This is a genomic window from Gibbsiella dentisursi (genome assembly GCF_039539505.1).
Lineage (GTDB): Bacteria > Pseudomonadota > Gammaproteobacteria > Enterobacterales > Enterobacteriaceae > Gibbsiella > Gibbsiella quercinecans.
The window spans coordinates 2,123,597-2,181,267 of sequence record NZ_BAABDG010000002.1 but is presented as its reverse complement, the minus strand read 5'-3'; the positions used below and the strand labels follow the sequence as shown (position 1 = coordinate 2,181,267).

50 protein-coding genes, 1 tRNA gene and 2 pseudogenes (2 of these 53 running past the window's edge) are annotated in these 57,671 nt (G+C 53.9%); 28 read left to right on the top strand and 25 right to left on the bottom strand.

What is annotated here, in order from left to right; translation table 11 throughout:
* Positions 1–1,056: the 3' portion of an ABC transporter ATP-binding protein gene (locus ABFX35_RS10340; protein ID WP_346080703.1), read on the top strand. The gene continues 597 nt to the left of window position 1, outside the view; the window shows 1,056 of its 1,653 coding nt (coding positions 598–1,653); the start codon falls outside the window, past its left edge; its stop codon occupies positions 1,054–1,056.
* Positions 1,057–1,165: 109 nt separating this feature from the next.
* Here ABFX35_RS10340 and ABFX35_RS10335 read toward each other — a convergent pair whose 3' ends face one another.
* From ABFX35_RS10335 to ABFX35_RS10300, 8 genes are all read right to left on the bottom strand, one after another.
* The gene (locus ABFX35_RS10335) at positions 1,166–1,858 is read right to left on the bottom strand and encodes a cyclase family protein (RefSeq protein ID WP_279026250.1); all 693 of its coding nucleotides are present in this window, start codon (positions 1,856–1,858) and stop codon (positions 1,166–1,168) included.
* A gap of 1 nt (position 1,859) precedes the next feature.
* Complete coding sequence (locus ABFX35_RS10330) at positions 1,860–3,092, bottom strand: MFS transporter (protein WP_346080932.1); 1,233 nt, start codon at positions 3,090–3,092, stop codon at positions 1,860–1,862.
* Positions 3,093–3,762: 670 nt separating this feature from the next.
* Positions 3,763–4,443, bottom strand: a complete 681-nt coding sequence (locus ABFX35_RS10325) for a molecular chaperone (RefSeq protein WP_413541221.1) — start codon at positions 4,441–4,443, stop codon at positions 3,763–3,765.
* A gap of 70 nt (positions 4,444–4,513) precedes the next feature.
* Positions 4,514–6,124, bottom strand: a complete 1,611-nt coding sequence (locus ABFX35_RS10320; RefSeq protein WP_346080701.1) for a fimbrial protein — start codon at positions 6,122–6,124, stop codon at positions 4,514–4,516.
* Complete coding sequence (locus ABFX35_RS10315; RefSeq protein ID WP_346080699.1) at positions 6,114–8,654, bottom strand: TcfC E-set like domain-containing protein; 2,541 nt, start codon at positions 8,652–8,654, stop codon at positions 6,114–6,116. The genes ABFX35_RS10320 and ABFX35_RS10315 overlap by 11 nt, the downstream gene beginning before the upstream one ends.
* 11 nt (positions 8,655–8,665) lie before the next feature.
* Positions 8,666–9,343, bottom strand: a complete 678-nt coding sequence (locus tag ABFX35_RS10310) for an EcpB family pilus assembly chaperone (protein WP_279025356.1) — start codon at positions 9,341–9,343, stop codon at positions 8,666–8,668.
* 89 nt (positions 9,344–9,432) lie between these two features.
* Positions 9,433–10,011 (bottom strand): common pilus major fimbrillin subunit EcpA, encoded by a 579-nt coding sequence (ecpA, locus tag ABFX35_RS10305; RefSeq protein ID WP_095848266.1) that lies wholly within the window; start codon positions 10,009–10,011, stop codon positions 9,433–9,435.
* 92 nt (positions 10,012–10,103) lie between these two features.
* Positions 10,104–10,616 (bottom strand): helix-turn-helix transcriptional regulator, encoded by a 513-nt coding sequence (locus ABFX35_RS10300; RefSeq protein ID WP_279025353.1) that lies wholly within the window; start codon positions 10,614–10,616, stop codon positions 10,104–10,106.
* Between the two features lie 629 nt (positions 10,617–11,245).
* On the opposite strand from ABFX35_RS10300, the gene ABFX35_RS10295 reads away from it, so the two are divergent.
* The gene (locus tag ABFX35_RS10295; protein WP_346080697.1) at positions 11,246–12,379 is read left to right on the top strand and encodes a helix-turn-helix transcriptional regulator; all 1,134 of its coding nucleotides are present in this window, start codon (positions 11,246–11,248) and stop codon (positions 12,377–12,379) included.
* Positions 12,380–12,689: 310 nt separating this feature from the next.
* Positions 12,690–13,826 carry a helix-turn-helix transcriptional regulator gene (locus tag ABFX35_RS10290; protein ID WP_279025351.1) on the top strand — a complete coding sequence of 379 codons (1,137 nt, stop codon included), beginning with the start codon at positions 12,690–12,692 and terminating at the stop codon, positions 13,824–13,826.
* Between the two features lie 100 nt (positions 13,827–13,926).
* Here ABFX35_RS10290 and ABFX35_RS10285 read toward each other — a convergent pair whose 3' ends face one another.
* Positions 13,927–14,544, bottom strand: a complete 618-nt coding sequence (locus ABFX35_RS10285) for a LysE family translocator (RefSeq protein ID WP_279025349.1) — start codon at positions 14,542–14,544, stop codon at positions 13,927–13,929.
* A gap of 140 nt (positions 14,545–14,684) precedes the next feature.
* On the opposite strand from ABFX35_RS10285, the gene ABFX35_RS10280 reads away from it, so the two are divergent.
* Positions 14,685–15,563 carry a LysR substrate-binding domain-containing protein gene (locus ABFX35_RS10280; protein WP_279025348.1) on the top strand — a complete coding sequence of 293 codons (879 nt, stop codon included), beginning with the start codon at positions 14,685–14,687 and terminating at the stop codon, positions 15,561–15,563.
* A gap of 76 nt (positions 15,564–15,639) precedes the next feature.
* Here the strand turns inward: ABFX35_RS10280 and ABFX35_RS10275 are convergent, their stop codons facing one another.
* Genes ABFX35_RS10275 through ABFX35_RS10255 form a run of 5 tightly spaced genes read right to left on the bottom strand, consistent with a single transcriptional unit; the run spans position 15,640 to position 23,606 of the window.
* Positions 15,640–17,829: a TonB-dependent siderophore receptor gene (locus ABFX35_RS10275; RefSeq protein ID WP_346080694.1), complete on the bottom strand. Its 2,190-nt coding sequence runs from the start codon at positions 17,827–17,829 to the stop codon at positions 15,640–15,642.
* A 23-nt stretch (positions 17,830–17,852) separates the two neighbouring features.
* On the bottom strand, positions 17,853–19,178 hold the full coding sequence (locus ABFX35_RS10270) for a lysine N(6)-hydroxylase/L-ornithine N(5)-oxygenase family protein (RefSeq protein WP_346080692.1): 1,326 nt from the start codon (positions 19,176–19,178) through the stop codon (positions 17,853–17,855).
* The gene (gene iucC / locus ABFX35_RS10265) at positions 19,175–20,917 is read right to left on the bottom strand and encodes an aerobactin synthase IucC (protein ID WP_346080930.1); all 1,743 of its coding nucleotides are present in this window, start codon (positions 20,915–20,917) and stop codon (positions 19,175–19,177) included. Before iucC ends, ABFX35_RS10270 begins: the two co-directional genes overlap by 4 nt.
* On the bottom strand, positions 20,917–21,864 hold the full coding sequence (locus ABFX35_RS10260) for a GNAT family N-acetyltransferase (protein ID WP_346080690.1): 948 nt from the start codon (positions 21,862–21,864) through the stop codon (positions 20,917–20,919). The genes iucC and ABFX35_RS10260 overlap by 1 nt, the downstream gene beginning before the upstream one ends.
* A complete protein-coding gene (locus ABFX35_RS10255; protein WP_346080688.1) occupies positions 21,864–23,606 on the bottom strand; it encodes an IucA/IucC family protein in 1,743 nt (580 codons plus the stop codon). Before ABFX35_RS10255 ends, ABFX35_RS10260 begins: the two co-directional genes overlap by 1 nt.
* 140 nt (positions 23,607–23,746) lie before the next feature.
* Between ABFX35_RS10255 and ABFX35_RS10250 the strand changes: the two genes are divergently transcribed.
* Entirely contained in the window at positions 23,747–24,937 is a 1,191-nt protein-coding gene (locus tag ABFX35_RS10250; protein WP_346080686.1) for an MFS transporter, read from the top strand.
* 97 nt (positions 24,938–25,034) lie between these two features.
* Here the strand turns inward: ABFX35_RS10250 and ABFX35_RS10245 are convergent.
* From ABFX35_RS10245 to hisD, 3 genes and pseudogenes are all read right to left on the bottom strand, one after another.
* Positions 25,035–25,454, bottom strand: a pseudogene (locus tag ABFX35_RS10245) (arginine deiminase-related protein); the annotation flags it as partial.
* A gap of 1,298 nt (positions 25,455–26,752) precedes the next feature.
* Positions 26,753–27,085 (bottom strand): annotated as a pseudogene (locus ABFX35_RS24180) (GntP family permease); the annotation flags it as partial.
* A gap of 137 nt (positions 27,086–27,222) precedes the next feature.
* A complete protein-coding gene (gene hisD, locus ABFX35_RS10235) occupies positions 27,223–28,530 on the bottom strand; it encodes a histidinol dehydrogenase (protein ID WP_279025335.1) in 1,308 nt (435 codons plus the stop codon).
* A gap of 183 nt (positions 28,531–28,713) precedes the next feature.
* Here hisD and ABFX35_RS10230 point away from each other — a divergent pair, with 183 nt between their 5' ends.
* A complete protein-coding gene (locus ABFX35_RS10230) occupies positions 28,714–29,751 on the top strand; it encodes a LacI family DNA-binding transcriptional regulator (RefSeq protein WP_095848275.1) in 1,038 nt (345 codons plus the stop codon).
* 226 nt (positions 29,752–29,977) lie between these two features.
* On the opposite strand, the gene ABFX35_RS10225 is transcribed toward ABFX35_RS10230, so the two are convergent.
* The 4 genes from ABFX35_RS10225 to ABFX35_RS10210 are packed head-to-tail and all read right to left on the bottom strand — an operon-like array spanning position 29,978 to position 33,650.
* The gene (locus ABFX35_RS10225) at positions 29,978–31,384 is read right to left on the bottom strand and encodes an MmgE/PrpD family protein (RefSeq protein ID WP_346080683.1); all 1,407 of its coding nucleotides are present in this window, start codon (positions 31,382–31,384) and stop codon (positions 29,978–29,980) included.
* A 6-nt stretch (positions 31,385–31,390) separates the two neighbouring features.
* The gene (locus ABFX35_RS10220) at positions 31,391–32,065 is read right to left on the bottom strand and encodes an amino acid ABC transporter permease (RefSeq protein WP_095848278.1); all 675 of its coding nucleotides are present in this window, start codon (positions 32,063–32,065) and stop codon (positions 31,391–31,393) included.
* Positions 32,065–32,856: an amino acid ABC transporter ATP-binding protein gene (locus ABFX35_RS10215; RefSeq protein WP_346080681.1), complete on the bottom strand. Its 792-nt coding sequence runs from the start codon at positions 32,854–32,856 to the stop codon at positions 32,065–32,067. The genes ABFX35_RS10220 and ABFX35_RS10215 overlap by 1 nt, the downstream gene beginning before the upstream one ends.
* Positions 32,857–32,861: 5 nt before the next feature.
* Entirely contained in the window at positions 32,862–33,650 is a 789-nt protein-coding gene (locus ABFX35_RS10210) for a substrate-binding periplasmic protein (RefSeq protein WP_346080679.1), read from the bottom strand.
* A 95-nt stretch (positions 33,651–33,745) separates the two neighbouring features.
* Here ABFX35_RS10210 and ABFX35_RS10205 point away from each other — a divergent pair, with 95 nt between their 5' ends.
* Both ABFX35_RS10205 and ABFX35_RS10200 read left to right on the top strand, forming a co-directional pair.
* Positions 33,746–34,642 carry a LysR family transcriptional regulator gene (locus ABFX35_RS10205; protein ID WP_346080677.1) on the top strand — a complete coding sequence of 299 codons (897 nt, stop codon included), beginning with the start codon at positions 33,746–33,748 and terminating at the stop codon, positions 34,640–34,642.
* A 408-nt stretch (positions 34,643–35,050) separates the two neighbouring features.
* Positions 35,051–35,902 carry a prepilin peptidase gene (locus tag ABFX35_RS10200; protein WP_428832177.1) on the top strand — a complete coding sequence of 284 codons (852 nt, stop codon included), beginning with the start codon at positions 35,051–35,053 and terminating at the stop codon, positions 35,900–35,902.
* Positions 35,903–35,984: 82 nt separating this feature from the next.
* On the opposite strand, the gene ABFX35_RS10195 is transcribed toward ABFX35_RS10200, so the two are convergent.
* Positions 35,985–36,662, bottom strand: coding sequence for an ArsR/SmtB family transcription factor (locus ABFX35_RS10195; RefSeq protein ID WP_279025324.1), 678 nt, complete (start codon positions 36,660–36,662; stop codon positions 35,985–35,987).
* A gap of 383 nt (positions 36,663–37,045) precedes the next feature.
* Here ABFX35_RS10195 and ABFX35_RS10190 point away from each other — a divergent pair, with 383 nt between their 5' ends.
* The 3 genes from ABFX35_RS10190 to ABFX35_RS10180 are packed head-to-tail and all read left to right on the top strand — an operon-like array spanning position 37,046 to position 40,559.
* Positions 37,046–38,149, top strand: coding sequence for a HesA/MoeB/ThiF family protein (locus ABFX35_RS10190; protein ID WP_346080675.1), 1,104 nt, complete (start codon positions 37,046–37,048; stop codon positions 38,147–38,149).
* A 7-nt stretch (positions 38,150–38,156) separates the two neighbouring features.
* Entirely contained in the window at positions 38,157–39,347 is a 1,191-nt protein-coding gene (locus tag ABFX35_RS10185) for an MFS transporter (RefSeq protein ID WP_346080673.1), read from the top strand.
* A 30-nt stretch (positions 39,348–39,377) separates the two neighbouring features.
* Positions 39,378–40,559, top strand: coding sequence for an iron-containing redox enzyme family protein (locus ABFX35_RS10180; RefSeq protein ID WP_346080671.1), 1,182 nt, complete (start codon positions 39,378–39,380; stop codon positions 40,557–40,559).
* A gap of 369 nt (positions 40,560–40,928) precedes the next feature.
* Here the strand turns inward: ABFX35_RS10180 and ABFX35_RS10175 are convergent, their stop codons facing one another.
* Both ABFX35_RS10175 and ABFX35_RS10170 read right to left on the bottom strand, forming a co-directional pair.
* Positions 40,929–42,140, bottom strand: a complete 1,212-nt coding sequence (locus ABFX35_RS10175; protein ID WP_346080669.1) for an MFS transporter — start codon at positions 42,138–42,140, stop codon at positions 40,929–40,931.
* Between the two features lie 693 nt (positions 42,141–42,833).
* Positions 42,834–42,909, bottom strand: a tRNA-Asn gene (locus ABFX35_RS10170).
* A gap of 333 nt (positions 42,910–43,242) precedes the next feature.
* Here ABFX35_RS10170 and nac point away from each other — a divergent pair.
* The 16 genes from nac (at position 43,243) to ureG (ending at position 56,463) form a co-directional block, all read left to right on the top strand.
* The gene (gene nac, locus ABFX35_RS10165; RefSeq protein ID WP_095848309.1) at positions 43,243–44,163 is read left to right on the top strand and encodes a nitrogen assimilation transcriptional regulator NAC; all 921 of its coding nucleotides are present in this window, start codon (positions 43,243–43,245) and stop codon (positions 44,161–44,163) included.
* A gap of 430 nt (positions 44,164–44,593) precedes the next feature.
* Entirely contained in the window at positions 44,594–45,469 is an 876-nt protein-coding gene (locus tag ABFX35_RS10160; protein WP_095848310.1) for a MurR/RpiR family transcriptional regulator, read from the top strand.
* A 135-nt stretch (positions 45,470–45,604) separates the two neighbouring features.
* On the top strand, positions 45,605–46,579 hold the full coding sequence (locus ABFX35_RS10155) for an agmatinase (RefSeq protein WP_121554676.1): 975 nt from the start codon (positions 45,605–45,607) through the stop codon (positions 46,577–46,579).
* Between the two features lie 60 nt (positions 46,580–46,639).
* A complete protein-coding gene (locus tag ABFX35_RS10150; protein WP_095848312.1) occupies positions 46,640–47,425 on the top strand; it encodes a transporter substrate-binding domain-containing protein in 786 nt (261 codons plus the stop codon).
* A 27-nt stretch (positions 47,426–47,452) separates the two neighbouring features.
* Positions 47,453–48,823: an MmgE/PrpD family protein gene (locus ABFX35_RS10145; protein WP_346080665.1), complete on the top strand. Its 1,371-nt coding sequence runs from the start codon at positions 47,453–47,455 to the stop codon at positions 48,821–48,823.
* A complete protein-coding gene (locus ABFX35_RS10140; RefSeq protein WP_346080663.1) occupies positions 48,820–49,479 on the top strand; it encodes an amino acid ABC transporter permease in 660 nt (219 codons plus the stop codon). The genes ABFX35_RS10145 and ABFX35_RS10140 overlap by 4 nt, the downstream gene beginning before the upstream one ends.
* A 15-nt stretch (positions 49,480–49,494) precedes the next feature.
* Positions 49,495–50,151, top strand: a complete 657-nt coding sequence (locus ABFX35_RS10135; RefSeq protein WP_346080661.1) for an amino acid ABC transporter permease — start codon at positions 49,495–49,497, stop codon at positions 50,149–50,151.
* Positions 50,148–50,879, top strand: coding sequence for an amino acid ABC transporter ATP-binding protein (locus ABFX35_RS10130; protein ID WP_346080659.1), 732 nt, complete (start codon positions 50,148–50,150; stop codon positions 50,877–50,879). The genes ABFX35_RS10135 and ABFX35_RS10130 overlap by 4 nt, the downstream gene beginning before the upstream one ends.
* 81 nt (positions 50,880–50,960) lie before the next feature.
* Positions 50,961–51,791 carry an urease accessory protein UreD gene (locus ABFX35_RS10125; protein WP_346080657.1) on the top strand — a complete coding sequence of 277 codons (831 nt, stop codon included), beginning with the start codon at positions 50,961–50,963 and terminating at the stop codon, positions 51,789–51,791.
* 12 nt (positions 51,792–51,803) lie between these two features.
* Positions 51,804–52,106 carry an urease subunit gamma gene (locus ABFX35_RS10120; protein ID WP_121554670.1) on the top strand — a complete coding sequence of 101 codons (303 nt, stop codon included), beginning with the start codon at positions 51,804–51,806 and terminating at the stop codon, positions 52,104–52,106.
* Positions 52,107–52,116: 10 nt separating this feature from the next.
* Complete coding sequence (locus ABFX35_RS10115; protein WP_095848319.1) at positions 52,117–52,428, top strand: urease subunit beta; 312 nt, start codon at positions 52,117–52,119, stop codon at positions 52,426–52,428.
* Entirely contained in the window at positions 52,425–54,128 is a 1,704-nt protein-coding gene (gene ureC, locus ABFX35_RS10110; RefSeq protein ID WP_346080654.1) for an urease subunit alpha, read from the top strand. The genes ABFX35_RS10115 and ureC overlap by 4 nt, the downstream gene beginning before the upstream one ends.
* A 9-nt stretch (positions 54,129–54,137) precedes the next feature.
* Complete coding sequence (gene ureE, locus ABFX35_RS10105; protein ID WP_095848321.1) at positions 54,138–54,608, top strand: urease accessory protein UreE; 471 nt, start codon at positions 54,138–54,140, stop codon at positions 54,606–54,608.
* A 15-nt stretch (positions 54,609–54,623) separates the two neighbouring features.
* On the top strand, positions 54,624–55,166 hold the full coding sequence (locus ABFX35_RS10100; protein ID WP_346080651.1) for a HupE/UreJ family protein: 543 nt from the start codon (positions 54,624–54,626) through the stop codon (positions 55,164–55,166).
* Complete coding sequence (locus ABFX35_RS10095; RefSeq protein WP_095848323.1) at positions 55,163–55,837, top strand: urease accessory protein UreF; 675 nt, start codon at positions 55,163–55,165, stop codon at positions 55,835–55,837. The genes ABFX35_RS10100 and ABFX35_RS10095 overlap by 4 nt, the downstream gene beginning before the upstream one ends.
* Positions 55,838–55,845: 8 nt before the next feature.
* On the top strand, positions 55,846–56,463 hold the full coding sequence (gene ureG, locus ABFX35_RS10090) for an urease accessory protein UreG (RefSeq protein WP_346080649.1): 618 nt from the start codon (positions 55,846–55,848) through the stop codon (positions 56,461–56,463).
* A 107-nt stretch (positions 56,464–56,570) separates the two neighbouring features.
* On the opposite strand, the gene ABFX35_RS10085 is transcribed toward ureG, so the two are convergent.
* Complete coding sequence (locus tag ABFX35_RS10085) at positions 56,571–57,485, bottom strand: LysR family transcriptional regulator (protein ID WP_346080647.1); 915 nt, start codon at positions 57,483–57,485, stop codon at positions 56,571–56,573.
* 110 nt (positions 57,486–57,595) lie between these two features.
* Between ABFX35_RS10085 and ABFX35_RS10080 the strand changes: the two genes are divergently transcribed.
* Positions 57,596–57,671: the beginning of an SDR family oxidoreductase gene (locus tag ABFX35_RS10080; protein WP_121525761.1), read on the top strand. The gene runs 644 nt beyond the window's last position; 76 of the gene's 720 nt are visible here — the first part of the coding sequence; its start codon is at positions 57,596–57,598; the stop codon falls past the right edge of the window.

Genomic DNA, 57,671 nt, shown 5'->3' with positions numbered 1-57,671 from the left:
CGCGAACTCCAGCAAAAACACGGTACCGCGGTGTTATTTATCACCCATGACATGGGCGTGGTGGTGGACATCGCCGACCGCGTCTGCGTGATGCGCAAGGGCAATATCGTTGAAGCCGGCGCCTTGCGGCAAGTGCTGTCGCAGCCGCGCGAGGACTATACCAAAGCCCTGTTGGCAGCGGTGCCGAGCCTGGCGCCAAGACCGGTGCGCCCGGCGATCAGCGCGCAGGTGGTGCTTGATGTTGTTGAACTGGGGAAAATTTATCCGCCTAAAGGCGGCGCGCTGTGCTGGTTCGGCAAGCGGCGCAAGGGCACCCGTGCGTTGCATGATGTGACCTTCAGCCTTAAACGTGGCCGCACGCTGGGGATTGTCGGCGAAAGCGGTTCTGGTAAATCGACGATGGCGCGTTGTGTGATGCGTCTGCTGACGCCTGACGAGGGCGCGATACGTATTACCGGCAATGATATCTCCGAACTGTCGCCCGCCGGGCTTAAACCGCACCGCAAACGTATCCAGATGATCTTCCAGGATCCGAACCGTTCCCTCAATCCGCGCATCAGCATTGGCAAAAGTTTAGTGGAAGGCCCGATGAACCACGGCGCCTCCTTTGCCCAGGCCTGGGCGAAAGGGCAAAGATTGCTGGAGTTGGTTGGGCTGCCGGCCGACGCCATTGACCGTTATCCGCACCAGTTTTCCGGCGGGCAACGGCAGCGTATCGCTATTGCTCGGGCGCTGGCGATGGAGCCTGATGTGATCGTCGCCGATGAAGCCGTGTCGGCACTCGACGTCTCGGTACAGGCACAAGTGCTGCAACTGCTTAATGATATTCAGCAGCGGCTGGGCGTCGCCATTTTATTTATCACCCATGATCTTCGGGTGGCGGCGCAGTTGTGCGATGACGTGCTGGTGATGCGGTATGGTGAGGTGATCGAGTATGGGGCGGCAGCCGAAGTGCTGGCATCACCACAGCATCTCTATACGCAACAACTGATGGACGCGGTGCCCGGAAAAAGCTGGGACTTCGCCGCAGGCAGGGGATCTGACTGCGGCATTTGATTGACGGCCCGGCAATATCACGGCCTGCGTGCTTTACCGGCGTTTGGCCGGGTAAGGGGAAACACCAGAATGGCTAGCCAGCGTACAAGTGGCGTATGTCTGGATAGCCTTATACCAATGCGATCGCCCTTACCGGGGAGGCTGAACCCCCTTTGATTCTTAACGGCAGCGCGATAAAAATGAAGGTTTCGGGGACGCTATCCAAATTGGCCAGGTTTTCCATGATCAATTTGCCTGAACCCAAAATAATCTGATGCGCAGGGTAGCTGGAGTTCGACCAGGCATCGAGCGACATGGCATCGGAACCAATGACGTTCACGCCTTTCGCCAAAAGGTATTCTGCGCCAGCCGCAGATAAGCCCGACCAACCGGATAAGAAAGGTTTATGATCCGGCCGCAGCCGCCATTTTTTATCGTGGCCGGTACGGAACAAAACAATATCATCGGCTTGGATATCACCATTGCTTTTTTCCCACGCTTGGATCATGGCGACGGTAATTTCGCTATCGTCGGGATAATCCGAAACGTCTATTTTTACGCCCCGGCCAATTAACGACCTGACATTAATCTGTTCGATGGTTTTACCCGTTGGAATAAAATGCGATGGGGAATCCACATGGGTACCGCAGTGATCGCCCATTTGCAGCAAATTATTATAATTACCGTCCCCGGCGGCATAGGTTTCCGAATCAGCCAGCAAAAATTTCGGATGCGTCGGCCATACGGGCATTGCCGCTTCATAGCTATGGTTTAATTCTATCAGTTCACCGTGGCGTAATGCGTTAAGCAGCTCAATATTCATTTTAAATACCCTTATGTTCAATGGTTTCTTTAATGAAATAAAGCGGCAGGCAAGACAGCGCCAGAACACCGACAATAATCATGTAATGCACATTAAAACCATAATCATGGATAATCCACCCGGTGATTGGCGCCACCAGGATACCGGCGATGCCGACAGCCAGGCCAATCATTAACCCCATACTGGATGCCGCTGCTTTCGGCGCTGAATCAATCAACAGCGCATAGGCGACCGGATAGGGGGAATTTCTGAATAGCCCCCAGAAAATCAAGATGGCCCAGCCAAAAGCGGCGGAATGGATATACGTACACAATGCGGTGGCGATCATCCACCCGAAAATGATCACGCCGAGCGAGCGCTTGCGGCCTTTGACGTCGGAATAGCCGCCCCAGAGGATTTGGCCAATCCAACCAGTGATGCCGGAGGCGCCGGAAATAATGGCCGCGGTTCCGAGAGGCAGCCCCACATCACGGGTTAATTGCAGCGTCAGGAAGTTCGCAATACCCATTTCCGCCCAGGTGAAGCCGAAGATCAGCAGTATCGCCAACAGGCAGTTGCGGTTTTTCAGGCATGATAAGGATTTGCCCAACGTGGTGCTAAAACTGTCCCGTTTGGCCCCCTCGTCTACCGGTTCTACCGGCACGGTGAGGTTGTTTTCTTCAATCCATGTCATTACGCGTTGGTGGTTTTTCTTGGTGCAAATGAAAAACTGCAGCACAACGATGGAGAGGCCGATCAGCGGAATAAACAGAAACGCCTGGCGCCAGGTGCCGAATGCCAGGATGCCGGCAATCAACACCGGGCCGATAAACTGCCCTAACGGGAAGCCGGTATGATGCACGCCGATGGCGAAGCCGCGATTTTCTTTTTGCCACCATTCCCCCAGCATGGCCACGTTGATAGGTTCGGAGCCGCCGGTTCCCATTCCCATGGTCACGCGCAATGCCTGAAACGCACCCAGGGTTTTGCAAAACGCGGTGGCGACCCCCGATATCACTTCAACTAACACCGCTGCGGTCCAGCTATAGCATCGTTTATAGCCTGTGCCGATAACATCAGAAAATATGCCGAAAATCACTGCGCCGCTTAATGTGCCGAAAAAACTTAATGAGTTAAGCCAGCCTACTTGTATTTCCGTCAGATTAAAGTCTTTCATAATGGCAGGTAGCAGCGTGGGTAAAATAATCCTGTCAATTGAGTTCATTAAAATAGCGAATGTCGTTATTACCAACATCCACCAGGATAATGGGTGCGCTTTAGGGATAAAACGGCGTTTTTCGGCGGGCCGTTTGGATGTGCTTGCGGGGGACAGGTAATCATGTGTGTTTTTTTCATGATTAGTCAATGGCGTTTCTTCGCTGCCCATTTCTTAACACCTCGTTACGTAAGGTAAAATATGATAATGCTTTATCCTGTGGATAACGAAACAGGAAATAAAAAACTCACTTAATACATAAAAGGTGAGTGTGCCATACACCTGAATTTGAAGAGACAGGCTATTTAAATAAAAGCGATTCATCCATGATGGAATTACGACATTAATCCATGGCCAGCATGGATTAATATGTGTGATGTGAATACGTCCGTGATCTTAATTGATGACCTAAAGATAGGAGGTTAAATACTACCATACAAGAATGGAATGAATGATTTTAGACCTGAATCACAATTATCTTATCGGGGCCCGCACCCATAGCGGGGCTCCGGGCCTATGACGAAACGGTGGTTTATGATGTGCGCGGGGGCTTTTGTCGCCCTGAACGGCGGCATAAACGCGGCTTAACCCCTTACAGCTAACTGCGGAGATGCCGAACATACCAGCTTTCAGCGGTATGCTGTCGTGCTGGGGTAACCCGGTACCCGGAAAATGCAGTGACGCTGCACCGGTGCGGTGGGGGGGGATTTTATTGCGGGGGATGACTGAAACAGCTTTTCCCCAGCTTGATGTATCTTTCCATTGCCACTAAATATTTCTTATTTTTGGCGCTGAGACTTTTATTTTTATAAGTTTCGCCGGGCAGCATATAGAACTGTGTGGAGCTTTCATCATCGCCATTGCAACCTTTTTGAATTATCACGCGAAAGAACGTATTGCCGTTGTTTTGTAACGTCCCATTCAGCTCATCCAGCCGGTAGGAAAAATGCAATGTTCTGGGCCGCACCACTAAAATGGTATTCATGGCGACAACAGGGAAGATATAGGTCTTGCGGTCAGCCGGTTTCAACGGGAATAACGTCAGCGGCGATTCCGTGAAGGTTATGCGGTAATAGCGCTCTTTATCGTCGCGGGGGCCACGGTAAAATATTTTGAAGTACTCTTTGCCATTGGCGGCGACGGAGAATTTCAGCGGCGCATAGAGCAGTTCACCATTTTCCATCGGCAAACGGTGTTCGCCGCCGACGCCCGGGCGATCTATCCGGTAGGCGGAAATGGTGTAGATATTATTCTTTTGCGTGTCATTAAAAAGCTGTTTGGCGATGAAATCTCTGTCCGCCGGCATCTCATAAATAATAGAGTCAAAATAAACAGCTTTCACGCTGGCTGAAAACAGCCAAAGGAGGGCCAGAATCATGTGTTTGGTCACGGCGTGCTCTCAATCATACGGTTGAATACGTCATCGGGCTCCGGCATGCCGGAGCCCCTGGCCTGGCGGTTTACGGATCAACACCGACCCAGGTTGCGGTGACATTCACTTCGCCGCTGGCGCTGACCGTGCCGGCCCAGTCATCCCCGCTTACCGTGTACAGCGAGCGCGTATCATTCATTGGGAATAATAGTTTTAGCGTGGTGGTGAAGTAGTAGCCGTCGTCAAGCGCCGCATTCCAGGCCGTTTGCGTCCAGTTAGCGTTGGTGATGTCGATAGCCGCTTCACTGCAGCTATTGCGGCTTTCTATCGTCGCGCCTGCCGCCGAAACATAAGACAAATAGGCTGGAATCGGCACGTTTAATGTGCCGTCCGCCGAAGTAAATAAACAGTAGGGCGTGTCATTGATGGTAGTGCTGTTGCCCGTTACCTGTGCGGTAATGGCGTCCGCCTGCCGGGATGCGGACGTGGTGACCTTATAGTCAAATTCTATCGGCGATGTGCTACCGATGGTTCCCGATGCGCTTGGGTTGGCCGAGCCATCCGTGGCAACAATGCTAATGCCGTATTCTTTCGGCGTCACGTTGAGCGAATTGGAGGCTGTGAACTGGTAATAGCCGGATTCCGGCGTCAGCGCGTTAGTAAAATAGAAGGTAAACAGCGAATTATTGTTAGAAATGGTCACGCCGTTGTTAAGAATATTGCTAAAGAAGGTATTAGAGAGGAAGACATAGACATAGTTGCCCGCGGTGGTAAATACGTTGCTATAGGTCGTGTTGGCACTGTAGTTGTACCAGGTGGAACCGTCACCGCTGAATCTAACTGTGTTGGCCGCCGGCGTAAAGCCGAGTGCGGCGGTATCCAGCACCATTCTGAAATATAATGCGGTGGTGACCTGTTGGGTTTGTTGCAAAGAGTAAGATACCATTTTGCAAATGACGCCGGACGTGCCGCTAACGGTCGCGATGCTGCACATGTCGCTGCCGCTATTCACGCTGGGAGTACCGTCACTGGCTACCCAAAGTTCAGACATCGCGCCGGTGCTGTTAAGCGTTAAATGGCCGACTTTGGTGGCCGTGAGGGTGTAGTAGTACCATGTCGCATTGCTGGTCAGATCTTTACATCGGGTGCCGGCAGCATAGTCATAATTGGTTGAGGTAAAACACCAGTTCAGGGTAAAGCTGTCGCTGGATCCCACGGATTTTTCTCTGAAATATTGATACGCCGCGGCTGAAAACGAGGCGAAGCCGTAGCTGCCATTATAAACGCTGCTGCCGGCCAGCGCGTGGTAAAAGCCGTTGGCGTCGGTGGCTGCGCCGGCAATATAACCAACGGAAGGGCAGGTAGTGCCTGACGACATGCAGCGTATGCCCTGAAATGGTTCCGTGATAGGGGAATTATCAATCCACATATCATAATAGGTATTGGCGGATGCCCAGCCGACATAGCCCATATAACCCAGGCTGGTCTGGTTGGTTGAATATTTGGTCCAGACGTTAGCGCCGGAAAAACGTGGATCGAGGGCGCCCGGCGTCACCACATATTCATTATCGATGTTATTCTCGATAAACAGGTAAGTATTGCTCCCGGAGCCGCTGTTGTAGGCCGTGGCGGCCAACGCCCCTGCGCCGTGCGCCAGGCTGCACAATAAAAACAGCGTCTGGCGTAGTTTAATAAACATATTGCCTCTCCTTTTCTTCCTGCTGCGCAGTCTGATTTTGGCTGACGCAATGAATATCACCGAGCCATACGGCGCCTCTTGCCCCCTGCAAATTGAGTTCGGCTTCACAAACGCTGCCATTCCTTTCCAGCAGGGTGATGAATGGGAATTTTTTATCTACGTCCATGGCAAATTCGCCTTTTTCATCGGTTTGCGTTTTACCGATATGGTTATGAATATCGGTATTCACCGCCAATTGGCCATCTGAGTGGCGAATGCGGCCAAATACGGTCACCAGTTGTTTTATTTCCGGGTTAACCACGCTGACGTTGCCGGGATAAAGCACGACGCTGTTTTTGCGGCCGCTGACGATATCCACGCTGTCCTCGGAGTTTTTATCGTTCATTAATTCAACGGTATATTTTGCGTAAGGGGGGAGGGCGATAAAATTGGATTTACCGGACAGGGCATAGGTGCGCCCGTTAACCTGCGCCGCAACCGTGCCTTTTTCTGCGAAGTCGGTATTGACCAGCACGCCTGCGCGCTGGCTGTCTTTGCTAAGCGCCAGGTCGCGGCCAGACCACGCCACCGACCCTTGCGAACTGAGGCTCAGGTTGGTGTTATTTTCCGAGGTATGCGTCATCGCCACCGTGCCAGCATTATATTTGGTATCGTAAGAGGCAAAGCCATTCAATGAATATTGGTCTGCGGTATAGCTATTGTCGTCGCCACCTTTGATCCGTTTGGATAATGACGCGCCGGCGTTGGTAATCACACTGTTGTCAAAGCGTTTTCGGATACTGGTATTGGCCAGCATATTGCCATTTTCACTTGAAACCCCCGCGCTGAGCCAGGTTGCCAGCGGCATGGAGAACTCAATGTTGACGTATTTATCTTGCAGGCCGTCGTCATTGCTATTGTTGTAGTAATAACGCTGTATGCCGGTGCGCAGACTGATGGTGGCGTAGCGGGTGTTGTACAGTGTCTGGCTGTAGTCGACGTTGGTATATTGGTTGCCGGTATAATTATTAACGGTTTTGCTGAGGGACAGGCTGCCCAGATACGGCGTCAGCTTTCTCAGGTTCAAGGTGGCGCCGGCGGAGTAAAAATCACCTTTTTCAATCGGTAGTCTATTACCGATATGGCTCAATTCGCGCGAACCCCACAAGGAACCATAGCCGCCGGGTATGCTCAGGTTAAGCGTACTGATGCTTTTCCAGGAGGAGTCCGTCGCGGCCATCATCTGTTGGTTGAAGCTGAACGTGTCATTGAACGAAACGTTAACTTCATTTTCGTTAACTCCGGTATGATCGAAACCGTAGAGCGTGGATTTTAGCGATATGCCCGACAGGTAAGGCAGCGTTATCGCCGCGGCGCCGCCGGCAAGCCAGGTCTCTTTCTTCCCTAGGCTCCTCTCGGTCTCGCGGCGATAGTCCATACGATTGTATTGCAACATGCCGCTAAAGGTTTGCCACGCGACTTCCCCGGTCAGGCTGCTTTTTCTGGAGAAGGTTTTGTTGATCTGGGAGGTACGGCTGCTAACCTGTTGGCCGTTGACCACCACCTGTACGTCCACGTTGTAGACGCCGAAGGGCAGCCGGGTGGTATCGATTTCATAGTTGCCCATGGCGAAATTCTGGATGCTGAGCAAACGGCCTTCACGATAGATGTGCACTTCGCCGGCGCTCGGCAAAAATACGGTAATCGGTGTTAATGACAGCGTATTGTCTTCGATCTGCGTACTGCTTTTATTGCCGTAGCTTATCCCATAGATCCTGCTGGAATTCAGCGCGCTCATGCTGGCGATGGACTGTAAATTCCAGGTGTCTACCATGCCCAGTGCCAGTCTGCGCCCCTCATAGTCACGCTCGTACATGGCGCGATAAAGGTTGCTGCTGGTGTCGCCTGTCCCCAATCCGTAAAGGGAACCGTTCAGATTGAAGTGGTTCTCGCGCAGTGAGGTGGTGTTATCCAGCGTGATAAAACTGCTGCCGTTATTGCGGTTCGAATATTTGTTGTAATAGCTGCCGACTGTATAATTCAGCACGGAGGAGAGATTGGTTGACGTCGATTCGCCGAGCAAATTGCTGCGCGGGATAATCGATGCGGCCAGCGCCTGTTGGTTAACGGTCAACTCCAGATAAAATGACTTGATATCCAGACTGAGGGTTGCGTCATCACCGAGGCGTAACGTGGTTCCGCCGGTGAAATGCTTATCCTTTAGTCCGATGATTATCGCTTTTGTCGCAGGGGATAATTCGGTGTTGTTCGGCAGATCCGCCAGCGTCACTTCACGGATAAGAAAACCGTTTTCGTCAATGGCGAGTGCGGCATCAGCGATCTTTTGTTGGCTTTTATTATTTTGTGCATCACCGCTATATTTAATAAACACGGGCACCCTCATGCCCTGATTCAGCGCATTGGCAAATACGCCAGGGATGAGATACTCGCCTAGCTTGACCGATGTTTGCTTTTCTGCTCCGGACGACGAGCAAGAAATAAAGAAAATACTCACCCCCGCCGCTTTTATGCAACCAGTCCATTTATCCATATTCCGCTCTTTTATTTTACATTTATATAAGTCTTGCCGTGCCAAATACCTATGCGTGTTTTATTGTTTGTAATATCGGTATATTTTATCCTAACGCTCTTGCCAGGCATGATGTAATATCGTTCACGGCACCCTTTGCCCTGGTCCATTTTTTTGTCTTTACAGGTTCCGAATGAGATGACACGGAATGCTGCATTGCCGCTGTTATATATCGTGTCGCCATCACGTTTGAAATCGAAGTTTTCTTTACGCGGCCCTACGACTAATATGGTATTGATAACGGCAGACGTGGTGGCCTGGCCCTGTTTGCTTTTCTGCGTATAACCTGACTCTGTAATAGGTTCGTCTGTCCATGAAAGCCGGTAATAACGCTCTTTGTTGTCACTAGGGCCTTTATAGAAAAAACGGAAGTTATCTTTGGCATTGCCTGGCAGAATGAGACTTGAAGGCGTTGATAAGAGTTCCGATTTGCTTTCCATCGGAATAATCACGCCTTCGGCCATTGGGGACGATAGGCGGTAAACTGTGACGCTGACAAAGCGTGCGGAATCTGTCGTGTTGGTAATTTCTTTTGACAGGCTGAATTCGTCAGGCGCCATCATGGATGTTACCTCACCCACATTGACAGCCTGCGCCATAAAAGGCAGCAGAGCTAAAACAGACCAGGAAAGAGTAAAAACTTTATTCATAAAAACCTCATTAAAGGAGGGGATACCCCTCCTTTAATCTTGCGCAATATTAACAACGTGCCGGTTCAGCCGTTATGCGTCAGGAACGATTAAATCGTCCAGTTAGCGGTAAACTGAACTTTTACATCGCCGCTCCAGTAACCGTCTGCCAGATCGGCAAAGGCAGCGGCTGTTGAACCGTCAGAAGTGGCGGAATCAATGGAGAAAGTGAAGGCGCCCTGGGTACTGGTGCGATCGCTGCCGGCATAGGCCGAACTTACTGCCAGCGCATCCAGACCGGAAGACACGTTGTTAGCCGTATCGATCAGCGTTGTTACGCTGCTGTTGGACAATGCGGTACCGTTCCAGGCGACGCCGACGTCCAAGGTGGACGCGTCGGCGCTGCGCGTCAGGGTATTGCTGACAATCTGCGAGGTCAGGGTAAAATCGGTTGCGCCGGACTGCCCCTGAATGGTGATATCAAACGCGCCGTCCTGGGTGTTAAAACCCTGGATGCCTTCTGCGTACTCAAACGTCAGTGATTTTAGTGGGGTAACGACCAGTGCACTGGTCGTATCTTTGGTTGCGCTCGCATCCCAGCTTGCCGTAGCGGACGCCGTAACGTCGGCTAAGGCAGAAACGCTAATGAATGACGAGGTGATGAGTGTAGCTAAAACAAGTTTTTTCATTGAAACTTCCTTTTTATGTGATGACCGATGATAATTTTTACTGCAGCACTTCATTGGTTTTTAGGAGGATCTCCTACGTTCTTGCAGACTGATTAACTCATAATCAGCATTGCAATTTTTCTTACTTTCATCTTCTTAGTAATACTCTGAACACGTGAATAGGTTGTCTTGTGTGATTCAATGTTCTCTTTCGAGATTGAAATGATTTTTTTACCACGTAAGATCTCATCTAATAGATGGTATTCTTTCCATGTCAGGCGGTTCTTTTGGGTTTCTTCAGGAATAAGAGGTTGTTCACCTTTAGCTACTGACCGCAAGTCATTCAGTAATACGTCCTCTCCGGCCTTTATTCTCACGATGAAGATATTTTTTGATTTCCCACGAAGATATAAGGCAACGGGAAGTGTATGATCATCGCAAAAAAGCGTGATTTTTTTTCCAGATGAAACATATAACAAAATGATTTTTGGTAAAAATGACTTAAAATTCTTACGAGAAAAGTCCCAGTAAAGGACGCCATCTTGCCGTAGTTTAACTAACTCATGTAAGTATTTTATGCCCAAGTCAAAAAAATAATGATTAAAAGGGTAACCTGCCATTTCCATATTTATTCCTCAGCGTGACTTCTTTTTGTAAGCGCTGCCACGACAGCAACGGATCACATTAAGAACCTGCGAAATTTTTATCAGGTGTTGTTATATCACCCGCAAATCAATGACATTGCTCAGTGACCGGTTGGCGCAGACATCTTCATGATGCTTGCTATCCACCGCCAGATCCGCCGTTTCTCCGCACCGTATTTTCTGACTTCCCATTCCCTATCGCCGAATACTTCTTACCCGATTAAATCAATGCCGCCAGGGCCACGTGCGTTTTTAGCGCGTGTTTGCGTGCTGATATTGGCGTTGACGCTTTTGTTCATTTCATTTTGCTGGCGTTATTCGTGTGCCGGAACATGGAATTAACAAATTTCTACAAGCTGCACAACGCAAGATAAAAGACGCATTTGCGCATCGTTTGGGTTTTGTCGTTTGTGCATGCTTCCGGCACTACCAGGCCAATGCGTTGCCGCTACTTGTAACCAGTATGTAACCACTGTGTTGGTGGCAATTCTGCATGTAAGCATCCGTGTCGAAACCTCCCAATTGGGAGGTTTTGAAGAAATCTCATGAGCAAGAATAACAAGCCTGTTCTTTTTCGTATTGAACCTTACGGACTTCATGGGTAACTTTAAGTGAAAAAAAAGTCTTTAGATAATGATGTGGCTGAAATAGCCTACATATTAGAAAGTGCTGCATGGGGAGAAATCACCTGGGATACTGTTTTAAAACGGATAGCAGAAATTATTCCTGGTACTTCATTGCATTCAGCACATCATGATCCATTTGCCAGTAAAGCGCTAACACTTGACTGGCATGGTATTGATGATGCTATTGCGGATAACTATAAGAATTACTATATCGGCATAGATCCCTGGGCGCCGGTTTTTTCCGCGCTACCCAGCGGAACTATATTCGTTTCTGAGAGAGAAATGCCGGCCAGTACATTAAAAAATACCGAATATTACAACGATCATCTTTCCCGGTTGGGGCAACGGGTCGCCTGGTCCGGAATAAGAATAGACATTGGGACACATGAGAACTTTTTCTTCTGTCTACATTACCCGTTAAATATAAGTAGAAAGTTGGATTTATATTGTTCCCAATTGCTTTCCGCTATTAAGATGCCGCTGTTGAGGGTCGTTGGTGAGGAGATGCGTGTCAACAATATACGGCAACGTGTAACGGCAGAGACGGCAATATCCTTATCTTCAACGGACGCATCACTGGTTGTAGATGAAAAAATGAAGCTTTTTGAGATGAATCTTCGCGCTGAAATGCTTATTTCTGAAGGGAGTTTGGTTAGGTATCGTCAGGGGGTGATTAGTTTCATAAATAACGAATTGAATAATATTTTTGTTGAGAAAGTTAAAGTTCTTAATGCTACTCCGCTTGGCTCACAACAGGTGGTTGGGGTACGGAGTGGTTTTAAAAAATTTATTATAAAGTTCACCCGGGTCAGTCGAGATCTGGGTAAACCTTTGATATACACACCAGCATTAATTTTCATCTCAATAACAGATGCCAGCCTGCGTAGAGGAGAACTGGATATAAAACTATTAAAGAGTGTTTACAAAGTTACTGATACTGAGGCAAAACTTTGCCATCTTCTAGCCAAAGGATTAAGTTTAATGGAGTCAGCTGAGATGGCGGGTATTAGTTATGAGCATGCCCGTCAACGTATAAAAATAATCTTAGAGAAAACCTGTACAAAAAATAAAACGGAACTGACTGCATTATTAAGTCAACTGATGTGTTGGTTGGATTAATAGCTATGGCATTGCTGAAATAAATATGTGTTGGCTGAGTTCAACGATTTGATCTGCCCATAAAACTCGTTCTCGTAAGGCCAGCGCAATTATTTTATTAAAAAATCCAATATTTTATCATGCAACCCGAATTATTTAGGCTTATTCTCTATGGGCTGGCTGCGCTCCTAATTTCTCGTTGCTTAATTTAATTGGTTTTAAGATTGTTCTTATGTTAACTTTAGAGATGATTTCTAATTTATGGAAAATTAAAAAACCTTATAGCCAAGCATGGATGGAGGTATCTATCTGACTATATGAGGATTTTTAAGTGAGAAAAGAATCTGTAGACAGTGATGCACTGGAAATAGCCTATGTATTGGAAAGTGCCTCGTGGGGAGAAATTACCTGGGACGGGGTGTTAAAGAAGATCACGGAAATCATCCCCGGTACTTCATTGCATTCCGTTCACCATGATCCCTTTGCCAGTAAAGCGCTGACGCTGAGCTGGTGTGGTGTTGATGACGTCATTGCAGATAGCTATAGACGCTATTATATCGGCATTAATCCGTGGGCTCCGGTTATTGCCGCTTTGCCCAGTGGATCTATCTTTGTTTCTGAGAGGCAAATGCCGGCTGATACCTTTAAAAATACCGAATACTACTGCGATTATCATTCCAGATTGGGAAAGCGCATAGCCTGGTCCGGTATGAAAATCGATATGGGGCCACATGATAATTTTTTCCTATGTTTCAATTACTCACTAAAGTCCAGCAGAAGGCTGGATTTATATTTTCCCCACCTGTTTTCCGCCATTAAGATGCCGCTGTTAAGGCTGCTCGCCGAGGAGAAGCGTGTTAACAATATACGGCAGCGTGTAATGGCGGAAGTGGCGATCTCCTTGTCTTCTGCGGGAGCGGCCCTCGTCGTAGATGAAAGAATGAAGCTTTATGAGATGAATCCACGTGCTGAAATGCTTGTCGCAGAAGGGACGTTGGTTCGGTATCGTCAGGGCGTGCTTAGCTTTATAAATAATGAACTAAATAAGCTTTTTCTTGAGAAAGTGAAAAGGCTAAATGCCACGCCGCTAGGGCATCATCAGACGTTTGGGGTACGAAGTGGTTTTAAAAACTTCATCATAAAATTTACCCGTGTTAATCGCGATCTTGGCAAACCTCTGATATACACCCCCGCATTAATTTTAATTTCTATAACGGATGCCAGCTTGCGCAGAGGCGCGTTGGATACCACCCTGTTAAAAAATCTTTACAAACTAACGGATACTGAAGCAAAACTTTGCTATCTGTTAGCCAAAGGGTTTAGCTTGATCGAATCCGCAGCGGCGGCCGGTATTAGCTATGAACATGCCCGGCAGCGTATAAAAATAATATTAGATAAAACTGGTACGAATAATAAAACGGATCTGACCTCATTATTAAGCCAGCTTATTTTCTGGGTGGACTCATAGACTTTCATACCTGAAGCTTCAGATGCGTTGGCTAAATTTAACGGTTAGTCCGCTCCCAGGTTTTCCCCTTGGGGCCAACGCAACTTGAGTTTTTCTTTTTTTAAACGCTGACGTTGGTAAACACCAGTGACACGCCGAGCAGCAGCAGGGCAACCCCGATGATCTTGTCGACGGTGAGCTGATGATTCAGCAGGCGCCGGCGCATCGTGGGGGCGGCGAAGAAGAGTGCGACGATGCTAAACCAGATCCAGTGTGAAGCCGACATGAACAGGCCGTAGGCAACGTTGTGGCTTAGCGTGCTTCCGGTGCGAACCACCTGCGTATAGGTGGCAACGACGAATAGCATTGTCTTCGGGTTGAGCGCATTGGTGAGGAACCCCATGCGAAAGGCCGCCCATGATGACGGCGCAGCCCCGGACGCGTCTTCCAGCTTCAGCACCGTTCTGTTGCTCAGGGATTTGTACCCGAGGTAGATCAGATAAGAAGCGCCAAGCACTTTCATCGCCAGAAACAGCAGGGGAGAATTGACGATAATCACGGCAATGCCCAGCACCGTATACATCACATGAACCTGTACGCCGCAGGCAATGCCGAATGCCGAAATTAAGCCGGCGCGCGAACCGAAGGCATAGCTGTTGCGGCTGACCATCGCGAAATCGGGGCCGGGACTGATAACCGCCAAAATAGTAATGGTGGCTACCGCAATCAGTTCATTCATGGTTTTTAGCTCCGTTCAGACGTTGTTTTGACGATGATTTTGCACAGATCGTTTGTGCCGTAGGGCGCCATTATTGAGTGCTTGTGCTGGTGGAAAAAGCGATTTATCTTGAGGGAAATCTGTCAGATTTCATCGAGTATATGAAACTTCCCTCTCTGGCTTCATTCCGCTTTTTCGAAGCGGCAGCGCAAACCGGCAGCTTCGTGAAGGCGGCCGAGCAACTTCATGTGACGCACGGCGCCGTCAGCCGGCAGGTGCGGCTGCTGGAGGAGGCGCTGGGTGTTGAGCTGTTCGAACGGCGAAACCGGGCAATCTTCCTTAATGCCGCCGGGCGCTCGCTGCATGCCACCACCCTCGCGGTGTTCGAACAGCTTGAAGGCGCTGTGTACCGTTTGCAGCAGTCGGCGCGCGAACAGGTGCTGGTGCTGTCTTGCGAACCGACCATCGCCATGAAGTGGTTGATTCCTCGTTTGCCTGCGTTTCACCAGGCAAACCCCGACATCAATCTGCATTTGGTCGCCGCCGGCGGGCCGATCGATTTCGCCCGGGCCGGGGTCGATCTGGCGTTACGGCGTGACGATTTCCGTTGGGAGCAGGGGGTTCACGCCGCGAAAATCTGCGATGAATGGATGGGGCCGGTGAGCCGGGAAAACCCAGGCCGCCAGGCGCAACTGGACGGTGTGCGCCTGCTGCACGCCGGGACGCGCCCGGAGGCATGGTCGGCCTGGCAGCGGCTGGCGGGCGTGTCCACCAAAGGGAGCATCCGGGTTGATTATGAACACTTTTACCTGTGCGTTCAGGCGGCGGTTGCCGGATTGGGAATGGCGATGGTGTCTTTCCTGATGGTGCAGGATGAGCTGGAGAGCGCACAGTTGCATGCGCCATACGGCTTCACGCGCGATGGCTCCAGCTATTGGTTGCTGTCGCCTCGGCCGCTGGAGCAGGATGACAAGTGCGCACGCTTCAAGCAATGGCTGATGGCAGAGGCGGCAATGAGCCTCTCTGCCATTGAGGAATGAACCGACAAAGCCAGGCGGCGCCCCGCAAGAATGCATGAGCGCCGCTGGCATCGGGCAGCAAGCGCGGCGCCGGCTGTTAGAACAACACCGAGTAGTTCAGCCCAAAGGTGCGGCCGCGGCCTTTATAGCTATAAAGCTCCGATGCGCCGTAGGTCGGGCTGTAAAGCCCCGGCGCACGCTGGCCCCAAACCGTGGTGTAATCTTTGTCCAGCAGGTTTTCTATGCTGAAGCTAAGTTTGCCCACCGGCAGGTTATAGCTGCCGAGAAAGTCTACGGTGTTGTAGCCGTCAATTTTCTTGCCGTCGCTATCTGAAACGTCAAAGGTTTGGGTGCTCTGCACGCGCAGACCCCAGTCGCCAGGAGCCCAGTTCACCCATGCGCTGACCTTCGACGGGCTGGCGCTGTCGACGGTCAACTTCTGCCACTTTCCGTCTACGCGGGTTTCGGATTTGATGACGTTAAAGTTCGCCCCGGTGCTCCATTCGCTATCGGTGAAGAAGTAATCCACCTGGCCTTCCAACCCATAGATACGACGCTTGTCGTCTTCAAGATTGATGGTCATATCGGTTTTATTGATATTGATGGTTTTGTCAGACAGCGAGTAGTAAGCCGCCGCCTGGGTGCGCAGGTTGTCACCGGTGAAGCGCCAGCCCAGCTCAAACGCGTTGACCTTGATGCCATCCAGCTTAGAGTCGTTGACATTAACGCTGTTTGTCAGGCGATAGTGCCCATCCACCAGTTGATACGTCCCGGAGCCGTAGTATTTGGCTAAATCCGGGATCTCAAAGCCCTGTGAGAAGTTGAACCACACCTGCTGGCGTTCGGTCAGGCGCCCCAGAATGCCGGCGTTGAACAAGACATTGTTATAGTCGGTTTTGCCTCCCGGCACCGCATCGGCAGATTGCGCTCGCCCGGTGGCAATGGCCTGCTGTTGAGCGTAACCGACAAAGTCATCCACTTTGTTTTCGGTGTACTGATAGCGCACGCCGCCGCTTAGGGTAATGGCATTAATGTCGTAGCTGGCTTGCAGGAAGGGGGCAAGGTTAGTGATGCTGTAGCCGGGATAGCGCCCAACGTTATAGGCGTTGTCCAGCGTCATGCCGCCGCTCTGCGCCGCCGTATTCAGGTCAAAGAACTGCTGGTTGGCGTTAAAGGTTTCGTGGTCGGCGTCCAGGCCCCAGGTCAGCGTCAGATCGTCCAGGGGTTTGCTGTTAAGGGTCAGTTTGCCGCCGTAGAAATCGGTTTTTTGCTGTGATGCGCCAATGCTGGTCACCACGCCGCCACCCAGCGTCGGGAACGGATAGAAGGTCAGGCTTTCGTCACGGTAATAAATCTGCGCCACCAAATCCTGGCCGAAGAAATCGCTGTTGGCGTACTGTAGGTTAATCAGGTGGCGCTCGGTGCCGGGAATACGGTCGGAATTCAGGTTGCCGGCGTTATACGCATTGCCATCGCCGGTCACGGCAGAGAAGTTCTCCCCAAGGAACAGGCCATGTTTACCGTCCGATTCGCTTTTATAGTACTGCGCCGTCAGCTGTAGCTGCTGATGTTCGTCGATGTTGATGGTGCCCGTGCCCATCAAATCAAGGCGGTCAGAGTACTGCAGGCCCGTCTGGGTATTATCGATGATTACCTCGTTGCCTTTGCCGTCATACCAGCCGCCGTAGCGCTGGTAGGAGAGCGCAAGCCGGCCAGAGGCTTTGTCATCGCCGCCGCTCACCGCCGCGGCGATATTCTCATCATGGTCGTTATGGCTGTTGAAGCCGCTTTTGGCGCCGGTCTGGAATTCTACCTGCGTCCCGGCCTGGCCCTTTTTGGTGACAATGTTAATCAGGCCGCCGGTACTGCCGCCGCCATACAGTGACGTTGCGCCAGAGATAACTTCGATATGCGCAATGTTGAAGGGATCGATCGCGTCTAACTGGCGGCTGTCGCTGCGCGATGAGTTAAGGCGCACCCCGTCGACCATCACCATCATCGAACGCCCGCGCATATTCATGCCGTAGTTGGTGCGCCCCTGGCTACTGACATCCATGCCTGGTATGAGCTGTGCCAGCACCTCTTTTAACTCTTTGCCGCCCTGAACCTGCTGTTCAATTTCAGCCTGTTCAATCACCCAGGTGGTTTGCGCCATTTCCGCGACGCTTCGGTTGGCACGGCTGGCAGAGACAACCATCTGCTCTTGTTCAGGATCTTCCGCCCAGGCGGGGGATGAGAGTATGGCGAGTAGGCACGGATTTAAAACCCAGCGATATTGATGTTTCATTATTGTGGTGCTCCGATGGTGTGTCAGTACTCAGTCGTTTTTACTAAGGGTTGAAAGGCCTGGCCGGCCGTCGGGCTTGATTTACTGCGCCAATGGATAACGCCAGGCGTGGTGGTTAGCTCAAACGGTTCTTCTGGGTGCGCGCGGTTGAGAATGCGAGCAGATCGCCAGGCCATGAGGCTCAGCTGAGGTTCCGCAATGCCGAGGCTATGCATACCGGCATTGACGGCAAACAGGTGGTTCCCCCGCGGGCCACCCCAGTTGAGGGTAAAGTCGGTGTTTATCTGAAACTCGTCTTCGCTGTTCAACTGCAGGCGGTGCGCCAGCGGCTGGAGGAACGCGGGGGCCGCCGCACGGTATCCGGTGGCAAAAATGACCACGTCGGTTTTCAACTGCTCTTCGCCGTGGTCCAGGTGATGCTGTATCGCCAGGTTCAGGTTGTCGCCTTCCGGCGTGACGCAAGTGACGGAGCGTGATGGCATCAAGCGCGCCCAGGGCCTTTCGCGCAGCACCTCAAAGCGGTGGTACATAGCGCGATAAATGGCGAGCAGGGATTCCGCGGTGATCCCATCGGAGGTCATTTTCTGTTCGGCCAGCATGCGGTGGCGGGCTTTCTCATCAAGCGTTGCGAAGCTCTCCAGATATTCCGGCGTAAAGTATTCGTTGGCGAACGCGGCTTCATCCAGCGCATTGTAGTTGTTGCGGCGCGATACCCAATTCAGCGCTGCAGGTTGCCCCCATGTGCCGCGGAAAATGTTTAAAAATAGATCCGCGCCGCTCTGGCCACCGCCCACGATAGTCACCTGCTTACCGGCCAGCGCCGGCGAGCGCTGCATCATCTCGCTGGCGTGGAAGCAGCGGTCGCTTTGCTCGTTCACGCAATCGGGCAGATTGATTTGTTTACCAATGCCCAGGCAAACGTGGCGCGCCCGGTAGTGGCCGCGTTGGGTAACGACGTCAAATAGCCCGGCCCGATCGTCAAAACTGACCTGTTGCACCCGTTGGCTAAAGGCGATGTTGCCCAGGCGCTCCGCCGCCCAGCACAGGTAATCGGCGAACTCTTCGCGCGTTACGGTGCGCTGTTCGGTGGTCAGGAAGCGGTAGAATTTTTTCCGTTGCACCAGATAGTTGATGAAGCTGTGGCGGTTTGTGGGTTCCACGGCGCTGACCAGATCTTTGAGAAAACAGGTCTGCATGTGGCACTCCGGTAACATCATGCCTGGGTGCCAGGAGAAGTGCGGTTTGCTTTCAAGGAACAGCGAACTGAATCCGTCAAGCCCCTCGGCGAGCGCCGCGACGCTGAGGTTAAACGGGCCAAGACCAATGCCGATGAAATCATGGGTTTTCATTGTGCGGACTCCTTGGTGACCAGATAGAGCGGGTTATCAAGATCGGTTAAGTAATTCGGTAGCATGCGGCTGCCACCGTCGTGTTCGGAGAAAGTGAGTTTCACCGGGTTAAGCACCACGCGAATGATCTGCGGCTTAAACAAATCAAACAGGGCGAAACGTTCCGCCAGTTGCGGGTGGCGGGCCATATAGCGGCGTAAAACGGCCGCCAGCAGCTGATAGAAACGGGGTTCGCTGACGCCACACTGTTCCGTCAGGCGCGAGATAAAGCGCAGCACGGTAACAAAATGGCCGGTTTGCAGATCGTGTATCAGGTAGTCGGCGCTCAGGCGTGCGGTAACCTGCTTGACCTGCTGCGGTAATGAGGCGGCCTCGGGGAAGTCCTGATCCACCAGGCGCATATCGCCCTGGAAATCCTTCAGCAAAATACGTTGCGGGATGTGGTCCTTCATCACCAGCGTGACGTTCTGCCCATGGGCAATCAGCGCTACGCCATAGCGGCACATCAGGTGATAGAAGGGGAGCACGACCGCCTCGAACATCTTCGTCAGCCAGGCTTCGGCGCTCAGCCCGGATTGCGTAATCCAGGCATCAATCAGCGGGCGCCCTGCAGGGTCTGTTTCCATCAGCGCGGCCATCAGCACGGCCTGTTCACCCGCCTGCAGATAGCGGCAGGGATTTTCGCGCCAGATGACGCCGAACATCTCCTGATAACGGTAGGGGGCTTTCGGCAACGCGGCGTAACCGGCGTGCGCCAGATAGCCCGCCGCCGGCTCGCCGAGGATCTGCGCGCCCAGCGCGCTGAGCGTACGATCCTGGGCAAACTGCTGCTGTAGCCAGGGTGAGGCCAGCGGGCCGGCGGCAATATACTTGCCGGGGATGCCGCGATAGCAGGAGGTGTTGTAAATCGTCAGCGGCAGCTTGATGTCAAAATGCGTGCGGCGGCTGGCGTTCGTCAGGGTGCGTAGCGACTGCTGCGCCAGGTAGTCATCGCCGAATTCACCGAGTTCCACCATCTCACCGCGCGCCAGTTGGGGCAGGAAATGGATGGCGATTTTCTGCTGCCACTGCCAGGGGTGCAGCGGCACCGGCAGCCAACCGTCGTCGAGGCCCAGCGCCTGCCAACGTTGGTTGAAACGCGTGCGTTCGGCGCCGTTCATGGCGCTTGCCAGCAGTGTATCCAGCTCGCAGCCTTCCTCACTGCGCCATACCATCAGATCGCGGCGCACCGCTACCCACTGCAGGCGAAAACGGCCGCAGTATTCCGGGGCATATTGCCGTAACGCATCCAGCCCCCAGCCGCGGCGGCCTTTATTAAAGATAAACTTCGGGTGGCCGCTAAGCAGGCACTGCAACCGATCGGCATCCAGCCCGATCAGCGCATCGGCATTTAATGACTTTCGCGCCTCCAGCAGTTGTAAATCGCCACGCAGCGTTGCGTAGAGATCCTCCAGATGCTCGGCGGTTTGGGCATCGCTCATGTTCAGCACCGCGGCCAACTGACGCAGCGCGCTTTCGGCTTCGATGGGGGCGCCGCTCAGGGGGCGTAAGCTGTGCGGGGCAATATGCAGCCACCCCCAGATGCCACGCTTGGCATGGAACCGCCAGGTTTCATCGCCCAGAGGAATGGACCATTGGCCCGGAGCGATTTCATGCGCGTGCAGCGCGCGTTCATATTCCAGCTCTGCGAGGATCTTCGCCACCATCTCACGGTTGACTTGCTGCCACGATTCCAGCATCACAGCCCCACCTCGCTGAAGAAGTGGTGGCGCTGGCACATCACCAGGCGCGAACGTTTGTGCGGGAAGTCGAACTCTTTCACCGTTTCATAACCGGCGACCGGCAAATGGCGGAACAGACGTTGGTTGTCAAACCGCGGTTCGGCCACAATGCGTGCGGTCTGCGGTTCATCAAGCCATAGATAGTGGCTTAACCCACGTAGCCAACTGCGGATATAGGGTGCGCCGCGCCACTGTTCTTCGCCCACCAGCATATGCAGGCCGCGATCAAATGGTTGCCAGCGATAGTGGCGGCCAATCCGATCTTCCGCCGCCCAGTAGATCTCGAAATAGCCAAAGGGCTCATCGTCAAAGCTGCCGATAAGCGGGTAGCAATAGGCGCTATCCAACTGGCGATGCAGGTATTTTTCCTGTTCCGCCTGCGGCGCGGCCATTTCCCAGAACGCGTTTACGCGCGGTGTATTCATCCAACGCGTAAACCGCTGCGCGTCCTGGGTAATATCCGCCAGGCGGAAGCTGAGGGTGCGCTTAACCTGCGGATCGTAGCGGCGATAAACTTCCCCCTGCGGGCGGGGCGGGCGCTGCGGGAAATACAGCCGGCGCGTTTCGTCATACTGCATCTGACCGCTGGCGGGCAGGCGTTCGCCGCGCAGCCAGAGCGGCAACTGCCAAAAGGCCTGCCGTGCCAGATAGTCGCTTTGCACAAGGTTAAACAGCTGCTGGGCCTGTGGCTCATCATGCCAGTCGGCCCAGGGGAGAGTAATGCCGGCAAGCTGCGGCGCGGCGACAAAAAGCTGATCCAAAGCGTCGACCAGCCAGCGCTCGGGCAGCGGCGACAGGCGCTGGAGTATGGCGCTGGCGTCCAGCCCCAGCGCCAGGGGGAGTGCGGCGTCGATTCGCGTGCAGCGGAAACCGTAACCGTCATGAACAATACTCGCGTGTGGCATCACGCTTTCTCCTTGTAAAACGGGTTGCTGAAATCGAAGTAGATCACCGCCGGATCCGCGATGGTGTTTTCGTTGTGATCGTGCAGATAGCAGAAGAAGTTGCCTTTGCAATTCCAGTGCGGGCTGTTGAGCACGTAATCCAGGCAGCGCGTTTGTTGTGTTTGGCTACGCAGCGTAGCCAGCGCTTCACGTACCTGGGCTATCAGTTTCTCTTCGCTGTCGAACCCAGCCGCGCCGAGCGCCGCCGTCACGGCCAGGGTGGAGTTCACCAGCAGGTAATAGGGAAAGTAGCGCAGCAGTTGCTCTTCGCTGAAGCGGTTTTCCGCCTCTGGCTCACCGATTTCGGCCAGCCATTGCTCCGCGCCGGCGGTAAAACCGCTGCCCTGGCAGTCGCGGTAGAGCAGGCCAACGGGAAGGTCTTGCTGCATTTCCACCAGAATGTTTTGCTGGTGGGCCAGCAACACCAAGCCGTAATCGGCTTCCGCACTGAATAGCGGCAGGAGGATGCGATCGCAGTAGGCCGCCAGCCAGCAGGCGGCGGCCTGGGCCAGCGGCAGATTGAGGCGCTGGCCGAGCCGGCGCACGCAGGCCGCCAACAGGCTGTCGCCGCCATCCGGCGCGGCCTGGGTCAGGCTGACCAGCACATTGGTTTGTGTTTCCGGCAGGGGGAATAACAGGTTCTCACGCAGCGCCATCAGGCTCTCTTCCTGGATCTGGCCGTCGGCATCGCGCAGGCCGATCCAACCGTCTTCCTGCATCACACGCATGGTAGGGTAGCGGGCCTGTAACTGTTGCCAGCGCGGGGTCTGCGCCAGCCGGGCCAGTCGAACCCCTCGTTTCACTTCTTTGACCGACAGCGTGCGCACTGAGTTGGTCAGCCGCACGCTCAGCGAAAATTTAATCATGTCGCTGTTGCTCTCGTTGTAGAGCGAACGCGAAGAACTGGTGGGCAACCAATGCGCGCCGGCTTCGCCTAAATCCTGCAGTGAGCCGTTGTTCAACAGCGTCCGGCAACCGTTTTGCGCCAAGAGATGGTCTGCCTGCCAGGGGTGCATGGGGATCAGCCAGCGGGCGTCAGTGAAATGGCCGAGCAGTTGCGGCGCGCTTTGTGCGGCAAAACGCAGCAGACGGGCGCGCAGCGGCATCAAGAGGCTTTCGCCAGCCACGAAGGCGCTGTCTACCGCGAACCAGCGTAGCGGGAAACGGGAGCAAAAATCTGGCAGATAGCGCTTTGCTTCAGTTTCGTTAAAGGGTTCGTGTGATTTTGGCGCCGGATGGAATGCATGGCCAACCAGCAACGCCTGTTCTGCTTCGGCAAACGTCAGCGGCGTGTTGCGCAGCGTTGCCCAGCGGTGGCGTTGGTTAATGGCTTGCCAGGTGTGTGCGTGGCTTTGCAGCACCCGCGACTGGAACCGGGCAATTGTGTCGTCCGGCAAGGCTCTTTTGACGTCGGGCCTGGCGAGGATCAGCGATACCAACCGCGTAAAATCAATAGGTTCGCCGTGGCTATCATCCGCGCTGAGTAGCCGCGCCGGAAAATGGTACTGATGATGCTGCGTTGGCGAGAAATAGCGAACGGCAATGCGGATGGCCTGGGTGGACGAAAGGGGAATATGAATTTGCGCAGGTTGGTCTGGCTCATTATGCGAGAGGTGCTGCCAGTCTTGGGTTTCGCGCAGCAGTGCGTTTAAAAAACACTGGGCCGCAACGTCGGTATCAATGGCTTGTGGCAGAGAAAACATAAGGGAAATTCCATCCAAACATTGATAATGGTTATCATTATGGTAATGGAATTGTTTACATTGGCAACTATTTTTGTAATATTTACTTTCATTAAGCTTACGTTATCATTACATTTGTTGGTGTTATCTTAACGAAATATATGCATTCATCTCCTGATACGTTGACGCATGAAACCCCGCCAAAAGCCAACTGGCCGTTGGCGTTGTGTGCTGGGCTGCTGGGCATTGGGCAAAATGGTTTACTGGTGGTATTGCCGCAGTTGGTGGCGATGACCGGCCTGTCGCTTTCGGTTTGGGCGGGGCTGCTGATGTTTGGCTCCATGCTGTTTTTACCCGCATCGCCGTGGTGGGGGAAACAGACGGAAATTCGCGGCTGCAAGCTGGTGGTGCTGGCAGCGCTCGGCGGTTATCTGGCCAGTTTTGCACTGATGGCGCTGATGGTGGGCGCGATGGCAACCGGCGGCATCAGCGCTTTCTGGGGGCTGGTGGGGCTGGTTGCTTCCCGTGCATTGTACGGTCTGACGGTGTCCGGCATGGTGCCGGCGGCGCAGACGTGGGCCATGCAACGGGCGGGGATAGCCAATCGCATGGCAGCACTGGCGACCATCAGTTCGGGGCTAAGCTGTGGGCGCCTGGTGGGGCCCCCGCTGGCCGCCATGGCATTGAGCCTGCATCCGCAGGCGCCGCTGTGGCTCATGGCCGCGGCGCCTTTGTTGGCGCTGCTGTTGGTTGTTCGCCAGCCCCAGGATCCCCCATTACTTCCGGCCGCGCATCAGTCCTCCCGGCTACAGCGCACCATGCTGCCGTATCTGCTGCTGGCGTTGCTGTTGGCGACGGCCATCAGCCTGATGCAGCTTGGGCTGGCGCCACACCTGCGGCTGTTCGCCGGCGAAGCTGCCCAGATCAGCCACCATGTGGCGCTGTTACTGAGTCTGGCGGCGGCAAGCACGTTGCTGGCACAGTTTCTGGTGGTGCGCCCGCAGCACTTCCGTGCCGTTACGCTGCTCGGGGTGGCGGCGCTGTTGATGGTCGCCGGATTGGGCATGATGTTGCCAGCGGATCTGGGCTGGATGTATGGCGGCATCGCGGTGGTTTCATTCGGCGCGGCGATGGCTACGCCGTGTTATCAACTGCTGCTGGATGCGCGCCTGTCCACGGGCAAAGGGGCCGGGTTTATTGCGACCAGCCATACGCTCGGCTATGGCTTGAGCGCGATGCTGGTGCCGCTGGTATCACAGCTGTACGGCGAGCGCTATCTGATCGCGACGGCGCTGCTAATGGCTTTGGTTTTTCTGCTGCTTAGCGGCTGGATAGGGTGGAAAAACCGATAAATCGCTGTTGGACGAAGCGGCGTTACGGCGTAACGGTTTCCATCGGAAGCAGGGTGTTCACGCCGTGAAATCCTCGATAATTAGCGGGTTGCAGCAGTCAGCCGGTAACTTTGGGCGCGAAAATCTCGGCCAGCATACAGCGAGCGCCGCCGCCGCCGTGCTGTTCGATCACCGTAATCGGTGCCTGCACAATGCGTGCGTAAGCGCTTAGCATCTTCTGTTGTGCGGGTGTGAACGCACGCCAGGCCTGCTCTGACATGGCGATGACGGGGTGCCCATCGTGGCTGCATAGCTCAAGGACGTTGCCGCAAAACGCGTGCATCTGGGCCATCGTTATCGCGATGACGGTTTTGCCGCTGGCGTTCAGGCTCTTGAGCAGTTGGTCACGCGCCGTGGCTTCTACAATCGCCTCCAGGCAGACCACGGCGTAACGAATGCCGACGCTCATCATCACGTTGGTGTGATAGATTGCCCGCCCTTGCGCATCTTCTGCCGTAAAATCAATTACCTGATAACCCGATTTTTGTTGCCCACATTTGCAAAAATCTAAATGGGGGAGGCAGCTCGAACTAGAAGGGTTGCGCTATCTAAAATTGTGTCATTGCCTATTTTTTATATGGTTACCACAACGTCAAGAATAGGTGAATTTATGGCTGATTGGTCAAAGCTTGCCGGGAATGCCGCCGAGGTTGGTAGGCATGCAATAGCGCTCATGTACGAGCGCTATTGCGTTTAGGACGGAATTTTTTACCAATACTGGTAAAGAGCACTGATAGATGGTTATAGCAGCTAAACCAGCCCGGTCAGGTAATAGACTCCAATGATAAAGAAGGCGGCCATGACCTTGAAAATGGTGATACCGAAGATAGGTTTATATGCTTCTCTGTGCGTTAGCCCAGTGACCGCCAGCAATGTAATGATGGCGCCATTATGGGGCAAGGTATCCATACCGCCAGCTGCCATAGAGGCAACCCGGTGCATAACTTCCAGAGGGATATGTGCGGCATGGGCGGCAGCAACAAACTGATCTGACATCGCAGCCAGTGCGATACTCATACCGCCTGATGACGAACCGGTGATGCCGGAAAGCAGGTTGATGGTAATCGCCTGGTTAAGCAACGGATTAGGTATTGCTTTTAACGCTTCGGCTACTGCAACAAAGCCGGGAAGCGCGGAGATAACACCGCCAAAACCATACTCTGAAGCTGTATTCAATGCGGCAAGCATCGCACCGCTTACGGCGGCTTTACTGCCTTCCGCCAGCTTATTAGCTACGGTGCGCCAGGCGAAAATAAAGATCGTGAAAATACCGCACAACAGCGCCGCCAGTACGGCCCAGATGGCGACCATTTTAGTGACGTCGCTCTGGATAGGGCTTTTTAAGCCCGGTAAGGCTATTTCATAGGTGGCGCCGTACCAATGAGGGAGTGCATGGGTGAATATCAGATTCATCACGCCGACCACAACCAGCGGCAACAGGGCGATCATCGGATGAATAAGAGGTATATCCTCCGGTGTTGCGGGCTCATTGCGCAATGTGGTGCCATATCCTTCGCCAGAGCGCTGTGCTCGCCGTCGCGCAAGATCCAGATACAATAAGCCGCCGCCGACGACAAAAAGAGAGCCCAGGATGCCCAGCCAAGGCGCGGCCCACGAGGTAGTTCCGTAAAATGTGGTGGGAATGATGTTTTGAATTTGGGGCGAACCGGGAAGGGCATCCATCGTAAATGTAAATGCACCCAGCGCAATGGTAGCCGGCATCAAACGCTTGGGGATATTCCCCTGCCGGAACATTTCGGCAGCGAATGGATAAACGGCAAACACGACGACAAACAGCGAGACGCCGCCATAAGTCAACAAACCACAGACCAGGATAATCACTGTCATTGCCTGGTTTTTTCCTAATAGCCGTGTAATGGCGCTCACTATTGCGCGCGAGAAGCCGGAAAGTTCGATCAATTTGCCAAAAACGGCCCCCAGCAAAAAGACCGGGAAATAGAGTTTGACGAAGCCAACGAACTTTTCCATAAAGACATCGGTGAACATGGGCGCTACGGCGGAGGGATGGGTCAACAACACTGCACCCAGCGCAGCCACAGGGGCAAATAAAATTACGCTATATCCCCGATAGGCGACCAGCATCAACATCACCAATGCCAGTAATGCAATAAAGACGTCCATAGAGTCTCCATGGTAGAAAGAGAGACAGCGCAGAGTGTTTTAACGCTCTGCACCATCTTGGGCGGCTGTTTTTTACATGTGTTTGGGTCGTTGCTGGCGCGATATTATTCGGCGATCCCGGCATACGGTACGTCTTTGTGGCCATAACGGCGTACGCGAATGTTTGCTTGCTCGCCGTGGCCGGCAAAGCCTTCCAGTGCGCAAAGGCGTGAACAATATTCACCCACTAAAGCAGAAGCCTCATCGGTGAGTACTCTCTGGTAAGAACAGGTTTTTAGGAATTTACCCACCCACAACCCGCCGGTATAACGGGCCGCTTTTTTGGTTGGCAATGTGTGGTTGGTGCCGATCACTTTATCGCCGTAAGCGACATTTGTGCGCGGGCCCAGAAACAAGGCACCAAAGTTGCGGAGGTTGGCAAGGAACCAGTCAGGTTGTTTCGTCATCACTTGGACATGCTCAAAGGCCAGTTTATCCGCGATGTCCAGCATCTCTTCATCGCTATCCGCAACGATAATTTCACCAAGTTTTTCCCAGGATTGGCGGGCAATTTGCGCCGTCGGCAATATGTTTAACAGACGTTCAATTTCCGCCAATGTCTCTTTTGCCAATTTTTCTGATGTTGTCAGTAGAATGGCTGGCGAATCCGGGCCATGCTCTGCCTGCCCTAACAGATCTGTCGCGCAGATCTCGCCGTCAACGCTGTCATCGGCAATCACCAGAGTTTCTGTCGGGCCAGCAAACAGGTCGATACCCACACGGCCAAATAGTTGACGTTTGGCTTCGGCAACAAACGCGTTTCCCGGGCCGACCAACATATCTACCGGCGCAATAGACTTGGTGCCGATGGCCATCGCGCCAACGGCCTGAATGCCGCCGAGGCAATAGATCTCATCGGCGCCGGCCATGTGCTGGGCCACTACAATCGCCGGGGCGGGTTTTCCGTTGAACGGGGGAGCGCAAGTGACAATCCGTGGGACGCCCGCGACTTTAGCTGTGATCACGGACATATGCGCAGAGGCCAGCAGAGGGTATTTTCCGCCAGGAACATAGCAGCCGGCGGCATTAACAGGGATATTCTTATGACCGAGGATAACGCCGGGTAGGGTTTCAACCTCAATATCGACCAGGCTGTTACGCTGGTGTTGGGCAAAATTGCGAACTTGCTCTTGTGCAAAAGCAATATCGGCGATATCGCGCTCTGACAACTGCGCGTAACACGCCTGAATTTCCGCCTCTGTTAAACGATAATCTTCCCGATCCAGCTTATCATAGCGAATGGAAAACTCACGAATCGCCGCATCGCCTCGTTCTTCAATGTCAGCCAGAATCTGTTCAACCGTGTCGCGTACTTTGCGATCGGCATTTTTGATTGCCTCTGCTTCAGCACCTTTTTTAAGCCATTTTGCCATGATGAACCACTCCATAGATGTTAATTAATTGTTTGTGAATTCGAATGCACGTGTATCTTAGTGTTGAATTTTAGTGAGCGTAAAGAAGTGCTGCATTCGAATGCAACGCAGATCGCAAAAATTATGCATTGAGACTGAGATCCACCATAATGTGGGCAGGATAATTATTGGGAGGAGGGTCTGATGACAGGACGTACGCGCCGCCCGGTCACCAGTTATGATGTGGCTAAACTCGCGGGGGTATCACAATCCGCCGTATCACGCGCTTTTACTGAAGGGGGGAAAATCTCGCCGGTTATGCGTGAAAAAGTCAGGGAGGCGGCTATGGCCTTGGGTTATCGCCCTAGCTTTGTTGCCCGCTCATTGATTACGCGGCGTTCCAACCTTATTGGTGTGGTGGTGCCTGGGTTAGCAAACCCATTCTATGCAAACCTGTTAGATCGGCTATCTCTCGAATTAAATCAGTTGGGATACCGTGTCCTGCTCTTCTCCATGTATAACGACGATGATACCGATCCTATTTTGGAAGACGTCTTACGGCACCGTGTTGAGGCATTGATCCTGGTTTCCACCAGTCTGTCGTCTCATTTTGCTGAAGAATGCCAGCATAATGGCCTACCCGTGTTGCTGCTGAACCGTAAGAATGACAGTGAAACGGTTTCCAGCGTGACCAGTGACAACCGTCCTGCCGCCGCCGCCATCGCGGATTTTCTTATTGCCGGTGGCCACCGCCATATTGCCTTTATGGCGGGGCGGGAGAGCTCATCGACCAGCCGTGATCGTGAAGAGGGTTTTACACAGCGCCTGCTCCTGCGGGGTTTTGAACCGCCGCAACGTGCCGTCGGGCTGTATACCATTGAAGGTGCGATGGCTGCCACCCGTAGTTTGCTGGCGGGGGGACGGCGGCCCGATGCACTCTTCTGTGCCAATGACATTATGGCTATCGGCGCGCTTAACGTCGCCGTGGGTGAACTGGGTATGATTGCGGGAGAAGATATTTCTGTCGTCGGTTTTGATGACATAGCAATGGCAGGTTGGCCCATGTATAACTTGACGACCTATGTCCAGCCAATCAGTGAGATGGTTTCCGCTACCGTTGCCATCATTTCCTCACAGTTGAAGGATGTTGAAGCATCTGCTATTCAGCAGGTTTTACCCGGTATGTTGGTGATCCGTGGCAGCACAAGGCCGGTAGATGGGTACGAGCTAAAACACCAATAGGAAGTTAGAGCCTATCCCATTAGGGCTATTTTACTTGCCATTTTGAACCTGGGCAGTGCTCGAAATCCTCACGTACTCCGTGTACGCTCCGTTTTACTCGCTCCGCTCGCCCTACGGGCCGGACTAAAGTCCGTTCAACATGCGCGGCATGTTGTCTGCGCGCTGTCCGTGTCCAAACTGGCTGCGACAATAACGCCTACTGGGATAGGCTCTTAGTTAAGTTTGCTTAAGGCGCGGGCGAAAAGCCGGTCAGCTCCGCAGCCGAACAGTACGACACGGCGCCGTTTTCCTGCATCACTCGGGCAATCAGTTGTTCAACCTGCAGCTTATCCCCGGCTAAATTATGCCGCGCCTTGGCCATCATCTCTGCCTTGCTCATCGGGCGTTCGGCGCTGCCCAGCGGCTTGTTGCGCTCTTGCACGGCGCTTTCGCCGTGGCGATGCGTCACCACCACGCGCGCGCCGGGCTGGCGTGCCGGACCATTCATTCGCTGTGTAAATTCAGGGGTGATAACGGCTGTCACCTTATCCGCCAGTGCCTGCAATGCCGCATTTTGCATGCTGTGCTCCGTATACCAGTCGGCGCCGGGCTGCAGGCCGCCGGCGACCGCCGCCATCGTCCAGGGCAGGCTGAACTGCGCGTCAGTGGCCGTGCGGGGGCGGTAGTCCATCATATCCTCGACCAGCCGCGGGAAGGTCTGCACCTCAATGGCGCGGATATCCGCTGCCTGCCAGCCGGTCTGCTGCATAATGCACTCCATGCATTCCAGCGCGCAGGCCAGCCAGCGGCAGGCGGGATAGCGCTTAAAGCTGCCGTAACCGGCGTACCAGTGGCTGCCGAGATTATCGGTCAGCATTTCCGGTGCGAAACGGTCGGAACCGATCATTCGCCAAAAGCCCTGATCGCCGTCGAGCGCGTCAAGGCTGCCACTTAGGCCCTGTTGCACCATGATCACCGCCTGCACCGCTGCCTGCGCCGCCGGTGCCACGGCATCTTTAAGTGCCATCAGCGGCCGCTGTTGCCAGTTGTACTGATGCAGGCTGGGCAGCGGCGTCAGCACGGCGGCCAGCCCAATGGCCTGATTCAACTGCGCCGGGGGCAGGCCCAGCAGCAGCCCGGCCACCAGCGCCGCGCCGATCGTCTGATGCTGCGCCACGCCGTATACCTGGCTGAAACGTTCTGCCGAGGGTTGGATGGCGTGGATTAGCCGATTATTCACCTCGAAGCCGGCCGTCAGGGCGGTGATCAGCGCGTCATGCGTTACCGGCCGCGGGCTAAGATCAAGGGCGACCAGCGCCGCGGCGATAAGGGTGGCGCCGGGGTGGCCGAGCCCTTTGCCGTCGATCTCCACGCCGTCATCGTGGTCCAGGCCGTTTATCACCGCGGCGTTGGCGAAAGCGGCTGCCAGCGGGCTGAAACCGGGCTCGCCGAAGACGGTGCAGTTACCGTTTCCGCCGAACAGCCGGGTGGCGCGGATAACCGGTTCGCTGACGCGGTGGCGGCTGGCGGCCCAACCGCAGGCGAGGGCATCCAGCAAATGCAGCCGAACCTTGCGGCGGATGGCGGCCGGAATAGTTGGCGCAGATAAAGAGCAGGCAAAATTTACCAACTGGCGTGTCGCGGTGATATTCATGGTTATTCAACGTTTGAAGTACCGGGTGCGGATCCTGCGCTCGGCATAGCTTGCCAGCAGTGACAGCGGAAGAATGGTGGCGACGAAAAACAGCGCCACAAAGGTCAGCGTTTCCAGTGGGCGGAAGGTGGCGGTGCTCAGCCGTTGCCCTTGATAGAGGATCTCGCCCGTCGCGATATAGCTCGCCAGTACCGAGTTCTTTATCGACATCACGCACTGGCTTACAAACGCCGGTAAGATCCGCAAAAAGGCCACCGGCCCGGTAATCCGAACCAACACTTTCAGCGGCGACATCCCCACCGACAGGCCGGCCTCAACCAGACCATGATCGACCGATTGCAGGCCAGCGCGAAATATTTCGGCGAAAAACACGCTGCCATATAACGAGATGGCCAGTACGCAGGTCAGATACGAGGAGAGGGTCAGGCCGAACAGAATCGGCAGGCAGTAGTAAGCCCAGACGATTAGCACCAGCGGCGGGATTGAGCGCACAATCTCAATCAGCCCCTGGGTGGGCAAGCGGATCGCCGCTCTGGATGCGCCACGTAACGGCGCAAGCAGGGCGCCGCCAAGAATACTTAACGTGACCGAGGCCAAAACGATTTTAAAAGTGGTGAATATCCCTGCCAGCAGAACGGCGTGATATTGCCACAGTATTGAGAAATCCCAATGATATGACATTAGCGCAGCTCCTCCGCCGTCACGCCGGACAGCGCCATAAAGTGACGAATAGAGGCATGGTGCGGCCGTGACCAGATTTCCTGCGGGGTCGCTTCTTCCACCAGCCTGCCGTTCTCCATCAACAGCAGCCGGCTACAGACCTGCAGGGCAAAGCGCATTTCATGGGTGACGACCATCATGGTGGTGCCGCTGGCCGCCAGTTCGGAGATCACCGCCAGCACCTCGCCGACGGACTCCGGATCGAGCGCTGAGGTGGGTTCGTCGAACAGGATCACCCGCGGCTCCATCGCCAGGGCGCGAGCGATAGATACCCGCTGCTGCTGACCACCGGAAAGTTGCACCGGAAAGTCGCCGGCTTTTTCCGCCAACCCCATACGCGTGAGCAGCGCCATCGCTTTCTCCGTAGCGGCTTTACGCGACATACCGAGCACCTGTATTGGCCCTTCAATAATGTTTTGCAGCACGCCGCGGTGCGGCCACAGATTAAAGTGCTGGAACACCATCGCCATCGATGCGCGTTGGCGTGCCAGTGTGCGCCGTTTCACCGGTTTTCTCTGCGCGCCGTAAAACCCGATCTCTTCCTCGCCCAGCCAGATATGCCCGCTGTCTGGGATCTCCAGCATGTTCAGGCAGCGCAGCAGGGTGGATTTCCCCGCGCCGCTGCGGCCAATGATGCCAATCACCTCCGAGGGGCGAACCTCGAAGGAGACGTCATCAATGATTCTATTCCCCGAGAACGATTTGCTGAGCGCGGCAATTTTCAGCAGCGGTAATGAAGACGGTTGGCTCATCAGGGTTATTTCGCCGGGTGAGTGTATTGATGCCAGATAGTTTTCAGCGTGCCGTCTTTATCCAACTGTTCAAGCCGACCATCCAGCCACGCCTGTAACTGCGGGCGATCTTTACGCAGGCCCATATTGGTGGCCTGCTCTTTGACCGGCTGCGGGATAATCATCGTGCCCTGATGACGCTTCTGAATATACTGCGCCATCTGTATATCATTGGTGACGATGGCGTCGGCGCGGCCGCTCTCCATTTGCAATTGCATGTTGTCGCTATCGGGAACGATAATCCACTGCGCTTTATCCAACTGCGGTTGCAGCAGCGTTACCGCCGCCGAACCGTCAATCGCGGCAAGCCGGGTCTGTGGATTATTGATGGTTGCCCAGGTTTGATATTTCTTGGTGTCTTTTTCCAGCGTCAGTACGCCCATCTGGTGAGAGCCCATCGGGCGGGTAAAGTCGACGGCTTTGGCTCTTTCCGGCGTGTTATTAAAGCCACCTAAAATATCGAAACGGTTGGACTGCAAGCCTGCCACGGCGGTGCCCCACTGGGTATCGACGTATTCAATTTTAATATCGGTATTTTTAAATATCGCCTGCACGACATCGGGTACCAGCCCGGTCCACTGGTTGGTCAGCAGATCTTTCTGGTACCACGGCGGCGCGTTGACCGCACCGACGCGGATGATATGGTCTGGCAGGATCGTATTGATATTCTCCTCGGCCTGCGCCGGAAGCTGAGTGAAGAACATCCCCGGTATCAGCAACAATGCCGACATTAAGCGTGCAGTGAAAAATTTCATTTTATACCCCTGAGTGAATATAATTATAGATTCTATAACCCTGGGTGCATGCATTTTAAATGCATAATCATCATATCGTTATCTGGAAAATGGCAATGACCCCCAAGCAACTCGACGTCTTTATCAGTATCGTTCAGCTCGGTTCAGTGACAGCGGCGGCGGCGCAGTTAGCCATGTCCCAGCCTTCGGTGAGCAAAAGCCTGGCGCTTATCGAGCAACAGATGGGGTTCAGCCTGTTTGAGCGCTATAAGGGTAAAATGCAGCCGACCGCCGAAGCCAGGGAACTGTATAAAGAAGCGCTGCGCGTGCATCAGGACCGGCTGCGTTTCGAGCGCTTCGTTGAGCACCTTCGCCAGTACCGCGTCGGGCAGTTGCGGGTCTGCGCCACGCCTGCGCTGGCGCTAAATATGTTGCCGCGGGCGGTGGCGCGCTTTCGCCAGGCCTTTCCGGATTATGGCGTGGTGGCGGACATGTGCCTGAATAATGAAATTGAGGCGGCGGTGGAAGGCGGGCGTTACGATCTCGGTTTTATGGTCAAGCCCGGCCACGAGCCGGAGGATAACCGGCTGGCCGTCAGCCGGGGTGAAATGGTGTGCGTGCTGCCCGAGCAGCATCCGCTGGCGCAGCAGGCCGAGGTGTGTTGGCAGGATATCTCGCCGCGCGAACTGGTTTTTATCACCACCGACGCGCGGCTGGTCGCCATGATTGCCGAAGAGGTGCCGGCGTTCCGCCAGCGCCAGGTGGCGGCGGTAGAAACCAACCGTTACAGCATGGCGATTAATCTGGTCAGGCACGGGAACAGCAGTGTCACTATCGTTGACCGTTTCTCTCTACAGGGGAACGACACCGCCGGGCTGGCGGTGCGAGCGTTCCGCCCCGCATTGCCGATATCAGTCGTGGCGATCACCGATGGGCGCAGCGTCATGTCCCAGCCGGGCGAGGTGTTTGTGAGCCTGATGACGGAATTAATGGCAGAAACTGCCGATATATGAAAAGCAAAAAGCCCGCTTAAGCGTAACGCCGCGCACTTAGGCCGGGATGAGTGCCAATGTTCGTATCGCGTTAAACGTCGTCTTCCAACAACCTTCCCGTATCGCCGGCGCGGATGAGAAAAACCACCCGCCCATAATAGCCTGGCGGTGCCGCGCCATAGCACGTTCTACCGCCAGCTCTCCCGCTTTGCTAACAGATACCCCGTTAGCTCACTTTTTAAGGGTGAACAACGGCAACCGTCAGCTCAACAAGGCGCTGGCACCTTAAAGTCAGTACCGTTTCGCAGGATGGTTAATGCTTGCCTTTTAAGCAAAATTGCGAGGTGTTATGCAGCACTGGCGGCATGAAATTGTCCGCGTTGTGCGATTGTGCAAGGATGGCTACCCAGATTTTTAGAGGAACATGATGTGGATCGGTTAACGGCGTTGACTGAGGCCTATCCCGCGGGCTGGCGGATATGGCTAGCGTTGATGGGGCTCATTACGGGGAGTCTCCTCAATGTGGTTATTTACCGGTTGCCACAGATGCTGGAGCGCCGTTGGCATGATGAAGCGCGGCGGCAACTGGGTCTCCCTCTGGATGAAGCGGCACCGCGCTACGATTTATTGCTGCCGCCTTCCTCCTGTCCCGGATGCCGGCAGCTGATTGCAGCTAAAGATAATATTCCACTGCTCAGTTGGTTGTTGTTGCGCAGCCGCGCTCGTTGCTGCGGATGGTGCATCCCCTGGCGTTATCCGCTGGTTGAACTGGCCAGCATGCTGCTGTTTTTATTGGCCGGTTGGCTGATACCGGTGGGGTGGCAACTGGCCGGTACATTACTGTTGCTGCCGTGGCTGCTGGCGCTGGCGACGATTGATGCCCGCACGTGGCTGCTGCCGGATGTGCTCACGTTACCGCTGTTGTGGCTGGGGCTTGGCTTCAACTTGTGTGATACCTTTGTTCCTTTAGCGCAGGCGGTGGCCGGCGCAATGGTGGGCTACCTGCTTCTCTGGTGCTTGCGGTGGGGCTTTAAGCTGCTGCGCGGTGTGGATGGCCTGGGCTACGGCGACCTGAAACTGCTGGCTGCGCTGGGTGCGTGGCTAGGCTGGCAAGCGTTGCCGCATCTGCTGCTGATCGCCGCGGGCGGGGGGGTGTTGGCGACGTTGATACAGCGCGGCATAACGAGGCACTTCGTAGCTCAATCACTGGCTTTTGGCCCCTGGTTGGCTCTGGGAGGGACGGTTTGCCTGCTGATACAGGTAACAGGGATTGCGGGGTGAGGAACATTCATTGCTCAGTGGGCACAACCGCGCTGAGTTTTTCAGCGCTATTGTGCTCAATGATATTCACTCCCGTATACTATTAAAATTTAAATGAAAAATGTTTTTCAAATAGATCTTTTCCTTTTTCTGTGACATCTACCACTCGCGAATTTTTACGTCGAGATATCCATCTGTTTTCAGTAAAAAAACAGGCCAGAGTATTCCCTAAAGCACCTCCGATATGGAAGGTTCGTTCACTCCAATCAAGACATTGATAAGCTCTTTTACGGTGGCTTTGTTCAATAGAGGCTATATCAATACCAATATTTTCAAAGCACTCCCTACCTTGTTGTGTTAAACGTAGATTTCGATGGTCAGTTTCCAGGAAGTTCTTTTCAATTAGCATCTTATAAATTTGAGTGCCTAATTTTCCTGCAAGGTGATCGTAGCAGTAACGAGCATCACAAAGTTCTTTAGCGGGTAATTTTCGTTTTACTTTTTTGTGTGGGGCCAATGTCATCATAGTTTCAACCAGCATTGCGACCTCTGGCGTAGCTAGCTGGAAATACTTGAAACGCCCTTGGCATACATAGTTGATCAATCCTGCTTCGACTAACTGGTGTAGATGCCCAGTAGCAGCTCCTGGCTCAATGCCGCTTCCGTAAGCTAACTCTTTTGCTGTGAGTGCTCGGCCTTCCATAAGCAACGCTAACATACAGGCTCGATTTGGATTTCCAATGGCTATAGATAATTGATTTAAATCAGGTTCTTCATGCATAGTTCATAATCTCCTTAACTATAACCTAGTGACAACGTTTTCTTTACCTAGTAAACCTACTTGTGCCGGCGAAATAGCAAGCAGTATCTAATCTCAATTAATCAAGAGGTTAATATCATGAAATTTTCCAAAGCAAAAGCAAGTAACGCAACTCTCGCTGCGGTTGGTTAATCTCCGTAAGTTGTTTGCGTGTAGTAAAAAAACTCGTAATGACTCGTAAGTAAAGCATTACTTATTAATAAACATAGTATTTTGGAGATTCAAAATGAAATTTACCAAAATGAAAGCGAGCAATGCTGCTCTGGCCTCCGTAGGCTAAAAGCTGTAACGGAAGGAGGTGTTATCGGCCTCCTTCCCCTAACAACTCTCTTAGGATGTCCGTTATGGAAAAATTAAAACTGAAAACCACTGTGCTGGTTTATAAACCATTTAATAAAAACACAACGGTTAGGTTTAATTCTGAGTTGATTAGTTTTGAAGACAATAATGGACGAATTTATTCATTTTTAACACTTCTTAATGACTACAAGACTGAAAGTGAAATTAAGAAGCAGTTTGTGAATAAATATGATGATATAGATGAAAGTGACATTGATGAATATTTGGTTACCTTAAGGGAGTTGAATTTAATAGAGACTCAATTTACCACCAGAGATATTCTTGATGAATATGATTCTAATCGGTGGTCAAGAAATTTTGAGTTTTTCAATACACTAATTTCATATGGCGAGAATAAATATAAAGTCCAACAGAAACTTGCGTTATCAAAGGTTTGCCTGCTTGGTTGTGGCGGGCTAGGGAGCCATATACTCTTTGAGTTGGCAGCCGTAGGTATTAAGGATTTAGTTATAGTTGATTTTGATAAAATTGAACTATCTAATTTAAATCGGCAGATATTATATAAAGAAGAAGATGTCGGTTTCAAAAAAGTAATAACAGCCAAGAAAAGAATTTTAGAGTTCAGTCCAACAATGAATGTTAATGCTATCGATTTGCGTATCTCTTCAGCGAAAGATATAACAGATATAATATCTGACCGAGATCTGGTGATTTGTGTAGCCGACAAGCCAAGGAATTACATGGTTAAATGGTTGAACCAGGCTTGTTGTGATTTAGGTATACCTTTTATCAATGGTGGTTTAGATACGCGGCGAGCCGTATTTTATTCCGTAATTCCTGGTGAAAGTGGTTGTACCGAGTGCTGGCGAAGCTCGCTTCCTGCGGATGAGCTTCAGGCATATATTGTTGCAGAAGACTATAATGAAAACATTGACTATCAAGCTCCCGCTCCAGCCATGTCCGCATTGGTTTCGGTAACTACTGGGGTCATGCTTTGTGAGGCAATCAAGATGATTACAGGTCTACAACCTCCTACTTTGACTAACAGGCTGAAGTCATTTTGTTTCGATGATTTGTCTATAGAGACAACGGAAAAATGGCAACGCAATGATAATTGCTCTTGCTGTGGGAATTTAAAGAACTCGTAGAGGATATATGTTTAATAAATTAACATTTTCATATCTGAATACATCTTTAGGTTTTTGGTTAGCAGGGTTTCTTATACCGTTGGTAATTTTAGACCTGAGTCACTCTGCCTTTTTGGTGACAGTATCATATGCTGTAAACATTGTTCCTTACATATTAGTAACTCCTTTTGCTGGAGCATTTGGTGATTTATTTAATCGTAAAAGGATTATTATGTTTGGGGAGGCCTGCTGTGCTTTAGTGGGTCTCATCATCTATCTAATACCTTTTACGCAAGGAAATATTGCCATAATAATTTTTCTCGGGTTTGTTATTTCTTGCTTTGCTGCTATACATCATCCTATTTTTCAGACGATCATCCCCGATGTTTTCAGCCAAGAAAGGATAAAAGTAGTTAATTCTAACATTGGAGTTATTGATAGTTTGGTTAGTATTATAGCTCCTGCATTTCTCGGATTTGTTTTGATTGGCTTTGATAAAAAAGTTGTCTCACTGGTAGTTTTTGTTTGTTATTTTATTTCATTTGCAACGTTTAGTTTTATACCTTATGTTCGCTCTCATGCTGAAGCGCGTTTTAATTTTAATCGTATTTTTTGTTCATTGAAAGAAGGCGTACTGTACGTTTTGGATAAAAAAGAATTGCGGAACATAGCTATTTTATTCTTTGCCGTTAATTTTGGTATTCGTTTGGTTCTTCCAAATTTAATGTGGATTTTTGGCTCATTTTATCACCTGACCGACGAGCAAATAGCACCTTATTATCTCATAATAGGTATAGGCGCAATAGTTGGTGCCAAAGTCGCGGTACCAATTATCGGTAAAGTATCCGATATTAAAATAATATCGTATTGTACACTATTTACAGCTTTGTTTAGTTTTCTTCTTTTGTTAACTAGTAATGCGTTAATGGTGGCGATCGTTTGGGCTTTTTCCTCTTTCGTTCAATCAATTATCGTAGTTACTTTTTTTACCTATAGGCAAAAAATCACGGAGACATTTATTTTGGGAAGAGTTGTTTCTGTAACCCGACTTATATCGTATTTAGCGATACCCATTGCCACAATTGTTAGTGGTTGGTTTATAGATCATACGTTGAGTATAGATATAATCTATCTGGCTAGTGGTTTTGTGATATTATTAAGCTTTATATTTTTTGTCTTTGCCAATTCGTTAAGTCAATCCTGTGTTAAGAGCGATTAGATATACATCTGCTAAAGAAGGAGTGTGAATATGGTGATTGCAAATAAGTACGCTGAAATAGATTCGATCTGGCAAGATTGGATAAATCCTAGCGATTTGGTACGACTTGCGGAACATCCGTTGATGAAAAATTTTCGATCAGATAAACCAAGTCTTCAACTCCTTAAATCATTTCTGGTCCAACAACACTTTTACTCTCGAAATTTTACACGTTATTTATGCTCTCTTATTTATCAATTTAATAACATCAATGATGTACACAATCTCATGGAAAATCTTCTTGAGGAAATGGGGATTGATAAGCCAGGATTACCTACACATTCAGAATTATTTCAAAAGGTACTAAGGGCTGCTGAAATTAAGCCTGATCTGCATAGTCCCTTTGACGAAACGCAGCAGCTTATTGATAGTATGTTTATTTACTGTAAATCAGATAATCTCATAAATGGGCTAGCAGCTATGTGTCTTGGCGCTGAAGCGATAGTTCCCATTATTTATAAGCCAGTATATGAGGCGCTGAAATATTTCAATTTTTCAGAAGAGGAAATAATATTCTTTCCTCTTCATATTGAAGAAGACGAAAACCACGCTATTACAATGGTCCAGATTTTGGAACGATTAACGCTGGAGAGTCCTGAATGTCGAGATGAAGCAATTTTGATTGGTAAAACAATGATTAATCATAGGTTGAATATGTTTACCGGGATCCTCAATAACTTCACCGAAAATGTAGAGAATGGCATTGAAAACGCAGATGAAAGCGCGTTACATCAGCGATTTAATTCAAAGCATTTCGTTGAGGTTCCGGAGATGTTGACACCGCTAATACCTAGAAAACTTCTCCATGCTTCTGTAATGAAATCAGTTAAATATGATGATGTATTTTCTAAGAATAGACGTCATTTAGTGCATGTCGTTGACTTACCATCTCATACAATTAGTATGACAATCGGTGAGCTTGAACCAAGCCAGGAAACCAGGCTGCATCGTCATAATTATGAAACAATTATTTATATCGTTTCTGGTCATGGATATTCTATAATTGAGGATCAGAGAGTTGACTGGAAAATTGGGGATGCTATATATATTCCAGTTTGGTCAAAACACAAACACGTAAATAATGATAGCTCGACTTGTTTTTATATTGCTTGTGAAAACGCCCCTTTATTGCAGAATTTAGGAAGAATTGCATTGCGTCAGGAATTGAGTTAATTATCTATATAACAAATGGCTTTATTTTAAAAAATACCACTTTGTCACGGCAGTCTGGTATTGATTGCTCCAGACCTGTTCGGCCGTGCCGATGAGTTCAAATCTGTATTTAGCGTCCTTGATCGCTAATTATGTAGCAATGTCATAAATGAATACTCTGACTCGTCGTGGCAGTGCCCGGCGAGTGGGATATGCCATACACAAAGTTTTATGGGGCAACGATTACGGGGGAAAGCTTAGCGGGTAATACATTCCAAACTGAATTTTTACACAGGCCATTCTCTGCAATGCCCACCATTTGGTGGGCGGCGCCTATCCCAATGGTGCCTCATCAGCACATTTAGTTAGTCATGGCCGCAATGAACGCGTCTACGGCTTGCGTGGCGCGCGCACTTCGGTTGTGAATATGCCCAGAATGAACAACACCAAAGCGGCGCCTGTCAGGGATGTCATCAGCCAACCGCCGTAATAATAGGTCATCGACCCCAAAGCTGAACCCATAGCGCCGCAAAGAAATATAACCGTCATGTATGCTGCGTTCAGTCGACCGCGTGCTTCGGCATCCAGGCTCTGAATGGTTCGCAACCCGAACACCTGGTTCGCTTGGGTAGCGGCATCGAGAATAATCGCCGCAGCAACCAGAATCAGCAACGAGCCGACGGCTTCTCCCCATTCACTAATGAGCATGGCGAGGGCAGCGCACAGTAAAGCCAGAGCGGTGCCTAATCTTGAGCCGCCACGATCGGCTATCTTGCCGGCCAGGGGCGCCGAAAGCGCGCCCGCGGCCCCCGCCAGTGCAAAAGCGGAAATGCCCACCTGGCCCATATCAAAGCGGACATGCAGCATCAGCGGCCCGGCGGTCCAGAACATGTTGAACACCGCGAACATGGTCCCCTGGTAAGCTGCGCGGCGCTGTAAAGGACGCGAGGTTGCCAGCAGGCATAGCATGGATCGCAGCGTTGCCGCATAGCCTCGGCTGGGCCGTGGCCGCCATTCTGGCAAGGATCTCGCCAACAGTAATAACGTGCAGAACATCACCACGGCCGAGAAGATAAAAACCGATCGCCAGCCCCAATAGGCCGTGAGAAAACTGGCTAATGGCCGGGACAACATAATGCCCGCTACCAAACCGAACATGATGTTGCCGATGACCCGGCCGCGCTGCGCTTCTGGCGACAGTTGCACGGCAAGTGGAACCAGGATTTGGCTGCCTACGGTGCAGATACCAAGTGCCAAAGATGTGATGAGGAGGGCCGGAGCGCTGGTGCTGCAAGCCACGCCGATCAGGCTAAGTATGGTGCCGGCCGCGGCGATCAAAACGAGCTTGCGGTTTTCCACCAGATCGGCAACGCAGACCAGAAAGAACAGGCCTATGCCATAACCGACCTGGGTCGTGGTGACAATCAGGCCGGCAAGGCCCGCCGGCAGTTGCAGGCCCGCAGCAATCGGCCCCACAATTGATTGTGCGTAATAGACATTCGCCGTTGTGGCGCCACAGGCAAAGGCGAGCAATAACGTCGTGGCTACGGACAGTGGGTTTGTCTGTGCTGCGGCGGGTAGCCGGTTAGGTTGAGTCGTCATTATCTGCTTATATCTCTCTTCTGCTCACTTCAGGATCCGGGCGAAGCTATTTAGAGGTATGGCACCGACTGCGCCGGAATGCATTGACCGGTTCATCAAGCCGCAGCATTTCTCCTGGGTACGGCCCCGAACCAGAACTGCCCGCTAGCTTCCCCCATGAGATGTTCCAACGCGATTGGGTCGCTGACGTGGTATGTGAAACCGGGAGCCGTTGTTCGCATTTTCAGGATAGATGAAAGACATAAACGCTTTGTCTCTATATTGTGCTCAACGGGATGGCTGTTCAGGCCAAGGCTGGTTACAGCCGCGCAGTACTAGAGGCCGTTGCTGAACAAGCGCTCGCCACATGGCCTGAAAGTAACAGCCGTTCCAAAGCATCTGACTAATTGCCATAAAGCCAACAAGTGCGACAATCGTTGATTGATTATAGAGGGGCTTGCCAGATGCGGGACGGACGGCGTTATCGGAAAGCGCCATAGGCGTGGCGGCCAGTGCTGGATTCTGATTTCCAGCCGCTAAGACTAACAGCAACAATGCGGCTCTAAACCTACCCGCTTCCCGATGGACTTTAGCATGGACTTAAAAGTAACGGAGTTAGGCAGATTTCACTGGAAGGCTGTAGAACGTAAAAGAAGGTTTTTATCCTGATTTCAATGACCTAGGAATATCAGTAGACATCCACAGAACAAGAAATGGCTCCCCTGACTGGACTCGAACCAGTGACATACGGATTAACAGTCCGCCGTTCTACCGACTGAACTACAGAGGAATCGTGTGAACGGGGCGCATATTAGCGGCGTGTGCCGGGCTTGTAAAGTGTGAAATCCGCTTGCCGTATCGTTTGCTATAAGATTAGCCAACTTGCTGCTTTTGTGGCTGTTATTGCCTGGTTCAACGCGCTCCCCTTAAGGTGCTTTGTTGCATGCTTATGGTGCGGGTGGGGCGGTTTTGCGCAAATTACCACGTGCAGCTGGGGTTGTGGATGTGTCTTTTCTTGTTGTTTTACAAACGGTTAAGCACTGCCTTGCCTGGCGGTTGGGATCTGGCCTGAATTTTGCTGTTTATTCTCTATCCGAAGGTAAACCGGCAAGATGGGGGCAGTATGAATTTCAGACGTCTTAAATATTTTGTGAAAATCGTCGACATTGGCAGCCTGACGCAGGCGGCAGAGGTATTGCATATTGCCCAGCCGGCGCTCAGCCAGCAACTGGCGACGTTAGAAGGCGAACTGAAACAACAACTGCTGATCCGTACCAAGCGCGGCGTGATGCCGACGGAGGCGGGTAATATCCTTTATGCACATGCTCAGGGCATTCTGCGCCAGTGCGAACAGGCGCAAAGCGCAGTGAGCTGCGCCGGGCAGGCGATGAGCGGGCCGGTATCGGTGGGGCTGACGCCGGGCGGGGCGGCCGCGCAGTTGGCATTGCCGCTGCTGCAGGCGGTTCGCGACCAGCACCCCGGTATCCTGCTTAGCCTGAATGAAAATATCGGCGCGGTGCTAAGCAGCCAGATTGACAATCAAACGTTGGATATGGCGCTGATGTACGGGGCCAAAATGCCGTCCGGCCTGAATGCCATTACGCTGGTTAAAGAAGAACTGTATCTGGTGGCGACCCGCACGGTGCCCAGCCCCGGCAACAGCATTGACCTTGCCGACGTGGCGCGCCTGAACCTGTTTTTGCCGCGGGAAGGGGATGCGGTGCGCAATCAGGTGGATGAAGCGATGGCGCAGCGCAAGCTGGTGGCCAACGTGGTGGGCGAAATCGAATCTCCGGCCACGCTCAGTGCGGCTATCGCCGGCGGTTTAGGGGCCACCATCCTGCCAGAATCCGCAGCGCGCGCCATGTTGGGCCCGGCCAAAGCCTGGATGGCGCGTATCAGCGCGCCGATGCTGACGGTGCCGCTGTCGCTGTGCGTCTCCAGCCAGCAAACGCTGTCTGCGCCTGCGCTGGTGGTAAAAGACATTCTGTTATCCATTATCACCAGCCGCGGCCAGGAAAAACGCGCCCTGGCGCTGGTGTAGTACGCCCCGGGCCAGGCTTCCCGCGAGGGGCGCCGGCGTCTGGTGTTCTTTTGCTGCGCCCGGCGTGCGGCATTCTCCGTTTGTTGACGATGGCATGATACATGCTGTCGTTACCTCCCCTGTCGGCGGTGCATGACTATGCTCCCAGGCTGCCGCCAGCGGCTCATTTTGGTTCAAATTACGCACCAGCATAAGGCAACGGCCCGCTCATAGTGCAATGCGGGTAACCATTTTTATTTTGTGGTTTTTGGTTCAAAATAATTTTTTTATCTGAATTTTGAATCAAACCAATCAAACAGAGTTCCCCCTTTTCAATACTCAATGCTTCCAGGTTGCGGGCAGCGTGGCCGGAAGTGTTTCAACTGAATCATCGGCATAAAAAGCTGGCCCACCTGTTGCAAAGTCCTTCATGTGCTAAGGGGGAACCGCCATGAACCAGCAAGATCTGAATCAACTGATAAAAGACCGTTTTGATGTGCTGCCCCGGCGCGAGCAGCAGGCGGCGGCATTTGTGCTGGAACACCCGCATGAGGTTGCGGTGATGTCGATGCGTGAGCTGGCGCTGATGGCTGGCCTGCCGGCCTCCACCATGACCCGTTTCGCCAAGCATCTCGATTTCAGCGGGTTTGATGAATTGCGTTCGATCTTCATTTCGGCGATCCGCGGCCAGGGCAACGCTTATGAATCGCGTATGGCGGGGCTGGTGGCGATGAAACAGCAGGTGGGGGACCACTCGCTGGCGGCCGATCTGGCGGATACCACCGTGGCGCATATCCAGACGCTGTGCAGCGCGCACCAGATGGATACCATCGTGCGCGCGGGGAAACTGCTGGCGCAGGCCCGGCGTATATATTGCCTGGCGCTGCGTTCGTCTTACCCGATTGCACACCACTTTTCCCATGTGGCGAGCTACTTTCACCCAGAGGTGCATTTGATTGATGGCTCCGGTGAAAGCGGAATTATGGCGCTGATGCGCGAACTGAACAGTAAAGATGTGTTGTTCGTCACCAGTATTTCTCCTTATGCCCGTAAAACCATCACCCTGACGCGCTATATGCATCAGCAGAAAATGAAAATTGTCGCCATCACCGATAATGCCGGCTCACCGGTGGCGAGAATTTCCAATGAAGCCATCGTGGTAAAAAAGAAAACGAATTCCTTTTTTGACACGCTGACGCCGGCGCTGCTGGCAACGGAAATATTAATTGCACTACTGGCCGCTAATACCAAAGGCGATGTTCGCTCCAAAGTAAAAAATACCGAGGAGAAAATATGGGCTTTGGGCGAGTGGTTAAAAACCACCTGATACATTCTCGATTTTTAGGTTTTAACTGGTTCTAAAGGAGAGCGTTAGCGCGGTTCAATCACGCGTTTGCGTTTTCCCTGCAACTCGAATTGTTTTGGTTATAAATAATTTCCCACTGACGTTAAAGGCAAAGAAATGACTGCATATAAACCAGAATTAACGACTGCCCCTAAACATGGCCACAAAAGCCTGCTGTATTCCGAAGTCGTCACCGATTTAAATACGCTCGACTATGTGGATATCGCGGTCTTGGGGGTTCCTTATGGCTCGCCATATTCCATTGATGAAGTCACCAACGATCAAACCAATGGGCCAACGGCGGTGCGCCAGGCGACGGACCGTGCGCTGCGCAGCTTCGAGCGTTACGATTTCGACATCGGCGGCTCTATGACCGATAACCAGCCGATCCGCATGGTGGACTGCGGGGATATCGCCGGCGATGCGCGCGCGCTTGGCCAGCACTATGCAGCCACCGAGGCGGTGGTGCGTAAAATCCTCGCGCTGGGCGGCATGCCGCTGATTATCGGCGGCGATCACGGCATCCCGATCCCGGTACTGCGCGCGCTGGACAGCGTGGGGCCGATCACGCTGATACACATTGACTCCCATCTTGACTGGCGTGATGAGGTTAACGGCGTTCCTGATGGTTACTCCAGCCCGATCCGCCGCGCATCGGAAATGGCGCACGTTCACGAGATTTTCCAAATTGGTCTGCGTGCCAATGGTTCCGCCCGCCAGGAAGAAGTGGATGCCGCACTGGCTTATGGCGCCCATTTGATCCCGGCGCATCAATTGCATGATGAAGGTATAGAAGCCGTGCTGGCGCGTATTCCGGATGGCGGCAATTATTATATTACCTGCGACGCCGACGGGATTGATCCCACCATTATGCCGGCGGTTAATGGCCCGGCGTTAGATGGCGTTACCTATGGTGAAATGCGCAAACTCATTCACGGTTTGGTGAAAAAAGGGCGCGTTGTCGGAATGGATATCGTGGAAATTACGCCGAAAAAAGATGTAAATAAAATTACCGCGATTACCGCCTGCCGTTTCTTTGTGAATTTAATCGGGATGGCGGTAAGAGCCGGCTATTTTAAGAAAGAGAAGTGATCCTGGATATCTTGCAAGGATATCCATCCATGAAGTGATTATTAATTGCGGAGTTATATTATGACAAAGAATCGCCTTTTGTCTGCGGCACTCTGTTGCCTTGTTTCTCTCGCCAGCGTTTCCGTTTCAGCGGCAACCGTGCTGGAAAATATTAAAAGCCGAAACCTGGTGCGTATTGCGGTGCCGCAAGACTACGCGCCATACGGGTTTATTTCACCGGATATGTCGCCGCAGGGGCTGGATATCGATGTGGCGCATTTGATCGGTAAACAACTGGGCGTAAAGGTGCAGTTAATTCCGGTTACCGGGCCAAACCGCGTTCCTTATCTGCAAACCGGTAAAGCCGATATGACGATTTCATCACTGGGCAAAACCGAAGAGCGCGCCAAAGTGATTGATTACAGCATTGCCTACGCGCCATTTTTTGATGCGGTCTTTGGCCCAAAGGCGTTGAAGGCTTCCACGCCGGAAGAGCTGGCGGGCAAAACCGTCTCGGTGACCCGGGGCTCCATGCAGGACGACGAGCTGACTCAACTGGCGCCGAAAGCCATTATCCGGCGCTTTGAGGACAACAACAGCACCATCGCTGCGTTCACCTCCGGGCAAACGCAGATGGCCGCCATTGGCACCACCGTTGCCGCCACTCTCCAGGCGCGGAATCCGAAACTGGATATTGCGCTGAAGGTGATCTTGTCGAATTCGCCGTGCTACATCGGCATGCCGAAAGGGCAACCTGATCTGGTGGCGAAAGTGAACGAGATTATTCGCCAGGCGAAGCAGGACGGCTCGCTGGATCGCATCTCGCAGAAATGGCTGGGCGCGCCTGCGGGCGAGTTGCCGGAATAACAGGGCCGGCGCAGGAGTAACGTACTTATGAATCAGGTTCCGGCTTTGGCCGCACTGGCCGAATGGTTGACCGGGCACCGCGCCCGCGTGCTGCCGGCGGATATTCGGCACACGGCACGCCGCTGCCTGGTCGATACGCTGGGCGTCATGCTGGCCGGGGCACAGCGCCCGGTCGCGGGCAAAGTCCGCCGGGTTGCGGCCGGTGAACAGGGGCCTTCGCGGCTGATCGGCACCGGGTTGCACGCCGCGCCCGCCACGGCGGCGTTGGTGAACGGCGTGGCCGCACATGCGCTGGATTTTGATGATAACTGCTACGCCGGTTTTGTGCATGGTTCGGCGGTGATTGTCCCGGCTGCGTTGGCGCTGGCGGATGCCAAAGGGGCCAGGGGCGATGCGCTGCTGACTGCCATTGCCCTGGGCAGCGAATGCCAGTATCGGCTTGGCATGGCGCTGGAAAACGTGCTCTACCAGCGCGGCTGGTGGACCACGGGCATGTTGGGCGGCGTGGGCGCCTGCGCGGCTGCGGCCACGCTGTTGGCGCTGGATAGCACGCAGTGCGCCCATGCGTTGGGCATCGCGTTGGTTTCCGCTGCGGGAATGAAAGCGGTGTTCGGCACGGACAGCAAGCCCTTAACCGCCGGCTATGCGGCCCAGCGCGGCGTGATGGCGGCGCTAATGGCGCAGGCCGGTGTTACCGGGCCGTTGAATGCGCTGGAACATGCGGCTGGCTTCGCTGCGTTATGCAATCAGGGGCACTGGGTGGCGGAGTGGCTACGGGCGGATAGTCGTCACTGGTGCCTGCGCGAACCAGGGGTGGATATCAAGCGCATACCGCTGTGCCTTTCCTCCCATGCGGCGGTGGACGCGTTGCTGTTTTTGCTGCAGCAACAGCCGTGCAACCTGGCGCAGATAGACAGTGTGGTTTGCGATGTGCCGGAAATCGTCCGCGCCAACCTGGTTTACGATCTGCCGCTGAATGCGCAGCAGGCACAGTTCAGCCTGCCGTTCGCCCTGGCGCAAACGCTGTTGACCGGGGATGTGCTGCTTCGCCATCTGAACGACGCACACCTGCAGGATGAACGGTTACGCCTGCTGATGCAGAAGGTCCGCTACCACTCCAGCGCTCGCTGGCAGCAGGCGGATCTGATGCGTGATGCGCCGGAGGGCGCAGAGGTGACGCTTTGCCTGCGCGATGGTTCAAGCCGCAGCCACTTTGTGGCCAAGGCGCGCGGGGCGGCCAGCGTGCCGCTTAGCGATGATGAGCTTGGCACCAAATTTCTCCAGTGCAGCGAACCGGTGTTGGGCGCCGCGCCGGCATACCATCTGTTGAACCAGCTGTGGCAAATCGACCGGCTGGCTGTGTCGCAACTGTTGTTATTTCAGGAGACGGGAACATGACGCAATTCGATTTTATTAGCGTGTTGTCGGAGTGGCCGTCGCTGCTTGGCGGCGCCGGTATCACGCTGTTGATGACGCTCCTGGCGACGTTATTTGGCCTTTTACTGGGGATTGCCTGCGGCTGGGCGCACGCCAACGGCCCAGCCTGGTTGCGCTGGCCGGTGGGCTGCTACGTCGAGCTGGTGCGCAACACCCCCTATATCATTCAGCTGTTCTTTATCTTCTTTGGCCTGCCGGCGGCCGGCATTCAGCTTTCCGCGTTGAGCGCCAGCGTGCTCTCGCTGATCCTCAACCTGGCGGCCTATGCCAGTGAAATCGTGCGGGCCGGGATCCAAAGCACCCCGCACAGCCAAATCGAAGCGGCACAAAGCCTGGCGCTGAACCGCTGGCAAATTTTCACCCGCGTGGTGCTGCCGCCGGCGCTGGGGCGCGTGTGGGGGGCGATCGGTAGCCAAGTGGTGATCATTATGCTCGGCTCGGCGGTATGCAGCCAGATCTCTACCGAGGAGCTTTCGTATGCCGCCAATCTGATTGCCAGCCGCAGCTTTCACAACTTCGAGGCGTACATCATCGCCGCAGCGATCTATCTGCTGCTGGCGCTGCTGGTGCGCCGCATCCTGAACTGGATTGGGCCGCGTTTTATCTTTGGCCGTTAATCAGAGGAGAGGCCGGTGAGTGAATTCACGACCTGGGATATCTATCGCAACTTATTACTGGCGTTGCGCTGGACGGTGGGCCTGTCGCTGATCGCCTTCGCCGGCGGCGGGGCGTTGGGCGGGGCGCTGTTGATTCTGCGCCTGTCGGCGCTGCCCGGCGCCGTGCGCGCGGTGCGGATCTATATTCAGCTGTTTCAGGGCATTCCGCTGCTGATGCAGCTGTTTATTTGCTACTTCGGTCTGGCGCTATTCGGCGTGGAAACCTCGCCGTTGATGGCCGCCAGCCTGTGCCTGACCGTTTACGCCAGCGCGTATTTAACCGAGATCTGGTATGGCGCGGTGCGTTCGATCCCGCGCCAGCAGTGGGAAGCCGGCACCAGCCTGGCGCTCACGTTTATGGAACAACTGCGCCACATCATTTTGCCGCAGGCGCTGAGAATCGCCGTTGCGCCCACCGTGGGCTTTATGGTGCAGGCGGTGAAATCTACGGCACTGGCTTCGGTGATTGGCTTTGTTGAGTTGACGCGCTCGGGCCAGATCATCACCAACGTCACGTTTTCGCCGTTTTTGGTCTACGGCAGCGTGGCTTTATTCTATTTTTTCCTCTGCTTCCCGTTATCGCTGTGGAGCAGACGTCTGGAACACAGTCTTTCGCGGAGGACAGCTAAATGACGGATTTTGCCCTGGTTGATATCAACGGCCTGCACAAACGTTTCGGTGAAAACCCAGTGTTGAAAGGGATCGATCTGCAAATTAAACGCCAGGAAGTGGTTTGCATCATCGGCAAAAGCGGCTCGGGAAAGAGCACGCTGCTGCGCTGCATCAATGGCCTGGAAACCTTCGAACAGGGGTCGTTGAAGATCGACGGCCAGCCGGTGTTGCATCATGATGCGGCGGCTTTGCGCGAGCTGCGGCAAAACGTCGGCATGATTTTCCAAAGCTTTAATCTGTTTCCGCATTTGACCGTTGGGCGTAACGTCATGCTGGCGCCGAGGCTGGTGAAAAAACAGCAACCGGCTGAAGCGGAAAGAGTGGCACGGCGTTTGCTAGAGCGTGTGGGGCTTGCCGATAAATTCGAACAGTGGCCGGATCAGCTTTCTGGGGGGCAACAGCAGCGCGTGGCCATCGCCCGCTCGCTGGCCATGAACCCGGAAATCCTGTTATGTGATGAAATCACCTCGGCGCTTGATCCTGAACTGGTGGGGGAAGTGCTGCAGGTAATTGAATCACTGGCAAAAGATGGCATGACCATTATTATGGTAACCCACGAGATGAATTTTGCGCGCAGGGTGAGCGATCGCGTGGTGTTTATGCACCAGGGGCGGGTTCATGAAATCGGCGCCCCTGCTGAATTGTTTACCGCGCCACGCACTGCCGAACTGCGGCAGTTTCTGGCCTGATGAAAATCAGCGCGTGGCGGGGGTGCGGCCCGCCAATGGGCCAGTTACCCTGCCTGATGCTGATAAAAGGGATATTCCATTGTGAAGCGCGATGCGCAACGACAAACTGAAACCACCGAAGCCGGCTGGCAGGCGCAGCTGGCGCTGCGGCTTGCCCAAAAAGCCGGCAAGACCGTGTTAACGCATCAACGCCACTTCGGCCCGCTGCGGGTGCAGCGGCCATTTTACCCCGAAGGCCACTCCAGCCACCTTTACCTATTGCACCCGCCGGGCGGGGTGGTGGGGGGCGACCAACTGGCGATCGACGTCCAACTGGAAGAGCAGGCGGGCGCCCTGATCACCATGCCGGGCGCGGCGAAAATTTATCGCAGCAATGGCGCTATCGCCGCAATTAATCAATGTGTTACGCTGCAATCCGGTTGTGCCGTAGAGTGGCTGCCGCCAGGCAATATCTTCTTTCCCGGCACCGAAGCGCGTATCCGCAGTGAATTTCATCTGGCCGCCGATTCCCGGCTGATTGCCTGGGAAACCTTCTGCTTCGGCCGCCCGGTAATGAAAGAGCGCTATGATTGCGGCAATGCCGTGAGCAAGCTACAGGTGTGGTGCGGCGGCGAGCCGTTGCTGAACGAAACGCTGCGCGTCAGTGGCGGCCTGGCCACCTTGGCCGGTTACCCCTTCCACAGCACGATGCTGCTTTATCCCGCCGGCGAAGCCCTGCTGGATGAAGTGCGCGCACACCTGGCACAGCGGCAACATCCGGCCGGCGCCACGCTGCTGGATAAATTAATGGTTATCCGCCTGCTGGATCACAGCAATCTGTCGCTGGAAGCGGATCTGCACCAACTATGGCGCCTTGCCCGCCCGCAGGTGATTGGGCTGGGCGCCGTTAACCCCCGAATATGGTCAACCTGAAAAGGAAAGAGTATGGAGCTGACACCCCGAGAGAAAGACAAACTGCTGCTGTTTACCGCCGCGCTGGTGGCGGAGCGCCGGCTGGCGCGCGGGCTGAAGCTGAACTACCCGGAGGCGGTGGCGCTGATTAGCGCCGCGATCATGGAAGGTGCGCGCGACGGCAAAACGGTGGCAGAGCTGATGGAAGAAGGGCGCCACGTGCTGGCCCGCGAGCAGGTTATGGAAGGCGTGCCGGAGATGATAAGTGACGTGCAGGTTGAAGCGACATTCCCGGACGGCACCAAACTGGTGACCGTCCACGATCCGATTATCTGAGGAGAACAGCATGATCCCAGGTGAAATCAGGGTGGCCGCCGGCGAGATTGAACTCAACGCCGGCCGTAGCGCGATATGGGTGACGGTTGAAAACCACGGCGACCGGCCGATCCAGGTGGGCTCGCACTACCATTTTTACGAAGTGAACCCGGCATTGGTGTTTGACCGTGCAAAAACGCGTGGCTATCGGCTGGATATTGCGGCCGGCACCGCCGTGCGTTTCGAACCCGGTCAGGCGCGCGAAGTGGCGCTGATCCCGGTCGTGGGCCAGCGCATTATTCGCGGCTTTCGTGGCGATATTCAGGGGGAGTTGGATTCATGAGCAAAATTTCCCGCCAGGCCTATGCGGAAATGTTTGGGCCGACCACCGGCGATCGCGTGCGGCTGGCCGACACGGCGCTGTGGATAGAAGTTGAGCAGGATTACACCGTTTACGGGGAAGAAGTGAAATTCGGCGGCGGCAAAGTGATCCGCGACGGCATGGGCCAGGGGCAAATGTCGGACACCGAATCGATGGACGTGGTGCTGACCAACGCGCTGATTGTCGATCACTGGGGCATCGTCAAAGCCGACATCGGCATCAAGAACGGCCGCATCGCGCTGATCGGCAAAGCCGGCAATCCCGACATTCAGCCCGGCGTCACGGTGCCGATTGGCGCTGGCACTGAGATCATCGCGGCGGAAGGTAAAATCGTCACCGCGGGCGGCATTGATGCCCATATCCACTTCATCTGCCCGCAGCAGGCGGTTGAGGCAATCACCTCCGGCGTAACGACCATGATCGGCGGCGGCACCGGCCCGGCGACCGGCACCAATGCCACCACCTGCACGCCGGGGCGCTGGAATATTACCCGCATGCTGCAGGCGGCCGACACTCTGCCGGTGAACGTCGGCCTGCTCGGTAAAGGCAACACCTCCAGCCACGAAGCGCTGCGTGAACAGATCGACGCGGGCGTGATCGGCCTGAAGCTGCATGAAGACTGGGGGTCAACCCCGGCGGCCATCGACAGCTGCCTGCAGGTGGCGGAAGAAGAAGACGTGCAGGTGGCGATCCACACCGATACCCTCAATGAAGCGGGCTTTGTTGAGGATACGCTCAAGGCGATAGGCGACCGCGCGATTCACACCTTCCATACCGAAGGGGCCGGCGGCGGCCATGCGCCGGATATCATCCGCGCCTGCGCCTTCGCCAACATTCTGCCATCCTCCACCAACCCGACGCTGCCTTACACGGTCAACACCGTTGATGAGCACCTCGATATGCTGATGGTGTGCCACCACCTGGATGCCGGCATTGCCGAAGATATCGCGTTTGCCGAGTCGCGTATCCGGCGGGAAACCATCGCCGCCGAGGATATTCTGCATGACATCGGGGCGTTTTCCATGACCTCGTCGGATTCCCAGGCGATGGGGCGCGTTGGCGAAGTGATCATGCGCACCTGGCAAGTGGCGCACAAAATGAAGCTGCAGCGCGGGCCGCTGCCCGGCGACAGCGAAGAGAAAGACAATTTCCGCGTTAAGCGCTACATCGCCAAATACACCATCAACCCGGCGATTACCCACGGCATCGCGCATGAAGTCGGCTCGATTGAGCCGGGCAAACTGGCGGATCTGGTGTTGTGGAGCCCGGCCTTCTTTGGCGTGAAACCGGCGCTGATCGTCAAGGGCGGGATGATTGCCTATGCGCCGATGGGCGATATCAATGCCTCGATCCCCACGCCACAGCCGGTGCACTATCGGCCGATGTTCGGCACGCTGGGCGATGCGCGCCATGCCACCCGCATGACCTTTTTGCCAACCCGCGCGCTGCGCAATGAGCTGCCCGGCCAACTGGGCCTGAAAAGCCTGATAGGCGAGGCGAAGAACTGCCGCGGGGTGCGGAAATCCGACATGGTGCATAACGATCTCACCCCCGATATTCAGGTTGACGCGCAAACCTATGAAGTGCGGGCCGACGGCCAACTGCTGGCCTGTGAACCATTAAGCGAATTACCGATGGCGCAGCGTTATTTTTTGTTTTAAGGAGGAACAATGCTTTTTCTTACCCGCAAGCTGGCGGCCGGTGCCAACGTTAACGCCACCGCCAGGCTTGATTTCGATACCCGGTTGAAAAGCCGGGCGCGCATCACCCTGGACGACGGCCGCGAGGCCGGGTTGCAGCTTGAACGCGGCTCGATGCTGCGCGGCGGCGACATTCTTTGTGACGACAGCGGCGAGCACGTGGTGCGGATTGAAGCCGCGCCGGAAACGGTTTCCGTCGCGCGCTGCGGCGATCCGCTCAAACTGGCGATCGCCTGTTATCACCTGGGGAACCGCCATGTGCCGTTGCAAATTGAAGCCGGGCGCGTCGCTTATTTGCACGATCACGTGCTGGACGACATGCTGATCGGCCTGGGGCTTATCGTCAACAGCGAGCAGGCGCCCTTTGAGCCGGTGCCCGGTGCGTATGAAACCGGTTCGCACGCCCATTCCCACTCGCACCACCACCATCACCACCACTGATCGCGGAGAAAGAAGATGAAATATGGTTTGCCGTTTTTATTGCTGTTGGTTGCCGGGCCTGCGCTGGCGCACCCCGGCCACGGGCCGGAAAGCCTGAGCGCCGGGTTATTGCACCCGCTGACGGGGTTGGATCACCTGCTGATGCTGACCGGCGCAGGCATTATTGCGGCACTGGGGCAACGCCCGCGCAGCTTTATCTTCGCCACGCTGGCGGCGATGCTGGTGGGTGCGCTGGCGGGCCGCGCGCTGGGGGCGTTCAGCGGGATGGAAATGCTGATTGCGCTTTCCGTGCTGGCGGCGGGGGCGATGATTTTTGCCGCCTTCACCGGGCGTGGCGCCTGGCTGATGCCGGTATTGGCGCTGGCGCATGGTTGGGCGCACGGTGCCGAAGGCGCCGCCGACGGTTTCTGGCTGTTTACCGCCGGCTTTATGGCCACCAGCAGTGCCCTGTTGCTGGCCGGTTATGCGGCCGGTGTGCAACTGCGCCGCCATCCTGCGCTGCGTAAAATCGCCGGCAGCGGCTGGCTGGCCGCCGCCGCGGTGGTGCTGGCCGGATGATAACGCCGCTGCAACAGCTGCGCCTGCTGCAATTGAGCAGTGCCTCGCTGCCGGTCGGCGGATTTACCTATTCGCAGGGGCTGGAGTGGGCGGTGGAGGCCGAATGGGTCACCAGCGCGGCGCAGTTTCGCCAGTGGCAACAGTTGCAGATCGAACAAGTGTTGATCCGCCAGGATTTGCCGCTGTTGCTGCGGCTGTATAACGCCTGCGCCGCGCAGGATGCTGAGCGCTTCGCTGACTGGTCGCGCTTTTTATTGGCCTGCCGCGAAACGGCGGAGCTGCGTACCGAAGAGCGGCAGCGCGGCGCGGCGATGGCACGCGTGCTGGCGGGGCTGCAACTGTCGCCGCCGCCGGCCTGGCAGGGCGCGCTTGGCCTGAGCCAAAGCGGCGGGCTGGCATGGGCCGGTTATTGCTGGCAAATCCCCGCCGATGCTTTGCTGCTGTCTTTGGGCTACAGCGCGCTGGAAAGTGCGGTGATGGCGGGCGTGAAGCTGGTGCCTTTCGGGCAGCAGGCGGCGCAATCATTGCTGGCGGATCTGAGCGAAGTACTGGCGCAGCAGTTGCCGCTGGCGCTGGCCCTGAGCGATGACGAACTGGGCGGCAGCCTGCCGCTGGTCGCCATCGCCTCTTCGCGCCATGAAAACCAACATACCCGATTATTTCGTTCTTAGGAGCAGTCATGCAGAACTACAAACAACCGCTGCGTATTGGCGTGGGCGGCCCGGTCGGTTCGGGCAAAACGGCGCTGTTGGAAGTGCTGTGCAAAGCGATGCGCGAACGCTATCAGTTGGCGGTGGTCACCAATGATATTTATACCAAGGAAGACCAACGTATCCTGACCGAAGCCGGTGCGCTGGAACCGGAGCGCATTATCGGCGTGGAAACCGGCGGTTGCCCGCATACGGCGATCCGCGAAGATGCCTCGATGAACCTGGCTGCGGTGGAAGAGCTCAGCCGGAAATTCGGCAATCTCGACATTATCTTTGTTGAAAGCGGCGGCGATAACCTTAGCGCCACCTTCAGCCCGGAGCTGGCCGATCTCACCATCTATGTGATTGACGTGGCCGAAGGTGAAAAAATTCCCCGCAAAGGCGGGCCGGGCATTACCCGTTCCGATTTCCTGGTGATTAATAAAATCGATCTGGCGCCATACGTCGGCGCTTCGCTGGCGGTGATGGAAAGTGACACCGAGCGGATGCGCGCCGGCAAACCCTGGACCTTCGCTAACCTGAAGAAAGGCGAAGGGTTGGAGAACATCATTGCTTTTATTGAGCACCAGGGCATGTTGGCCGAGTGAGGCTTTGCCAGGCCCCGTTGGGGCCTGGCAGCATGCCGGTGATCCTGTCACTTATGCAAGCGTTCAGCTATGCCACCCCATTATCGCTTTGCCTTCACGTATCCGTTTTATCTTGCATAATCAGGCCGTTGTCGGCGGTTTTCACTCGCCAACTGCCCGGCGATGTAATCAATAAAGGCGCGCAGCCTTGGCGTCACCTGGTGCCCGCGTGGGTAAACCGCGTTGAGCGGGGCAGCGGATTCCGCGTGCTGTGGCAGCACCTGGATGAGTGCGCCATCGGCCAGATCGTCCGCCACATCCAGAAACGACTTCAGCACAATGCCCATGCCCGCCAGCGCCATGGCATGGGCCGCTTCGCCGTCGTTGCACACTGTGCGGGCGGTGAAGCGCACGGCTTGCTCATCATCGAAGCGCCATTCGGCTAGCGCAGCGGCACCGATATGTATGCAGTCATGGTTGGGCAGATCCGCCAGGCTGCGTGGCTGGCCGTAGCGCCGCAAATAGGCCGGCGAAGCGCACAACACGCGCCGATTGGGGGCCAAGGTACGCGCGATCAGGCTGGAATCCGGCAGCTCGCCATAGCGCAGCGCCAGATCGAAGCCGTTTGATATCAAATCCAGCACGTTATCGCTGAGCTGCAGTTGAATTTGCAATTGGGGATGTAACGCACGGAAGCTTGCCAGCAAGGGCACCAGTCGCCGCCGGCCAAAGCCATTGGGCGCGGTGATTTTTAGCACCCCGGAGACGTCCTCGCTTTGGCGGCGCAGCGTTTCTTGGGCCAGCTTTAACTCGGCAATGATCCGCACTGCGTGGGTTAACAGCTGCCGCCCTTCGTCGGTGAGCGATAGCCGGCGTGTGCTTCTGTTCAGCAAATGCACGCCTAACCGTTGCTCAAAATTGGCCAGCCGCTTACTGACCACCGACAGCGATACGCCAAGCTCATGGGCGGCGGCGGTAAAGCTGCCCAAAGACGCGGTGCGTTCAAATACGATCAGGCCGGGCAGATCATCAATCAGGTTCATCGCAGCGTATTCTCAACATAATGGAAACAGTTATTCCTGATATTTTCCATTTTAATCGTATAACACATCAGCAAGAATGATTTTTCATCCTTTTTTAAGAGGGAAAGATCATGCATACCAGTCTTACCAGGCAACAAGTTTTGGTCGTTGGCGGCAGTTCCGGCCTGGGGCAGGCCATTGCCAAGG

Excerpts from the sequence above, each read along its gene's own strand:
- ABFX35_RS10335 (WP_279026250.1), bottom strand. The coding sequence starts at position 1,858 with ATGAATATTGAGCTGCTTAACGCATTACGCCACGGTGAACTGATAGAA.
- ABFX35_RS10330 (WP_346080932.1), bottom strand. The coding sequence starts at position 3,092 with ATGTTGGTAATAACGACATTCGCTATTTTAATGAACTCAATTGACAGG.
- ABFX35_RS10320 (WP_346080701.1), bottom strand. The coding sequence starts at position 6,124 with ATGTTTATTAAACTACGCCAGACGCTGTTTTTATTGTGCAGCCTGGCG.
- ABFX35_RS10315 (WP_346080699.1), bottom strand. The coding sequence starts at position 8,654 with ATGGATAAATGGACTGGTTGCATAAAAGCGGCGGGGGTGAGTATTTTC.
- ABFX35_RS10310 (WP_279025356.1), bottom strand. The coding sequence starts at position 9,343 with ATGAATAAAGTTTTTACTCTTTCCTGGTCTGTTTTAGCTCTGCTGCCT.
- ecpA (WP_095848266.1), bottom strand. The coding sequence starts at position 10,011 with ATGAAAAAACTTGTTTTAGCTACACTCATCACCTCGTCATTCATTAGC.
- ABFX35_RS10300 (WP_279025353.1), bottom strand. The coding sequence starts at position 10,616 with ATGGAAATGGCAGGTTACCCTTTTAATCATTATTTTTTTGACTTGGGC.
- ABFX35_RS10285 (WP_279025349.1), bottom strand. The coding sequence starts at position 14,544 with ATGAATGAACTGATTGCGGTAGCCACCATTACTATTTTGGCGGTTATC.
- ABFX35_RS10280 (WP_279025348.1), top strand. The coding sequence starts at position 14,685 with ATGAAACTTCCCTCTCTGGCTTCATTCCGCTTTTTCGAAGCGGCAGCG.
- ABFX35_RS10275 (WP_346080694.1), bottom strand. The coding sequence starts at position 17,829 with ATGAAACATCAATATCGCTGGGTTTTAAATCCGTGCCTACTCGCCATA.
- ABFX35_RS10270 (WP_346080692.1), bottom strand. The coding sequence starts at position 19,178 with ATGAAAACCCATGATTTCATCGGCATTGGTCTTGGCCCGTTTAACCTC.
- iucC (WP_346080930.1), bottom strand. The coding sequence starts at position 20,917 with ATGCTGGAATCGTGGCAGCAAGTCAACCGTGAGATGGTGGCGAAGATC.
- ABFX35_RS10260 (WP_346080690.1), bottom strand. The coding sequence starts at position 21,864 with ATGCCACACGCGAGTATTGTTCATGACGGTTACGGTTTCCGCTGCACG.
- ABFX35_RS10255 (WP_346080688.1), bottom strand. The coding sequence starts at position 23,606 with ATGTTTTCTCTGCCACAAGCCATTGATACCGACGTTGCGGCCCAGTGT.
- ABFX35_RS10250 (WP_346080686.1), top strand. The coding sequence starts at position 23,747 with ATGCATTCATCTCCTGATACGTTGACGCATGAAACCCCGCCAAAAGCC.
- hisD (WP_279025335.1), bottom strand. The coding sequence starts at position 28,530 with ATGGCAAAATGGCTTAAAAAAGGTGCTGAAGCAGAGGCAATCAAAAAT.
- ABFX35_RS10230 (WP_095848275.1), top strand. The coding sequence starts at position 28,714 with ATGACAGGACGTACGCGCCGCCCGGTCACCAGTTATGATGTGGCTAAA.
- ABFX35_RS10225 (WP_346080683.1), bottom strand. The coding sequence starts at position 31,384 with ATGAATATCACCGCGACACGCCAGTTGGTAAATTTTGCCTGCTCTTTA.
- ABFX35_RS10220 (WP_095848278.1), bottom strand. The coding sequence starts at position 32,065 with ATGTCATATCATTGGGATTTCTCAATACTGTGGCAATATCACGCCGTT.
- ABFX35_RS10215 (WP_346080681.1), bottom strand. The coding sequence starts at position 32,856 with ATGAGCCAACCGTCTTCATTACCGCTGCTGAAAATTGCCGCGCTCAGC.
- ABFX35_RS10210 (WP_346080679.1), bottom strand. The coding sequence starts at position 33,650 with ATGAAATTTTTCACTGCACGCTTAATGTCGGCATTGTTGCTGATACCG.
- ABFX35_RS10205 (WP_346080677.1), top strand. The coding sequence starts at position 33,746 with ATGACCCCCAAGCAACTCGACGTCTTTATCAGTATCGTTCAGCTCGGT.
- ABFX35_RS10195 (WP_279025324.1), bottom strand. The coding sequence starts at position 36,662 with ATGCATGAAGAACCTGATTTAAATCAATTATCTATAGCCATTGGAAAT.
- ABFX35_RS10190 (WP_346080675.1), top strand. The coding sequence starts at position 37,046 with ATGGAAAAATTAAAACTGAAAACCACTGTGCTGGTTTATAAACCATTT.
- ABFX35_RS10185 (WP_346080673.1), top strand. The coding sequence starts at position 38,157 with ATGTTTAATAAATTAACATTTTCATATCTGAATACATCTTTAGGTTTT.
- ABFX35_RS10180 (WP_346080671.1), top strand. The coding sequence starts at position 39,378 with ATGGTGATTGCAAATAAGTACGCTGAAATAGATTCGATCTGGCAAGAT.
- ABFX35_RS10175 (WP_346080669.1), bottom strand. The coding sequence starts at position 42,140 with ATGACGACTCAACCTAACCGGCTACCCGCCGCAGCACAGACAAACCCA.
- nac (WP_095848309.1), top strand. The coding sequence starts at position 43,243 with ATGAATTTCAGACGTCTTAAATATTTTGTGAAAATCGTCGACATTGGC.
- ABFX35_RS10160 (WP_095848310.1), top strand. The coding sequence starts at position 44,594 with ATGAACCAGCAAGATCTGAATCAACTGATAAAAGACCGTTTTGATGTG.
- ABFX35_RS10155 (WP_121554676.1), top strand. The coding sequence starts at position 45,605 with ATGACTGCATATAAACCAGAATTAACGACTGCCCCTAAACATGGCCAC.
- ABFX35_RS10150 (WP_095848312.1), top strand. The coding sequence starts at position 46,640 with ATGACAAAGAATCGCCTTTTGTCTGCGGCACTCTGTTGCCTTGTTTCT.
- ABFX35_RS10145 (WP_346080665.1), top strand. The coding sequence starts at position 47,453 with ATGAATCAGGTTCCGGCTTTGGCCGCACTGGCCGAATGGTTGACCGGG.
- ABFX35_RS10140 (WP_346080663.1), top strand. The coding sequence starts at position 48,820 with ATGACGCAATTCGATTTTATTAGCGTGTTGTCGGAGTGGCCGTCGCTG.
- ABFX35_RS10130 (WP_346080659.1), top strand. The coding sequence starts at position 50,148 with ATGACGGATTTTGCCCTGGTTGATATCAACGGCCTGCACAAACGTTTC.
- ABFX35_RS10120 (WP_121554670.1), top strand. The coding sequence starts at position 51,804 with ATGGAGCTGACACCCCGAGAGAAAGACAAACTGCTGCTGTTTACCGCC.
- ABFX35_RS10115 (WP_095848319.1), top strand. The coding sequence starts at position 52,117 with ATGATCCCAGGTGAAATCAGGGTGGCCGCCGGCGAGATTGAACTCAAC.
- ureC (WP_346080654.1), top strand. The coding sequence starts at position 52,425 with ATGAGCAAAATTTCCCGCCAGGCCTATGCGGAAATGTTTGGGCCGACC.
- ureE (WP_095848321.1), top strand. The coding sequence starts at position 54,138 with ATGCTTTTTCTTACCCGCAAGCTGGCGGCCGGTGCCAACGTTAACGCC.
- ABFX35_RS10100 (WP_346080651.1), top strand. The coding sequence starts at position 54,624 with ATGAAATATGGTTTGCCGTTTTTATTGCTGTTGGTTGCCGGGCCTGCG.
- ABFX35_RS10095 (WP_095848323.1), top strand. The coding sequence starts at position 55,163 with ATGATAACGCCGCTGCAACAGCTGCGCCTGCTGCAATTGAGCAGTGCC.
- ureG (WP_346080649.1), top strand. The coding sequence starts at position 55,846 with ATGCAGAACTACAAACAACCGCTGCGTATTGGCGTGGGCGGCCCGGTC.
- ABFX35_RS10085 (WP_346080647.1), bottom strand. The coding sequence starts at position 57,485 with ATGAACCTGATTGATGATCTGCCCGGCCTGATCGTATTTGAACGCACC.